The following is a 55,397-nucleotide window of genomic DNA, read 5'->3' on the forward strand; positions in this document are numbered from 1 at the left end:
CGATCAGCGCCAGCACCGCGAGGATGATGATCATGATCAGGAAGCAGCCGAACAGTGCGATGGTCCCGGGAATCCGGCCCATCTCTTCACGCACCATATCTCCCAGGGAACGGCCGTTGCGTCGGGTCGACATGAACAGGACCATGAAGTCCTGCACCGCGCCCGCCAGCACCACACCGGCAATCAGCCAGAGTGTGCCGGGCAGATACCCCATCTGCGCCGCCAGCACCGGACCGACCAGTGGCCCCGCGCCAGCGATGGCCGCGAAGTGGTGACCGAAAAGAATGTGTTTGTTGGTCGGCACATAGTCCAGACCATCGTTGTTGAGCACGGCGGGGGTGGCCCGACGCGGATCCAGTTGCATCACGTTGTTGGCGATGAACAGACTGTAGTAACGGTACGCAACCAGATAAATGGCCACGGCAGCGACCACAATCCACAAGGCGTTGATCGCCTCGCCGCGGCGCAATGCCACTACGCCAAGGGCGCACGCTCCTACGATTGCCAGCACGAGCCAGGGTAAGTGGCGCAGCAGGCTATTATTATTTTTCATTTTATTATTCCAGCCAGGGTGGACAAGAAAGACAGCCACCCCGAGTTTAGCGCTTACGGCGCCAAAGGCCATACCCCGACATAGGTCTAGACGCTTGAGCGATTGGCTGGCGCCCGCATTCGCGGTCTATAGTCAGCGAACCTTCATGAGGATTGCGCCATGAGCGAGCACCCCGCCAATCGACGTCGTTTCAAACGTATTGCGTTCGATGCCCGAACCGAGCTGAAACAGGGCGAATACATCTGGCCGGTCAAACTGATCGACCTGTCGCTTAAGGGACTGCTGATCGAGCGACCGGAGCCGTGGCTCGGGGATAAAGAGCAGGACTTCTTCGTCGACATTCATCTGAGCGAAGACGTCGATATCGAGATGGACGTGCATCTGGCCCACGAGGAAAACGGCCACTTGGGGTTCATCTGCCGCCACATCAGCCTGGAATCGATCCAGCGCCTGCGCCGCTTGATCGAACTGAATCTGGCGGATGAGGCCGAGCTGGAGCGCAAACTGGGTGCCCTGATCGAAATCTAGGCCCGCCCAATCCCAATTTGGAATGCCCTGTGGTGAGGGGGATCTATGTGGTGAGGGGATTTATGGGGTGAGAGGATTTATGGGGTGAGAGGATTTATGTGGCGAGGGGATTTATCCCCGTTGGGGCGCGCAGCGGCCCTGAAAAACGGGTCTGCTGCGCAGCCCAACGGGGATAAATCCCCTCACCACAGAGGTTCGGCGCTGCGCAGCCCAACGGGGATAACCCCCCTCACCACAGAGGTTCGGCGTTCACTCAAACAGTGCGTCAAGGGCCTGTTCAAGGCGGCTCACGGCGATGATCTGCAAGCCGGGAGGCGATTCCTTCGGAGCGTTACCCTTCGGCACGATCGCGCGTTTGAAGCCGTGCTTGGCCGCTTCTTTCAGCCGCTCCTGCCCGCTAGGCACCGGGCGCACCTCGCCAGACAGGCCGACTTCGCCGAACACCAGCAGATCATGGGGCAGCGGCCGGTTGCGCAAACTCGACATCACCGCCGCCATCAACGCCAGATCCGACGCCGTCTCCAGCACCTTCACGCCACCCACCACGTTGAGGAACACGTCCTGATCGTGGGTCGGGATCCCGCCATGACGGTGCAACACCGCGAGCAACATCGCCAATCGGTTCTGATCCAGACCCAACGTCACCCGACGCGGGTTGGCCAGATGGCTGTCATCGACCAGCGCCTGCACTTCCACCAGCATCGGTCGGGTGCCCTCCCACGTCGCCATGACCACACTGCCCGGGACTTCTTCCTGAGCACGGGTAAGAAAAATCGCCGATGGGTTGGAGACTTCTTTCAGGCCCTTGTCGGTCATGCCGAACACGCCCAACTCGTTGACCGCGCCGAAACGGTTTTTCACCGCCCGCAGCAGACGCAGACGACCATCGGATTCACCTTCGAAATACAGCACCGTGTCGACCATGTGTTCCAGAACACGTGGACCGGCCAGCGCACCTTCTTTAGTGACATGGCCGACGAGGAAGATCGCCGTGCCGCTCTGCTTGGCGTAACGCACCAGCAGCGCCGCACTTTCGCGCACCTGCGACACGCCGCCCGGGGCCGATTGCAGTTGTTCGGTGAAAATGGTCTGGATCGAGTCGATCACCATCACCTTGGGCTTTTCCTGGCGGGCAGTGGCGATGATGGTTTCGATGCAGGTTTCGGTCATCACCCGCAGTTGATCCTGCGGCAGGCCGAGACGGCGAGCGCGCATGGCCACTTGCTGCTGGGATTCCTCACCGGTGACGTACAGCGCAGGCATGCTCTTGGCCAGATTGCACAGGGTCTGGAGCAGGATTGTCGATTTGCCGATCCCCGGATCACCGCCAATCAGCACCACCGAGCCATCGACCAGACCACCGCCGAGCACGCGGTCGAGCTCACCGGACGCGGTGGAAAAACGTGGAATCTCTTCGATGCTGACTTCGGCGAGCGTCTTGATCTGCGCCTGCTGGCCAGCCCAACCGGTGCGCCCGGTGGGTGCCGTGGCGCCGCCGCTTTCGATCATGGTTTCGGTCAGGGTGTTCCAGGCACCGCACTCGCCGCACTGCCCGGCCCACTTGGGAAAGGTTGCGCCGCACTCGGTGCAGCCGTACATGCGCTTGGCCTTGGCCATCAGAACCCCCGGAACAAAAGACGCGATGATAACGCAGCCACCGCCGATCAGCGCGGCGCAGCGGTACGGATTTCGCCGCTGGCCAGACGCGCGGCACTGTTACCCAGCGGATCCTCGGCATTGAGGTCGGCGCCCTTGGCTTTCAACGCATCAAGCAATTCCAGACGCTTGAACAGCCCGGCGTACATCGCCGCTGTTTGTCCGGCGCCGTTACGTTGGTCGGGGCTGCAATCGGTGGCCATCAGGCGCCGGGCGATCTGCAACTCGCCTTTGAAAATCGCGCCCATCAGCGCCGTGTTGCCGCGTTGATCCTGAGCACAGGCGTCCGCGCCCGCTGCCAACAGTCGCTCAACCGCCGGCGCCTGACCGTGGTAGGCGGCCAGAATCAGCGCGGTGTAACCCTTGCTGTCGCGGGTATCGAGGGAATAGCCGGACTCGATGAAGGTCTCGAGCATCGGCACGTCGCCACGGCGGGCGGCGTCGAAGTAGTAATCCTGCAACTGCGCCTTGATTGCCTCGGGGCTTTGCTCGACCGGTGCCGCCCACGCGGTGAACGACAGGCACCCGGCCAGGCATAAAAGAAAAATACGCATCGGGCTCTCCTTGAGCGCACGCGAGGCGGGACAGCCCTCGCGTGCGCCGCATCGCTATCAGTCGGTCAGTTTGGCCGCCAGTGCTTTCACACGGCTGAGGTCGCCCTTGGCCACTTCGGTCACACCGCTGCCGTACTCGGGGTCAGCCTTGTACAGGAAGGACAGGATGATGTGCTTGCTCTCGTCATCGGTGGTGGCCAGCGAGCCGCCGAAGCTGTCGATCAGGTCGCGGCGTTCCTGCTTGCTGTACGAGCGATACAGATCACCGGCCTGCTTGAAGTTCTGCTCACGCTGGATCTTCGCCTGTTGCGTGCTGCCCGCCAGCGCCGACTGGCTGTAACGCGCCGCTGGCGTCTCTTCACGCGGTTGCAGGCGACTCGGCTGGTAGTTGACGCCGGACTGGCTGGCGCCAAAATTCATCGCGCCATCCTGATTGCCATTGTTCACTGCGGTTTTCGGTGCGTTGATCGGCAATTGCAAAGCGTTGGCGCCGAGGCGATACATCTGCGTATCGGCGTAAGAGAACACTCGGCCCTGCAACAAACGATCTTCCGAAGGCTCGATACCCGGAACTACGTTGGCCGGTGCCATGGCAACTTGTTCAGTTTCCTGGAAGACATTGGCCGGATTACGGTTCAAGACCATTTGTCCAACTTTGCGCTCGGCAATACCCGGCCAGATCTTGGTTGCATCCAGTGGATCGAAATCAAACTTGGACAAATCCTGTGGCTTGAGAACTTGCACGTACAAGTCCCACTTCGGAAAGTTGCCCTTGTTGATATTACTCACCAAGTCGTTGGTCATATGACTGTAATCCTGACCTTGAACTTCGCTAACTTGTTTTGGCGTAAGGTTCTTGATGCCTTGCAGACTCTTCCAGTGAAACTTCACATAGTGAACTTCATTCCTGGCATTGATCAGCTTGTAGGCATGAACACCATTGCCATCCATCTCCCGATAACTGGCCGGAGTGCCGTAGTTGGAATACAACTCGGTCAGTGTGCGGGTGGCTTCCGGTACATGGGAGAAGAAATCGAACCGGCGCGAATCATCATCGAGGTTGGTGCGCGGATCGGGCTTGAAGGCGTGGACCATATCCGGGAATTTGATCGCATCGCGGATGAAGAAGGTCGGGAAATTGTTGCCGACCAGATCCCAATTGCCGTCAGCGGTGTAGAACTTGGTGGCGAAACCCCGCGGATCACGCAGGGTTTCCGGGGAATGGTTGCCATGCACCACCGCCGAGAAACGCACGAATACCGGCGTGCTCTGGCCTGCGGCGAACACCTTGGCCTTGCTCAGGTCGCTGAGGTCATCGGTCACGGTGAAGGTGCCATGAGCGCCGGTGCCGCGTGCATGTACCACGCGCTCGGGAATACGCTCACGGTCGAAGCGTTGCAGCTTCTGGATCAGTTGCACATCCTGCAGCAGCACCGGGCCGGTGGCGCCGGCAGTTTGCGAGTTCTGATTGTCACCGACAGCAGCGCCGTTATCGCGGGTCAGCGGAGCGGCGTTGACCGAGAAGGTCAGCAGGCTGGCGGTGAGAACGCCGAGAGTGCGGCGATGGGGAAAAGCCCCCAGTCCAAGAGCGGAAGTCATATCAGGTTCCTCTGGTTTTATTGAGCGCATCCAGGTGCGCCACAGCAAGGCTAGAGGCCCCCGCCGAGGAACATAAATAGAAAGAACGTAACGCCATGATTGAAGAAATTGGCTTTCCCGTCAGCGGGTTAGCGCGTATTCCGCGCGCGATTGCTGGCATTTTGCAAACTAATCGTCAATTGATGTGTCGATAAAAACGGGCATTGTAAGAAGGTGTTTCGCGCAGGAGGCGTTTCGCTGATTTACACTGCCTACACCAAACTCATCTGTAACAAGGAAATAACTATGGGCGTGCTTAGCGAGTTCAAGGCCTTCGCGGTCAAAGGCAATGTGGTCGACATGGCCGTCGGTATCATCATCGGCGCGGCGTTCGGCAAGATCGTTTCGTCGTTTGTCGGCGACGTGATCATGCCGCCGATTGGCCTGTTGATCGGTGGGGTGGACTTCAGTGATCTGGCTGTCACGCTCAAAGCCGCCCAGGGCGATGCGCCCGCCGTGGTGCTGGCTTACGGCAAATTCCTGCAGACGGTGCTGGATTTCGTGATCGTCGCATTCGCGATCTTCATGGGCGTCAAAGCCATCAACCGCCTCAAGCGCGAAGAAGCCGTGGCGCCGACCGCGCCGCCGATCCCGAGCAAGGAAGAGCAACTGCTGGGCGAAATCCGCGACCTGCTCAAGGCGCAGAACGAGCGGCCCTGAGGCATTCGCTACACATTGAAACGGCACCCGCGGGTGCCGTTTTCGTTACCAGTAATTCTCCACCGCAACCTGCCCCGGCTTGCGCGTCAGGCTCAGGCGCATGTCGCGCTGTTTCAGCAAGGCGCGGGTGTCGTCGATCATCTGCGGATTGCCGCACAGCATCACTCGCGAATGCTCTGGCGAGAGCTCAACGCCCGCCGCACGTTCCAGCTCGCCGTTCTCAATCAGCGTAGTAATCCGGCCCCGCAGCGCGCCTGGATGCGCTTCGCGGGTCACAGTGGGGATGAATTGCAGCTTGTGGGCGTATTCGCTCAGATAGTCACGTTGCGCCAACCCGCCGATCAACTCCTGATAAGCCAGCTCCCGCGCCTCCCGCACGCTGTAAACCAGAATGATCCGCTCGAATTTCTCCCAGACCTCGAAGTCCTGCAGGATCGACAGAAAGGGCGCCACCCCGGTGCCGGTCGACAATAACCACAGGTCTCGGCCGTCGACAAAACGATCCAGCGTCAGGTAGCCGAACGCCTGGCGCTCGACCATCAAAGTGTCGCCGACCTGTAGCCGGCTCAGCTCACTGGTGAATTCGCCGCCCGGCACGACGATGGAAAAGAACTCGAGAAACTCGTCGAACGGCGACGACACCATCGAATAGGCGCGCCAGACCGTGCTGCCATCGGCCTTGGTGACGCCCAGCCGGGCGAACTGGCCGGCACGGAAGCGAAAGCCGGGATCACGGCTGGTGCGCAGCGTGAACAGGTTCGGCGTCAACGGTTGCACATCGAGCAAGGTCTGGGTGGTGTACTTCTCGGCACTGGCAGTCATGAGGCACTCCTTGAAACGATTGCCCACAGTGTCCCGCAAAATCGCGCTGCCAAACACTCGTGATTGGTAATGGTATTGACGGGATCAGCGCTAGACATTCGATTTGCTGGCAATACTGGATCTAGAGCAATAACTTTAAGATACCAGTTAAAATATAACAGCCTGTATTGCTAAGAACGCTTTTATAAAAAACACCAAAGTTTCAATCTCGAAAAAATGTAAGGCGTTTTGCAGGAAAGATCCTACACTTCGATTCGTGCCGGATTTTTTGGATCCATTTGGCGCCCCTATATTAGGATGGAGGCAAAGTTCATGGAAACGTGGAAGGAATCACAATTGAAACAACTGACATTTGCCAAAGGCATTGAGGTGGCATACCCGATACTGCTGAGATTTGCCGAGAATCTGGGCTTTAACTATTGTGCGATAGCGGTCACCTCCCCCCATCGCGATGTGCATTTGAATGCCTTGCAAATCAATAACTATCCGAAAGAATGGAACATCCAGTACAACAAAGAGAACTTCCGCAATATTGATCCGGTAATAGCGCATTGCAATCATTCGGTATTGCCGATCGTCTGGGAAGAAAGAGTGTTCACCGACGCGCCGGAGCTGTGGCAGGCGTTAAAGCAAAATGGACTGCAGCATGGCTGGTCGCAGGCCTTTCATGACGACACCAGCGGTTTGTGCAGCATCATCAGCCTGGCGCGCACCCACTGCCCGATCAGCCCGCTCGAACTGTATGAGCATTACGGTTATCTGTTTTTTGCCAACCGTCACTTCAGTGACCTGTATGCCCGCACCGTTCCCACACCGGCCAAACCCAGCAAACCGAGGCTATCGTCCCGGGAACTGGAGATCATGAAATTGTCCGCCATGGGCAAGACCGCTCACGATATCTCGAGAATCCTCAGCCTGAGCGAACGCACCGTTAACTATCACGTGCAAAACGTCATCGAAAAATTCAACGTCTGCAACAAGATTTCCGCAGTGATTGCCGCCGCTCGTGCCGGCATCATCTGACAGCTGAGCGTTATCGCGCGGTAATCCTGCGAGTATTTAGGCGCAAAAAAACGTACCATTCAGGCCTTTCCGAGTGATGACGCAACCTGCTTGCATCGCAGTCCACTCGGTCGGATCCCGTCGCACCATCTGCCGGCAACGGGATATCTGCCGAATATCCTGAGTCCCCGCCCCATGCCCTTGCTCGAAACGCCTTTCGCCCAGCTCGACCTGATCCGCCAGCCTGAACAGCAGAATGAACCACTGCAAGCCTTCGATGCGGCGGACGAATACCTGCTCAATCATCTCGCCAGCGAACAACCTGCGAGCAGCACCCGCGTGCTGGTGCTCAATGACAGCTTTGGCGCCTTGGCGATCAGTCTGTTGGACAAGGTCGAGGTGAGCAGTAGCGGCGATTCGTTCCTGGGTTTCGTCGGGCTGGAAAAGAATCTGCTGCGCAATGGTCAGGCGTTCGATGCGATTCGTCCGATTCGGGCCAGTGAGCCCTTGGTCGGGCCGTTTGATCGGGTGCTGATCCGCGTTCCCAAGACGCTGGCGCTATTGGAAGAACAGCTGATCCGCCTGCAAGGACAACTCGCTCCAGGCGCGCAAGTGATCGCCGCCGCCATGGTCAAGCATCTGCCGCGCGCTGCCGGCGATCTGCTGGAGCGCTACATTGGCCCGGTGCAGGCGTCGCTGGCCGTGAAGAAAGCCCGACTGCTGATCGCCACGCCTGAAAGCAAAGCGCCCGCCACGTCTCCTTACCCGACTCGTTACCGCCTCGACGAGCCGGCAATCGAATTACTTAACCACGCCAATGTGTTCTGCCGCGAAGGCCTCGACATCGGCACTCGCGCGTTTCTGCCGCATCTGCCGAAAAACCTTGGCCACGCGCAAGTCGCCGATCTCGGTTGCGGCAACGGTGTTCTGGCAATCGCCAGCGCCTTGCAGAACCCGGATGCGCATTACACGCTGGTCGACGAATCGTTCATGGCGGTGCAATCGGCTGCCGAGAACTGGCGCGCGGCATTGGCCGATCGCGAAGTCAGCGTGCGCGCTGGCGATGGTCTGGCCGGGCAGGCGCCGCAGTCGCTGGACGTGGTGCTGTGCAACCCACCGTTCCATCAGCAGCAGGTGGTCGGCGATTTCCTCGCTTGGCGCATGTTCCAGCAGGCGCGCGAGGCACTGGTGGTTGGTGGTGCGCTGTACATCGTCGGCAACCGGCATCTGGGCTATCACAGCAAACTGGCGCGCCTGTTTCGTGGTGTCGAGCAAGTGGCGGCGACGCCGAAATTCGTCATCCTCAAGGCGCGCAAATAAAACTGCGGCGTAAAAAAACCCTCCGTGAGGAGGGTTGCAAATCCATACCCGAAGGCGCCGGGACGGGATGTTTCAGTGGGTGGTCAAACCTGCGGCATTCATGAACATGCGCATCAGGCTGGCGGCGATGAACAACACGCCGACACTGCCAACCCAGATCAGGGCCAACCAGCCGAGCCGCTGCCACAGCGGCTTTTTTTCGGCTTCTTCAATGTCGTGCAGGGAATGTTTGCCGGTCATTTTCTTCAAACCTCTTCAAAATTGATGGCGCCGCTGGCGACGCCATCGCGGGCAAGCCCGCTCCCACAGGGTTTCGCTTAATGGTAACCGTCTTCGTGGGTGACCTTGCCGCGGAACACGTAGTAGCTCCAGAAGGTATAACCCAGGATGAACGGAATGATGAACAACGTGCCGACCAGCATGAAGCCCTGACTTTGCGGCGGCGCGGCGGCGTCCCAGATCGAGATCGACGGCGGCACGATGTTCGGCCACAGGCTGATGCCCAAGCCGCTGTAGCCGAGGAAGATCAGTACCAGGGTCAGCAGGAACGGCGTGTAGTTGGCGTTACGTGCCACCGCGCGGATCAGGCCGTACAAGGTGACCAGCACCAGAATCGGCACCGGCATGAACCAGAACAGATTCGGCATGCTGAACCAGCGCGAGGCGATTTCCGGATGCGACAGAGGCGTCCACAGGCTGACGACACCAATCACTGCCAGCAGCACGAATGCCAGCGGTCGCGCCAGATCATGCATCTGCTCCTGCAATTTGCCTTCGGTTTTCATGATCAGCCAGGTGCAGCCGAGCAAGGCATAGGCCACCACCAGCGCCGCGCCGCAGAACAGCGTGAACGGCGTCAGCCAGTCCAGTGAACCACCGGCGAACTGGCGATTGACCACCGGCAGACCATCGATGAACGCACCCAGCGCCACGCCCTGAAAGAACGTCGCCGCGATCGAACCACCGATGAAGGCCTTGTCCCACAGGTGACGCTTTTCATCCTTGGCCTTGAAGCGGAACTCGAAAGCCACGCCGCGAAAGATCAGGCCCATGAGCATGAAGATCAGCGGCAGGTACAGCGCCGACAACACCACCGAATAGGCCAGCGGGAAGGCGCCGAACAACGCCGCGCCACCCAGTACCAGCCAGGTTTCGTTGCCGTCCCACACAGGGGCGACGGTGTTCATCATCACGTCGCGATCGGTCTTGCCGGGCACGAACGGGAAGAGAATGCCGATGCCCAGGTCGAAGCCGTCCATGACCACGTACATCATGATGCCGAAGATGATGATCACGGCCCAGATCAGCGGAAGATCGATACCCATGAGTCAAATCTCCTTGGTCAAGCGAGTGTTGTCTTCGTGCTCGCCCTCGGCCGGATCGTCGGCTGCGGACAACGGACGCGCCGGGGTGCGTTTCTTGCCTGGACCACCGTCCGGTGTTTCGCTGCCTTCGCTGATCTTCGGCCCTTTGCGCACCAGCCGCATCATGTAGCCGAGACCGGCGCCGAACAGGGCGAAATAGACCACGACGAACATGATCAGGGTGATGCTCATCTGCATGAAGCTGTGGTTGGACGAAGCATCGGCAGTGCGCATCAGGCCGTAGACCACCCATGGCTGACGGCCGATTTCCGTGGTGAACCAGCCAGCGAGAATCGCGATCAGACCGGACGGCCCCATCCACAACGCCAGATGCAGGAACGGCCGCGAGGTATACAGCGAGTCGCGTTTGCGCAGCCACAGGCTCCACAACCCGGTGAAGATCATCAGGAAACCGAGGCCGACCATGATCCGGAACGACCAGAACACGATGGTCGAATTCGGCCGGTCTTCCGGTGGGAATTCCTTCAGCGCCGGTACTTGTTTATCCAGCGAGTGGGTCAGAATCAGGCTGCCGAGGTAGGGAATCTCCACAGCGAACTTGGTGCGCTCTTCTTTCATGTCCGGCCAGCCGAACAGGATCAGCGGCGTCGCTTCGTCGCCATGGTTTTCCCAGTGACCCTCGATCGCAGCGATTTTTGCCGGCTGGTGCTTGAGCGTGTTGAGGCCGTGGAAGTCGCCGATCACCGCTTGAATCGGCGCGACGATCAATGCCATCCACATGGCCATCGACAGCATGGTGCGGATCGCCGGGTTGTCCCTGCCGCGCAGCAGGTGCCAGGCCGCCGACGAGCCGACGAAGAACGCCGTCGCGACGAACGCGGCCGTGGCCATGTGCATCAGCCGGTAAGGGAATGACGGGTTGAAGATGATTGCCAGCCAGTCGGTGGGGATCACCTGACCGTTGACGATTTCAAAGCCTTGCGGGGTCTGCATCCAACTGTTGGAGGCGAGAATCCAGAAGGTCGAAATCAGCGTGCCGATCGCCACCATCACCGTCGAGAAGAAGTGCAGGCCGCGCCCGACCTTGTTCCAGCCAAACAGCATCACCCCAAGGAAACCGGCCTCAAGAAAGAACGCCGTGAGCACTTCATAGGTCAGCAACGGCCCGGTGACGGCACCGGCGAAGTCGGAGAAACGACTCCAGTTGGTGCCGAACTGATAAGCCATGACCAGCCCGGAAACCACGCCCATGCCGAAGTTGACGGCAAAAATCTTCGACCAGAAATGGTAGAGATCGCGGTAGGTGTCGTTGCGGGTCTTCAGCCACAAACCTTCGAGCACCGCCAGGTAACTCGCCAGGCCGATGGTGATGGCCGGGAACAGAATGTGGAACGAGATGGTGAACGCGAACTGAATTCGGGCGAGATCGAGAGCCTCTAAACCGAACATATGGCTTCCTCTGTCAGGTAATACGGGTAGCTGGCCCGGAGGCCTGCACCACTGCCCCCACGGATATGGAGTGCGGCGAATTCGGATTCGTTCTTTTTTTGCAACCATCGCAACGCAGGGAGTCTGGCCAAATGGCCGCCAGATCAGTTCCGGTCGGGGTCTTGATCTGGATCAAGCAACGTTGAAAGAGTAGTCCCATTTTTGCCAATGAACTGCGTGGTGGTTTGCCGCGTGACAAGTTGCCTCACTCCCCTGTGGCGAGGGGATTTATCCCCGTCCGGCTGCGCAGCAGTCGTCGTTTCGAGCTTTTGGGGCCGCTGCGCGACCCAACGGGGATAAATCCCCTCACCACAGGGCTGATTGTCAGCATGAAAGATCGATGTCTGGCTAACTGAATTGTTTCTCCTAGCAACTTCCTGTTACAGACTGGTGATAATCTCGCCGTTCACTCGTCCAAGACCTGCCTTCAGATGCCCACACAAGAGCCCCTGCTGTTACGTCACCATCGTCCGTTCATGGCTTTCTGGCTGGCGCGGATTTTCACCGCCAGCGGGTTCCAGATGCTCACCGTGGCAATTGGCTGGAACCTGTATCAATTGACCGGCAACGTGCTGGATCTGGGCCTGGTCGGTCTGGTCGAATTCGCCCCGCGGGTGCTGTTCATGCTGCACACCGGGCACGTCGCTGATCGCTACGATCGGCGCAAGGTCGCCGCGCTTTGCCAGTCGTTGCAGGCGTTGATTGCCTTGGCGCTGGCCATCGGCAGCGCCACCGATCACGTCACCCGCGAGATGATTTTCATCCTCGCCTTTCTCCTAGGCGCCGCCCGTTCGTTCGAGATGCCGACGACTCAGGCGCTGCTGCCCAGCATCGTCCCCAGTGCGCTTTTCCCCCGCGCAGTTGCCGCCGCGCAATCGGCGCAGCAGTCGGCCACTATCGTCGCCCCGGCCCTCGGCGGTTTGCTCTATGCATTCGGCAGCGTCTGGGTCTACGGCCCGACCGTGCTGCTGTACGTGATCGCCTGTTCGCTCATGCTCAACCTGCCGGCACGCCAGACGCCATTGAATAAAGGCAAAGCAACGCTGGACTCGCTGCTGGCGGGGATTCGCTTTATCCGCAGCCGCCCGGACATCCTCGGCGCGATCTCGCTGGACCTGTTCGCCGTGTTGCTCGGCGGCGCCACGGCGTTGCTGCCGGTGTTCGCCAAGGACATTCTGCTGACCGGCCCGTGGGGTCTTGGCCTGTTGCGCTCGGCGCCGGCGGTGGGTGCGTTGCTGATGTCACTGTTTCTCGCGCGATTTGCCGTAGAACGCAATGTCGGCCGGGTGATGTTCACCGCCGTCGGCATCTTCGGCGTCGCCACTATCGCGTTTGGTTTGTCGACCTCGTTCTGGTTCTCGCTGGCGGTGCTGGTGGTGCTCGGCGCAGCGGACATGATCAGCATGGTCATCCGTGCCTCGTTCGTACAGCTGGAAACTCCCGACGAAATGCGCGGCCGGGTCAGCGCGGTGAACGGCCTGTTCATCGGCGCTTCGAACCAGTTGGGCGAATTCGAATCCGGCCTCACCGCCCACTGGTTCGGCACCGTGCCGGCGGTGGTCATGGGCGGGATCGGCACGCTGGTGGTGACGGGGACGTGGATCAAACTGTTTCCGACGTTGGCGAATCGGGACCGGATGCATGTGCCGGTGGAAGAGAAGGTCTGAGTTTTTGGAAAAAACTCACCTGCTCAGCACATATCAAGCGACAACGTGCGGTACATAGTTACCGCACTGAGTGTAATGTATCGCCTTACACTCGCCGCCATGATCAAATCCTTTCAGCACAAAGGCCTTCGTGGCTTCTATGAAACAGGTACGACTCGTGGAATTCGTGCCGACCATGCAAAACGGCTGTCGCGCATGTTGCAGTTCATGGATCGAGCGACACTTCCCGGCGATCTGGACTTGCCGGGCTGGCGCCTGCATCCGTTGAAAGGCGAGCTGAGTGAATACTGGTCGCTCAGCGTTTCAGGCAACTGGCGAGTGATCTTTCGTTTTGTCGGTTCGGATATCGAATTGGTCGATTATCTGGACTACCACTGACAGGAGGCAGGCTCATGCCCATGCACAACCCGCCACACCCCGGTGAAACCCTGCTGCTGGATGTCTTGCCCGAGCTTGGTATCAGCGTGAGCGAATTGGCCCGGCACCTTGGCTTTGCACGCCCGCATCTTTCGCGCGTACTGCACGGACACGCGCCAATCAGCCCGGATCTGGCAGTACGACTTGAGCGTGCAGGGATCGGCAAGGCGCGCGTTTGGCTAGGCGTCCAAACCGACTACGATCTTTGGCAAGCGGAGCACCGTGAGCAACCAATGATAGAACCCCTCGCAGCCCACGGCTGACCCGTCAGGCCATCAACTCCCCCGCCACCCTCGCCCGCAACGCCTTGCCACCAAGCTGCTCGACCAGGGTCAGGGCAAATTCCAGCGCCGCGCCCGAGCCTTGGGCGGTGATGCAGTTGCCGTCGACCACCACCGGTTGATCAACAAACGTACAGCCGGACAACTGATGGCTGGCGCCGGGCAGGCAGGTCATGCGGCGCTGGCGCAGCACGCCTGATGCCTGGAGGGCGGTGGCTGGGGCTTCGCCGATGGCGGCGAACAGGCGGCCGGCGCTGGCCTGGTCCTTGAGCAACTGCTGCAAGGGCTGATGCGCCGCCAGATGCTGCGAACCGACGACACCGCCCGGCAGGGCAATGAGGTCAAAAGTCTGTGCCAGTACATCGACGAGCATGCCGTCGGCTGTCAGCCGGGTGCCGCGCGCACAGGTCAGCATGCGCCGACCTTCGATGCTGGCGGCGACCACTTCGATGCCGGCGCGGCGCAGCACGTCAATCAGGGTCACGCTTTGCAAATCGTCGATGCCCTCGGCGAGGGCAATCAGGGCTCTGGAAGTCATGGGCGCTTTCCGCTGGATAGTCAGTCAAGCGTAGTCAGCTTTGTCCCAGCCTGTTCGCAGACAGCCGTTACTTGATGTAAAGCTGAGTCGAAAGCGTATTGCGCGGAGCGTTGATCGAGGTGTTGCTGAAGTTGAAGGTGCCTTGCTGTTTGCCGGCCAGATCGAAGGTATAAAGAGAACCGACGGTTTTGCTGCCAGGGGTGCATTCAGTGAGATTGCCATTATCGAAGGCGCACACCGGACCTCGGGTGCCGTTGACCTCGAAGCCATCCAGCGTCACGTGCGGCTGGTTCTGGCCATAGCCGACTTCCAGCACATAGACCTTGATATTCGGCCCGCTGTGATTGCATTGGGTTTGCGGCTGGTTATCGGCAATATCTTCCAGGCCGCAGGACGATGACTGCACTTTGATCACCTTCACCTCGGTCAACGGCGGCGCCGATGCCGCGAACGCCGGAGCTGTCAGCAGCAGTGCTGCAATCCATCCGAAAATCCTGATCCCGCCGTTGCGCATGCCTGCCCACTCCAAAAAATCAGCGCGCAGTATGGCGCAGTTGTCGGCTGCGCAAAACTTCGCCGACGATCGACACCAACATCCGCCAAATTCCTCACGCGGCTGGTATGATGCGCGGCTTTTTCCGGCCCACGACAATTTCCCAGGCGCTTGCGACGGTCTGTGCTTTGCTGTTGAGGTCGATACATTCACGGCGCCACGCGCGCCACGGGGAGCAGACATGCTGGAAAGGCTGTTTCAACTCAAGGCACACAACACCAACGTGCGCACCGAAATTCTTGCGGGCGTCACGACTTTCCTGGCCATGGCTTACATTCTGTTCGTCAACCCGAGCATCCTCGGCGAGACCGGCATGGACAAGGGCGCGATCTTCGTCGCCACCTGTCTGGCGGCCGCCATCGGCTCGACCGTGATGGGCCTGATCGCCAACTACCCGATCGCCCTCGCTCCGGGCATGGGCCTGAACGCCTTCTTTACCTACACCGTGGTGCTGCACATGGGCCACACCTGGCAGGTGGCGCTGGGTGCGGTGTTCATTTCCGCCGTGCTGTTTTTCCTGCTGTCGATCTTCCGCATCCGCGAATGGATCATCAACGCCATTCCGCTGCCACTGCGCTCGGCGATTGCCGCCGGTATCGGCCTGTTCCTGGCGCTGATCGCCCTGCACAACGCCGGTATCGTGGTCAGCAACCCGGCGACCATGGTCGGCCTCGGCGATCTGACCAAACCGGCACCGATTCTGGCCACCGTCGGCTTCGCCGTGATCGTCGCCCTCGAAGCACTGAAAGTGCGCGGCGCAGTGCTGATCGGCATTCTCGCCGTAACCATCGCCTCGATCGTACTGAACGTCACCGAGTTCGGCGGCATCATGTCGATGCCGCCGTCGCTGGCGCCGACCTTCCTGCAACTGGACATCAAAGGCGCACTGGACATCGGTCTGGTCAGCGTGATTTTCGCCTTCCTGTTCGTCGACCTGTTCGACAACTCCGGGACCCTGATCGGCGTCGCCAAGCGCGCCGGCCTGATGGGCAAGGACGGCCACATGCCGAAAATGGGCCGTGCGCTGATCGCCGACAGTACGGCGGCCATGGCCGGCTCGCTGCTGGGCACGTCGACCACCACCAGTTACATCGAATCCGCAGCCGGCGTCAGTGCCGGTGGCCGCACGGGCCTGACCGCCATCGTCGTGGCAATCCTGTTCCTGCTGGCGCTGTTCTTCTCGCCCTTGGCGGCCAGCGTTCCGGCATTCGCCACCGCGCCAGCGCTGCTGTTCGTCGCGGTGCTGATGACTTCGGGCCTTGCGGAAATAGACTGGGACGACATCACCGTGGCGGCGCCGGTTGTGGTCACCGCACTGGCCATGCCGTTCACCTATTCGATCGCCAACGGCATCGCCTTCGGCTTCATCGCCTGGACCGCCATCAAGCTGCTGTCCGGCCGTGCCCGTGAGCTGAACCCGGCACTGGTGATTCTGTCGATTCTGTTTGTGATCAAGCTGGGTTGGTTCAACGCATGACTTTCGATTCTCAAGCCTACGCCGAACAACTCGAAGCCAAGGTCACGCGCTTGCGTGATCTGCTGGCGCCGTTCGATGCACCCGAGCCGTCGGTCTTTGATTCGCCGCTGCAGAACTTCCGCCTGCGCGCCGAATTCCGCCTGTGGCGCGAGGGCGGCGAGCGGCATTACGCGATGTTCTCTCAGGACGACAAGCGCACGCCGATACTCATCGAAGAATTCCCGATTGCCAGCCTGCGCATCAACCAGTTGATGCCGCAATTGAAAGCGGCGTGGCAAGCCAGTTCGGCGCTGAGCCACAAGCTGTTCCAGGTCGAATTCCTGACCACACTGGCCGGCGACGCGATGATCACCCTGTGCTATCACCGTCCGCTGGACGAGCACTGGCATGCGGCAGCCACTCAGTTGTCGGCGGATCTGGGCGTGAGCATCATCGGCCGCTCCAAAGGCAAGCGCGAAGTGCTCGGTCAGGACTATGTCGTCGAGAAACTCGAAGTCGGCGGCCGCACCTTCAGCTATCGCCAGCCCGAAGGCGCGTTCACCCAGCCCAACGGCACGGTGAACCAGAAGATGCTCAATTGGGCATACGAAGCCTTGGGCGATCGCAGCGACGATCTGCTCGAGCTGTACTGCGGCAACGGTAACTTCACCCTGCCGCTGGCGACTCGCGTGCGCAAAGTGCTCGCCACCGAGATCAGCAAGACTTCGGTCAACGCGGCCCTGAGCAATCTCAGCGAAAACGCTGTGGATAACGTCACGCTGGTGCGTTTGTCCGCCGAGGAGCTGACCGAAGCGCTCAACGAAGTGCGCCCGTTCCGTCGCCTGCACGGCATCGATCTGAAGAGCTACGAATTCGGCAGCGTCTTCGTCGACCCACCGCGCGCCGGCATGGATCCGGACACCTGCGAACTGACCCGGCGCTTCGACAATATCCTCTACATTTCCTGCAACCCGGACACCCTGGCGGCCAACATCGCCCAGTTGCATGACACCCACCGCATTACCAAGTGCGCGATGTTTGACCAGTTCCCGTGGACCCATCACATGGAATCCGGTGTGCTGCTGACCCGGCGTTGATTGCGGGTAGCTGATACGGAAAAGCCGTCGTGATTGACGGCTTTTTTGTGGGAATCTTTTGATCCGTGCGATCACCGAACACAAAACGCCTCGGTCATTTCTGTTCAATTGACCGATGTAACCATCTAGTACATTTTATCTCCACAGGCCGGAACCTCTCGGCCGATGCCAAAAACAAAAAGTGGAGTTACCCCCCATGCCCCCTATCGTTCTGGTGCTTAACGGCCCGAACCTGAACCTGCTCGGCACCCGCGAGCCGGCGACTTATGGTCATGAAACCCTGGCGGATATTTCCGCGTTGTGTGGTCGCGCGGCTGACGAGTTCGGTCTGACCGTGGAATTTCGCCAGACCAATCATGAAGGCGAGCTGCTCGACTGGATTCACGCCGCGCGTGGTCGTTGTGCCGGGATCGTGATCAATCCGGCGGCGTGGACGCACACGTCCGTGGCGATTCGCGATGCCTTGGTCGCCAGCGAGCTGCCAGTGATTGAAGTGCACCTGTCCAACGTCCACGCCCGTGAGCCGTTTCGTCATCATTCATTTGTTTCCGGCATTGCCACGGCGGTGATGTGCGGGTTCGGCAGCCATGGCTATCGCCTGGCGCTGGAGCATTTCAGCCAGCGGTTGCAGAGGTAAGAACCATGTCGCGTTCCAAGGTGATACTCGCCGGGCTGATCGGCGCCGGGATTCAGGCTTCACGCACGCCGGCACTGCACGAGCACGAAGGTGATGCGCAGGGCCTGCGTTATCTGTACCAACTCATCGACCTCGATCAATTGCACCTCGACAGCACGGCTCTGCCCGACTTGCTGCAAGCGGCGGAGCGGATGAATTACACCGGACTGAACATCACTTTCCCGTGCAAACAGGCGGTCATCCCGCTGCTCGATGAGTTGTCGCCGGAAGCCCGTGGCATCGGCGCGGTGAACACCGTGGTGCTGAAGGACGGCAAGCGTGTCGGCCACAACACCGATTGCCTCGGTTTCGCCGAGGGTTTTCGCCGGGGTCTGACTGACGCTGTCCGTGAACGCGTCGTCCAGATGGGCGCCGGTGGCGCTGGCGCGGCGGTGGCCCACGCACTGCTCAGCGAAGGCGTACGGCAATTGACGATTTTTGATGTCGACCGCGAGCGTGCCGAGAGCCTGGCAAACAATCTGAATCAACATTTCGGCCCCAGTCGCGCACAGGCCGGAGCGGATTTGCCCAGGGCGCTGGCGCAGGCCGATGGTCTGGTCAACACCACGCCGATGGGCATGGCCAAGCTGCCGGGTTCACCGGTGCCGGCCGGGTTGCTGCGCAGGGAAATGTGGGTCGCGGAGATTGTGTATTTCCCGCTGGAAACCGAGCTGCTGCGCGACGCCCGCGCCTTGGGTTGCCGCACCCTGGATGGCGGCAACATGGCGGTGTTTCAGGCGGTGAAGGCGTTTGAACTGTTCAGCGGCGTGGTGCCGGATGCGCAGCGCATGCTCGAGCATTTTCAAAGCATGAATGGCTGAATTTCAAAGCGGCCCCTGTGGGAGCGAGCCTGCTCGCGAAGGCGTCGATTCAGTCAACGAACAGGGCGACTGACGCACCGCTTTCGCGAGCAGGCTCGCTCCCACAGGGGAGATCGAGTCAGGCCTTCAGGTAGCGCAACACCGATTCGCAGATCATCTCGCGGTGGCGCTGCTTGATGGTTTCGTCCGGCAGGTCGATCTGGAAGATTTCCCCCAGCGTGTGGCGGTTCGACACGCGATAGAAGCAGAACGAACTGATCAGCAGATGCACGTCCAGCGCATCGATGCCTCGCCGGAACAGACCTTCGTCCGCGCCCCGTTGCAGAATCCCGCCCAAGGTATCGAGGATCGTGTTGTTCAGCGCCTTGATCGCATCGGAACGCTTTACGTACTCGGCGTTGTGGATGTTTTCGATGCTGACAATGCGCACGAAATCGACGTTGTGGTCATGGTGATCGAAGGTGAATTCCACCAGTCGGCGGATCGCCAGCTCAGGCGGCAGCTCGTCCAGGTGCAGGCGGTTTTCCGTGCTGCGGATATCGCCGTAAAGCTTCTCCAGCACCTCGACGTACAACTGCTCCTTGCTGCCGAAGTAGTAATAGATCATGCGTTTGGAGGTGTGGATACGCTCGGCAATCGCGTCGACGCGGGCACCGGACAAGCCCTGCTGGACGAACTCGACGATCGCCTCCTGGAGAATGTTCTCGCGGGTCTTTTCCGGGTTGTTCTTGCGACTCTTGCGCGGCACTGCGTCGGACTCGACAGCAGCGGCGGAAAGTTCTGAATTCATGGTCATCGCGGGCTCACGGCCATCACTGCACAAGCTGGCGATTATGGGCCGCGCGGGACAGTGAAGGAAGCCGCGCAGCCGGTGTTTAATCCCGCGTTTACGAATTCCCTACAACTTCGCCTGGCGCACCGCACCGCTGCGGGATTTGGCCATCGCCGCCAGCCGCACCGCAACGTTGGCCGCGCCGTAGCCGGCATAGCCATTCTTGCGCTGGATGATCTCGAAGAAGAAACGGCCCTCGAACGGCTCGGTGTAGACGTGAAACAACTCGCCGCCCTGGGCGTCACGGTCGTAGAGCACGTTGTAATAGGCCAGCTCGCTGAGAAACTCATCGTCGAAATCGAAACGCGCCGCAAGGTCGTCGTAGTAATTGAGCGGGATGTCCAGCAGCGGCACGCCGGCCTCTTTGGCGCGACTGACCTGGGCGAAGATGTCGTCACAATCGAAGGCGATGTGGTGCACACCGGAGCCGCGATAACTCGACAGCGCATGCGAAATGGCAGTGTTGCGGTTCTCGGAAATGTTCAGCGGCAGCCGGATCGAGCTGTCGCGGCTGCGCAGTGCGCGGCTCTTCACCAGACCGTACGGATCGGGCAAGACCACCTCATCGTCGGCTTCGAAATCCAGCAGGCTTTTGTAGAACAGCACCCAACTGTCGAGGCTGTCGGCCGGCAGCGCCATGGCCATGTGATCGATACGCTTGAGGCCGCCGCCGGTCTGCGCGTCGGGCAACAGATTGAAATCGGTGCCGTACACGTCGGCGTCCGCATCGACCAGATAAATCAGGCTGCCGTCCGGTGCGCGCACCGCCGCCAGCTCCAGTTCATTCGGCCCGACCAGGCCGCGATAGGGCTGCCCCTTGTAAGCGACCGCGCGGGCCAGCGCACTGGCGCTGTCCTTGACCCGCACCGCCGTAGCGCACAGCGACGGGCCGTGAGCTTCGAAAAAGCTGTGGGCGAACGAATACGGCTCGGAGTTGAGGATCAGGTTGATATCGCCCTGACGCAGCAGGCTGACGCTCTTGGAGCGATGCTGCCCGGCCTTGGCAAAACCGAGGCGTTGCAGCCAGTGACTGAGCTTCGCGCCCAGCGCTTCGTCGACGGCAAACTCGAGAAATTCAACGCCGTTGTATTCGCTGGCCGGCGGCGTTTCGAAAAGAATTTCACGGTTGGCCACCGGCGGCGCTTCCTGCTCGAGACGCTGACGGGTCTTCTCTTCCAGATACAGCAGCGAGCGCAAGCCGTCGGCGGCGTTGGCTCGCGGGGGCGCGGCGCGGAAGCCGTCGTTGAAGATTTCCAGCGACAACGGCCCGGTATAACCACTCTTGATGATCGGCGCGAGGAAACCCGGCAGATCGAATTCGCCCTGCCCCGGGAAACAGCGGAAATGCCGGCTCCACTCCAGCACGTCCATGGCCAGGATCGGCGCGTCGGCCATTTGCACGAAGAAGATCTTCTCGCCGGGAATGTCGGCGATCGCGCTGGGATCGCCCTTCAGCGACAGGGTGTGAAAGCTGTCGAGCAGCACGCCAAGGTTGGGGTGATCAGCCTGACGAACGATGTCCCAGACCTGTTGATAAGTATTGACGTGACGGCCCCACGCCAGCGCTTCGTAACCGATGCGCAAGCCACGGGCGCCGGCGCGTTCGGCCAGCAGGCGCAAATCATCGACGAGGATTTGCTGATCGCCGACACTGTCCGGCGACGCGTTGCTGCAGACCAGCACCAGGTCGGTGCCAAGTTCCTGCATCAGATCGAACTTGCGCTCGGCACGCTCGAGGTTGCGCGCCAGGCGATCGCGGCGGCAGCCTTCGAAGTCACGGAACGGCTGAAACAGGGTGATGGCGATCCCCAGATCGGCGCACATCTGTTTAATTTCCCGGGGGCTGCCGTCGTAGTACAGGAGGTCGTTTTCGAAAATCTCCACGCCGTCGAACCCGGCGGCGGCAATGGCTTCGAGTTTTTCCGGCAGGGTGCCGCTCAAGGAAACGGTGGCAATGGAACGCTGCATGTTTCAACTCCCGGACTGCGCCGCTTTATCTTTACTGTAGGAGCTGCCGAAGGCTGCGATCTCTGCTGTTGCGTTCCAATCAAGATCAAAAGATCGCAGCCTTCGGCAGCTCCTACAAGGGAATGGGTTTTTATAGTGAGGGAAATTATTGGCTGCATCCCTGCGCGCAGCAATTTAAAGTGTACTACCCGGTTAGTTTTGCGTGCGATTATCGAACACTAAGGCGATTTGGCGAATTGACGATTTTTTGTTCACTGCCCAACATCGGTTGCACATCGAGTCCGGCCACTAACCACCGGGCAAGGTGTTCGACAGAAAAGAACACCAAATAACAAATCCAAAAACGGGTGGAACACATGACTCCTTCACAGACTTCCCGCATGGCTCCGGCCATGAGCACTGCCACGGGTGGCATAGGCGACAAGATCCGCGGCGCCATGGCTGTCGGCAAGACCCGCTGGGGCATGCTGGCGCTGGTGTTTTTCGCCACCACCCTCAATTACATCGACCGCGCCGCTCTCGGCGTCATGCAGCCGATCCTCGCCAAGGAAATGAGCTGGACGGCGATGGATTACGCCAACATCAACTTCTGGTTTCAGGTCGGCTACGCGATCGGGTTTGTCCTGCAGGGACGCCTGATCGACCGGGTCGGCGTCAAGCGCGTGTTCTTCTGCGCCGTACTGCTCTGGAGCCTGGCCACCGGCGCCCATGGCCTGGCGACCTCGGCAGTCGGCTTCATGGTCTGCCGCTTCATCCTCGGCCTCACGGAAGCGGCCAACTATCCGGCCTGTGTGAAAACCACGCGCCTGTGGTTCCCAGCCGGTGAGCGTGCAGTCGCAACCGGCATTTTCAACGCCGGCACCAACGTCGGCGCGATGTTCACGCCGATGCTGCTGCCACTGGTCCTGCATGTGTGGGGCTGGCAAGCGGCGTTCCTGTGCATGGCAGCACTGGGCGGCATCTGGCTGTTGTTCTGGGGCTTGAAGTATTTCAATCCGGAAGACCATCCGACGGTGAAACAGTCGGAGCTTGATTACATCCAGCAGCAAGTCGAACCGGAACAGGCCCGCGTGCCGTTCAGCAAGATCCTGCGCATGCGCGGCACCTGGGCCTTCGCCCTCGCCTACTCGCTGACCGCGCCGGTGTTCTGGTTCTATCTGTACTGGCTGCCGCCGTTTCTCAATCAGCAATACAACCTCGGCATCAACGTGACGCAGATGGGTATTCCGCTGATCATCATTTACGTCACGGCTGACTTCGGCAGTGTCGGCGGCGGGATTCTGTCCTCGTTCCTGATCGGTCGCGGCATGAACTCGATCAAGGCGCGGCTGCTGTCGATGTTGCTGTTTGCCTGCTGCATCATCGGCGTGGTCATGGCCGCCGGCTCGGCGAATCTGTGGGTGGCGGTGGCGGCGATCTCGCTGGCGATCGGCGCGCATCAGGCCTGGACGGCGAACATCTGGAGCCTGGTGATGGACTACACGCCCAAGCACATGATGAGCACGGTGTTCGGCTTCGGCGGCATGTGCGCGGCGATCGGCGGGATGTTCATGACCCAGATCGTGGGCCACATCCTCACCGTCACCAACAACAACTACACAGTGCTGTTCACGCTGATCCCGGCGATGTACTTCCTGGCACTGACGTGGATGTACTTCATGGCACCGCGCAAGATTCCGACCGTCGAATAACCCGCTGAATTGCCCCTGTAGGAGCTGCGGAACGCTGCGATCTTTTGATCTTGCTGTTCAAGATCAAAAGATCGCAGCCTCGTTTCACTCGTCAGCTCCTACAAGGGATCTTTGCTCCTCCTCAGCGCCGGCTCTGCTGCCACGCTGCCGCCAATCCGCTGCAACAGATCACCGCAATACCAATCACCGTCAACCCGCTCGGGGTGTGATTGAACAGCAGCCAGCCCAACAATCCGGCAAAGACGATCTGGCAATAGCCGAACGGCGCCAGCAAGGCTGGTGCGGCGTGACGGAAGGCCTGGGTCAGGAACAGATGCGCCGTCATCCCGCAGCTGCCCAGCGCCAGCATCAGCGCGGCGTGAGTCCACGTCGGCACCTGCCAGAAGAACGGCACCAGCGCGCTCATCACCAGGGTATTGCACAGCCCGGCAAAGAAGTTGCTGGTGGTCGGGCTGTCCACTTCGGCGAGCTTGCGCGTCAGCAGTTGGTAGAAGCAGAAGAACAGCGCCGAACAGAACGGCAGCAGGATCGCCGGGGTGAACAGTTCGCCGCCCGGGTGGACGATGATCAACACGCCGATGAAGCCGCAGATCACCGCAATCCACTGCCCGCGCGTCACGCGTTCCTTGAGCAACGGCACCGATAACGCCGTCACCAATACCGGCGCGAGAAAGTTGACCGCCGTGGCTTCGGCCAGCGGGATGTACAGCAGCGCCGTGGTGAAAAACAGGCTGGTGCCGAGCAGGCACAGGGCACGGGCGAGCTGCCATAACGGTTTTTTCGTGCGCAGCACACGCAAGCCGGACTGCGGCAGGAAAATCCCCGCCATCAACAAGGTGTGCACCACATAGCGCGCCCACACCACCATCACGATCGGATAAAAACCGGAGAGGTATTTCGACAACGCGTCGTGGCTGGAAAACAGGAACGTCGCCACGACAATCAGCAGAATCCCCTTGAAGGGCTGGTTGACACCGGAGAGCGGGGTGCTGACGGTCATTGGCAATCTCTGAAAAAAAATCCGGGCGAGCGTTCGCGCTGGCGGCAATCGTTGTGGCAATCATAGTCGGCTGAGCTTTCAGCAACCGCACAGGTTGCACTCTTCTTCGCCGGGAAACCGCCGCCAGGCAAAACCGTGACGCAAGATTCCCGCCACTTCGGCGCCCGGCCAGTGTGCAACATCACAGACTGCCGTCGAAACAGCGGGTTCATGAATTCGACGGAAGAAATTCCACTCGGGATTGAATTCACGGCCCGCTCGACCGTCAATACCAGGCCCGCACCATGTGGGCGCGTGTGCATGGACGGACGACCGGACTGGCGCCACACTCACACAGCGGCAACACTCATCACCAGCAGATTCATCACCGGCAATAAAAGAGGATTCCCACATGCTATGGAAAAAAGGCCGACGCAGTGACAACGTCGTCGACGCCCGGGGTGATGATGCCGGCGGTGGCGGCGGCATGCGCTTCGGTGGCGGCAAGGGCCTGAGCCTGACCGCCATCGTGCTGATTGTCGGCATCGGCTGGCTCACCGGCCAGGACCCGATGCAGATCCTCGGCCAGTTGACCGGGCAGATGGACCAACCGGCGCCCTCCTCGCAAACCCGTCAGGCGCCACCGGCCAATGATGAACAGGCCGAATTCGTCCGCTCGATTCTCGGCGACACCGAAGACACTTGGGGTCCGATCTTCCAGCAGGCCGGACGCCAATACAAAGACCCGACATTGGTGCTGTTCAGCAATCGAGTGAACTCCGCGTGCGGCATGGCCACTTCTGCCACCGGCCCGTTCTACTGCCCGGCCGACCAGAAGGTCTATCTGGACATGGCCTTCTTTCAGGAAATGTCGCAGCGCTTCAAAGCCGCCGGCGATTTCGCTCAGGCTTACGTGATTGCGCACGAAGTCGGCCACCATGTGCAGACGCTGCTGGGCGTCTCGGCGAAGATGCAGGCGGCGCGTCAGCAAGGCCGGCAGATGGAGGGCGACGGCGGCTTGCTGGTTCGTCAGGAATTGCAGGCCGACTGTCTCGCCGGCGTCTGGGCGTATAACGCGCAGAAACGCCTGAACTGGCTGGAACCGGGCGACATCGAAGAAGCCTTGAACGCCGCCAACGCCATCGGCGATGATCGCTTGCAGCAACAAGGTCAGGGCCGTGTGGTGCCGGACTCGTTCACCCACGGTACGTCAGCGCAAAGGGTGCGCTGGTTCAAAACCGGATTCGCGCAAGGCCAGGTAAGCCAGTGCGACACCTTCGCGGCGAAAACCCTGTAAATGCATAAATGGCTTGTGGCGTTACTGTTCATCGCCGGCACCGCGCAAGCGGCCGGCGTCGATGCGATCAGCCCCGGTCGCCTGCAACTCAAGGCCGGGGAAATGGCGGTGGGCATCGGCCCGGCACCGGAGAAGATCGAGCGGGTGCTGATCGTCATTCACGGTCGCCTGCGCAACGCCGAGACCTATCGCAAAAGCGCGGAAAGCGCCGCCGAACTCGCCGGGCAGACCGCGCACACGCTGGTGATCGCTCCGCAGTTTCTCAATGAAAGTGACGTCACCCTGTATTCCTTGCCGCCGACGGTGCTGCGCTGGCAGGGCAACGAGTGGATGGGCGGCGGCTTGTCCACCGGGCCAAATCCGCTGAGCTCCTACGCGGCGCTGGATGAAATCGTCGCGCGGGTCAGCGATCGCAAACAGTTTCCGGACGTGAAGCAGATCGTGATTTTCGGCCACTCCGGCGGTGGTCAGGTGGTGCAGCGTTACGCCCTGCTGGCCAAGGATCAGCCGGCGCTAAAGGCCAACGGTATTCGCTTGCGCTACGTGGTGGCCAATCCCTCTTCTTATGCGTACTTCAACGAGCAACGGCCAGTGGCGTTCGATCACGCGCAATGTCCTGGCTTCAATCGCTGGAAGTACGGTCTGGCGGACATGCCGGTGTATGCCGGCGGGCAAACGCCGTTGCAGATCGAGAGCGCTTACGTCAAACGCGAGGTGATTTATCTGCTCGGGCAGCAGGACGTCGACCCGGAACATCCAGCGCTGGACAAGAGCTGCGCGGCCGAGGCGCAAGGGGCTTACCGGTTGATGCGCGGGAAGCTGTATTTCGGTTATTTGCTGCGTCGCCATCCTGAGGGGGTTAATCAGCGGCTGGTGGAGGTGCCTGGGGTCGGGCATGACGGGGATGGCATGCTGACTTCTGCGGAGGGGCAAAAGGCGTTGTTTGATCAGTGAGTTTTCTAATGAATCCACCGGCCCCTTCGCGAGCAAGCTCGCTCCCACATAGCTCTATGACATGCACAAAATATGTGTGCACTGAAGATCCAATGTGGGAGCGAGCTTGCTCGCGAAGGGGCCGGCTCAGGCGACGAAGATGTCAGGCAAACAGCATCCGCCGCAACTCGACACAATCCTTCGCATGCCAATCCGTCAACTCCGGCCACGGGTTATCCGGCAGATTCACCAACACCGTCCGCGCCCCCGCTGCTCGGCCGCAATCGAGATCAAAGCGGTAATCGCCGACCATCACCATGTCACTAGCCGGCACTTGCCAGGCTTCGGCCAGTTTCAGCAAACCGCCCGGATGCGGCTTTGGCGGTGCTTCGTCGCGACCCAGCACATCCTCGACCGCAAAGCAGTCGGCCAGGCCGATCGCCTCCAGCGTCACGTGCGCCAGCTCCCGCGCATTACGCGTGAGAATGCCGAGGCGATAGCCGCGCGCATGCAGGTCGCGCACCAGCTCAACCGCGCCGGTGGCCGGGGTCGAGCCCAGCGCCAGATCGCGCTCATGCTCGAGCAACCAGGCATGCTTGGCCGCTGCTTCATCCGCTGGCAATGCAGCGAGATGGGTGAGGATGTCGTCCTCTGGCGGAATCGCCAGCGCCACGCGAATCGCCGCGAAATCATGCACGGCGACGGTCAGCGTGCCGTCCATGTCGAACACCCAATGACGAACCTCGGTCAGGCTCATGCCCAGTCCTTGCGATGGCGGATCAGACCTTCCTGAGTCACCGAAGCGACCAGTTGCCCGGCGCGGTTGAACACGCTGCCACGGGAAAAACCACGGGAGTTGCCGGCCCACGGACTGTCCATCGCGTAGAGCAACCAGTCATCGGCGCGCAGGTCGTTGTGGAACCACAGCGCGTGATCGAGGCTGGCGACCTGCATGTCTTTCTGCCAGACCGACTTGCCGTGGGGCAGCATCGACGTGGTCAGCAGGCCGAAGTCCGAGGCGTAGGCCAGCAGGTATTTGTGCAGCGCAGGAATGTCGGCCAGGGCGCCGTCGGCGCGGAACCACACATATTTGATCGGATCGGCCGGTTGCGGGTTGTACGGATCCTTTTCGGTGACCGGGCGTACTTCGATCGGTTTCGGGCACAGCAGTTTTTCACGCATGTGCTCGGGAATCAGGTGCGCACGCTGCTGGATCAGTTCCAGCTCCGAGGGCAGGTTTTCCGGGCCGACCACCGCCGGCATCTGGCCCTGATGCTCGAAGCCTTTTTCGTCGTACTGGAACGAAGCGCTGCACGTGAAGATCGGGTGGCCCTTCTGGATCGCCGTCACACGGCGAGTGCTGAAGCTGCCGCCATCACGCACGCGATCAACCGAATAGACCACCGGCAACTTGGCATCGCCCGGGCGCAGGAAATAACCGTGCAGCGAGTGCACATGACGCGCCTCTTCCACCGTCTGACTGGCCGCCGACAGCGACTGGCCGAGCACCTGACCGCCGAACAACTGGCGGAACCCCAGATCCTGGCTGCGACCACGGAACAGGTTTTCTTCGATCGGTTCCAGGGTCAGCAGATCGACCAGATCTTCCAGCACTTGGCTCATTCAGACTCTCCTCACACAAAGCAATGGCCGCGCAGTCTTGGCTGCGGCGGACGATTCAGGTTCTGGCACGGGCCAAATACGATGGCGGCCATTGTAAACGTCCGTGTCGGCTTATTCATGCAAGGTTTGCAGCCATTGTTCGCGGCTGATGCGATACAGGACATGGCGGCGCAACGGGTGATCGAGCGCAAGCTTGGGGTGATCGAAATCATCCTGCGGATCGTGATGCATGCCGATCGCCTGCATGACCTTCTCCGACTGCGCATTCTGCCCGGCGGTAAACGAGACGATTTCCTCCAGTTTCAATTGGTCGAAACCCGCGCGCAGTGCGGTCCACGCCGCTTCGCTGGCGTAACCCAGGCCCCAGTGTTCCTTGGCCAGCCGCCAGCCGATCTCCACCGCCGGGGTAAACGGCGCATCGAAGCCGACCACGCCCAACCCGGTGAAACCGATGAACTCGCCCGTGTCCTTGCGCTCCAGCGCCCACAGGCCAAAGCCATGCTCGGCAAAATGCCCGCGCACGCGGCCGATCAGCGCGGCACTTTCGAGCCGGGTCAACGGCGCTGGAAAGTAGCGCATCACCTGTGGATCTGCGCACATCGCGGCGAATGCCGGCAAATCCTCGTCCTGCCACTGACGCATCAACAAACGCGCGCTTTGCAGCTCCAGTATCGGCTCCATCGTCCCCTCCATTTCCATGCCGTTGAGTCTACATCGCTGGTAGGATCGTTCATTCTTTCCCTGGTTCTGCGCGAAACAAGCCATGCCCTTGCCGTTGATCTACCACGAAGACTACAGCCCCGAGTTTCCCGCGGATCACCGCTTTCCCATGAACAAGTTTCGTCTGCTGCGCGATCACCTGGTCGACAGCGGCCTGACCCGCGACGCCGACCTGCTGCGTCCGCAGATCTGCCCCAACGACATCCTCGCCCTCGCCCATGACCGCAGCTATATCGAACGCTACATGAGCGGCGAGTTGTCTCGCGAAGACCAACGGCGCCTCGGCCTGCCGTGGAACGAAGCGCTGGCGCGACGCACGGTGCGCGCGGTGGGCGGCTCGATCCTTGCGGCAGAGCAAGCCCTTGAGCATGGCCTGGCCTGTCATCTGGCCGGCGGCACCCATCACGCTCACTACGATTACCCCGCCGGGTTCTGCATCTTCAATGACCTGGCGATCATCAGCCAGTACCTGTTGCAGAGCGGCCGGGTCAATCGCGTGCTGATCTTCGATTGCGACGTGCATCAGGGCGACGGCACCGCGCGGATTCTGCACGACACGCCGGAGGCGATTACCGTTTCCCTGCACTGCGAGAAGAATTTTCCCGCACGCAAGGCAGAAAGTGACTGGGATATTCCGCTGCCCAAAGGCATGGGTGACGCCGATTATCTGCAGGTCGTCGATGACACGCTCAACTACCTGTTGCCGCTGTATCAACCGGATCTGGTGCTCTACGACGCTGGCGTTGATGTGCACAAGGACGATGCCCTTGGTTATCTGCAATTGACCGACGAGGGCGTAGCCGAGCGCGATGAACGGGTGATGCGCCATTGCCTGGGCCGCGACATTCCGGTGGTCGGGGTGATCGGCGGCGGCTACAGCAAGGATCGCCACGCCCTCGCCCGCCGCCACGGCATCCTCCATCACAGCGCGCAACGGGTCTGGGATTCACACGGCTGTCATTGAAACGTGCTGCGTTACCCACAATCGCTGTGGAACTGCCTGTGGATAACCCGTAGGAGCTGCCGAAGGCTGCGATCTTTTGATCTTGCTGAAAAATCCACAGCAAAGATCGCAGCCTGCGGCAGCTCCTACAGAGGGCTCGGCTGTTAGAATGCGCGCCTTGTTCCGCCATACCGCAGCGCACGCCCATGACCCAGAATTCCGCCCCCGCCAACACCCACGTCGCCATCATTGGCGGTGGCCCCGCCGGCCTGATGGCCGCCGAAGTGCTGAGCCAGGCCGGAATCCGCGTCGACGTGTACGACGGCATGCCCTCGGTCGGGCGCAAGTTCCTGCTGGCCGGGGTCGGCGGCATGAACATCACCCATTCCGAAGCGTACCCGGCATTCCTCTCCCGCTACGCTGAGCGCGCACCGCAAATCGCCCCGCTGCTGCGCGGATTCGATGCTGATGCCTTGTGCCAGTGGATTCACGAACTGGGCATCGAAACCTTCATCGGCAGCTCCGGCCGCGTATTTCCCACCGACATGAAAGCCGCGCCACTGTTGCGCGCCTGGCTCAAGCGCCTGCGCGACAGCGGCGTGGTTATCCACACCCGCCATCGCTGGCTCGGCTGGGACGCAAGCGGTGCACTGCGCATCGCCAGCCCGGAAGGCGAAATCAGCGTAAACCCCGACGCCACCCTGCTCGCCCTCGGCGGCGGCAGTTGGTCGCGCCTGGGCTCGGATGGCGCGTGGATGTTGCCGCTGGAGCAGCGCGGCGTGGATCTGGCACCGTTGCAGCCAAGCAATTGCGGCTTCGAGGTGCAGGCCTGGAGCGAGCTGATGGTGAGCAAATTCGCCGGCGCACCGTTGAAAAACATCGCCATCGGTTTGAACGACGACCTCCCGCGTCTGGGCGAATGCGTGATCACCGCGACCGGCATTGAAGGTAGTCTGATTTACGCACTCTCGGCGCCGATTCGCGAGGCGATCAATGGTTATGGCGCAGCGGTTATCCACATCGACCTGCTGCCCGGCCGGCCTGTGGATAAATTGCAGGCGGCGCTGAGCAAACCACGCGGCTCGCGCTCGATGGCCAAGCATCTGCACAGTCAGGTGGGGATTGATGGAGTTAAGGCAGCGTTGTTGCGCGAGCTGACCGATGCCGAAACCTTCGGCGATCCGGCGCTGTTGGCGCGAGCGATGAAAGCGTTGCCGCTGACTCTGGTGAAAACCCGTCCGCTGGACGAAGCGATCAGCAGTGCCGGTGGCGTAAGGTTCGAAGCGATGGATGAGCGCTTGATGCTCAAGGCGCTGCCGGGGGTGTTTTGTGCGGGCGAGATGCTTGATTGGGAAGCGCCGACGGGAGGGTATTTGCTGACTGGGTGTTTTGCAAGTGGGCGGGCGGCAGGGTTGGGAATCGTCCAGTGGTTCAAAAGCAGCAGCAAGTTCTGAGCTGCAAGCAGCAAGCCGAAGCAAAGCGCTTCTAACTTGCAACTTGCAGCTGAACGCTCGAAGCTGCTTTCAGGGTTTGCGCTTGCGCGGTCCAGTATTGAACACCGGCACTTTGCGCACTGGCTTGATCGATGGCTCCGGTGCCGAGGTCTCGCCGCTGTCGACCCACTTGCCCAGATTGCGTTTACCACCGCCACCGCCCGACGCTTTCGGCTTCTTCGGTTTTTTCGGCTTCTTGATCACCTGACCGCTGGCATCGGTGTCCGGCACGCGGTGCTCGGGTTCGAAATCCGGTTCGTTCTGGCGCTTCAGGTTCTGCCGCGTCAGCATTTCGATCGCCGAGAGCATGTTCACTTCATCGGCACACACCAGCGAAATCGCCTCACCGGTGGCACCCGCGCGACCAGTCCGACCGATGCGGTGAATGTAATCCTCGGCGACGATCGGCAGATCGAAGTTGACCACCAGCGGCAGATCTTCGATGTCCAGACCACGGGCGGCGACGTCGGTTGCGACCAGAATCTGCACTTCGCTGAGCTTGAACCGGTCCAGCGCGCGCTGGCGCGTGGCCTGCGGTTTGTCGCCATGGATGCCGTCAGCATTCACACCGAGGCCCTGAAGTTTTTCCACCAGCGCATCGACGCCGTTGCGGGTCTTGGCGAACACCAGCACCTGCTTCCACTTGTTCTTGCGCATCAGGTGCACGAACAGTTCAGCCTTGCGCTTCTTGTCGACGGTGACGATCCACTGCTTGACCGTGTTGGCGGCGACGTTGCGCGGGCTGACTTCGACGCTCAAAGGATCATTGAGCATCTGCCCGGCAAGCAGGCGGATGTCATCGGAGAAGGTCGCGGAGAACAGCAGGGTCTGGCGCTTTTTCGGCAGCATGCGATAAATGTTCGCCAGTTCTTCGGAGAAGCCCAGGTCGAGCATACGGTCGGCTTCATCCAGCACCAGCGTTTGCAGCTGATTGAGTTTCAGCGCGTTCTGGCGGAACAGGTCGATCAAACGGCCGGGTGTGGCGACCAGCACATCGACGCCGCCGCGCAGCTTCATCATCTGCGGGTTGATGCTGACGCCGCCATACACTGCGTAAGTACGCAGCGGCAGGTTTTCCGCGTACTGGCGCACGGCTTCGTGGACCTGCTCGGCCAGTTCGCGGGTCGGCACCAGAATCAGCGCACGCGCCGAGTTGGCGGTGACTTTCGGCCCTTCCATGGCCAGCAACTGCAACAGCGGCAAGGCGAAACCGGCAGTTTTACCGGTGCCGGTCTGGGCCGCTGCCATCAGGTCGCGGCCGGCCAGCACCGCCGGAATGGCTTGCGCCTGCACCGGCGTCGGGGTCTGGTAGCCGAGCGTCTCGAGGGAGCGCAGCAAGGGTTCGATCAGGCCAAGGGAGGCGAAAGTCATGGGAGTACCGTAGGAAAAAATGACGCGGGGATGCAATGCCGCGCAGTTTACCCTAATTCGTACGCGCTTCCGTCGGAACGGCTTTCGCCTCTTCCACGGGTGGCTGCGCAGGTCGACGCCACTGCGGCAGGCTGATCAGCAGCACCGCGCTGATGATCACCAGCATCGCCAGCGCTTCTTCGATGCCGATGGTCTCGCCGACAAACACCACGCCGAGCAACACCGCCACCGCCGGGTTGACGTAGGCATAACTGGTCGCCGCCGCCGGGCGCACGTGTTTGAGCAGATACATGTAGGAATTGAAGGCGATGATTGAGCCAAAGAAGATCAGATAGGCCAGCGCCAGCCAACCCTCGAGCGGCGGCATGGCTTGCAGGTGCTCGCCGCTCAGCGCACTGCCGATCAGCAAGACCATGCCGCCGACGAGCATTTCCACAGCGCTGGCCATGGCCCCCGCCGGCAATGGCAGGTATTTGCTCCACACCGAGCCGAACGCCCAGCTCGCCGCCGCGAAAATCAGCAACATCGCACCGAGCGGGCTCGATTGCAGGTTGGAACCCATATTGAGCATGGCGATGCCAATAATCCCCAGCGCCACACCGGCCCATTCCAGCCGCGTATTGCGCGCGCCCCAGAAGTAGCCGAACAACAAGGTGAACAGTGGCACCGTCGCCACCGCCAACGCAGCAACACCGGAAGCCACACCAGTGTGCTCTGCCACGCTGACCGCGCCATTACCAAAACTGAGCAGCAGAATGCCGACCAGCCCCGCCGCTTTCCACTGCGCCCAGGTCGGCGCAGGAGCACCGCGCCAGCGCAGCCAGGCGTACATCAAGCTGCCGGCAATGACGAAGCGCACCCCGGCCAGCAACAGCGGCGGCCAGTATTCGACGCCAATGCGAATCACCAGATAGGTCGACCCCCAGATCACGTACAACGCAAAAAACGCAGCGATCAACGGCAGGGAAAAACGGCGCAAGGCAGGCATGGTCAGCTCGACAGTCAGGCTCGGTGGATGGATTATTCTAGAAAGGCTTCCGCGCAAAAATAAGTTACAAAACCTGTTTTTCGCGCCGGTACACTTTTGCATGAAAGCAACTGAGACCGCCAAGGCCCTTGTGGGAGCGAGCCTGCTCGCGAAGGCGGTGCATCAGCAGACATCCATCCTGGATCGTTCCCACGCTCCGCGTGGGAATGCCTCAACGGACGCTCTGCGTTCGGCTTTGAAAGGGACGCGGAGCGTCCCGGGCTTCATTCCCACGCAGAGCGTGGGAATGATCGTCGGAGTACCCGGGATCAGCGATAACGCTGCAAATGCTCGCCCACTTTGGCGGCAGGGACTTTCTGCAATTTGCACAACAGGTCATGATTCAACTCGCGCACCCCGTGCTTGCCGCGCAACTCTTGCGCCAGATGCGCCATCAGATTGGCCGCCATCTCCGCATCGGCCATGGCCCGGTGAGCCTGGCCGGTATGCGGCAACTGCGCGAAAGTGGTGAGCGTGCCGAGCTTGTGATTCGGCGCCGCCGGCATCAGGCGCCGCGCCAGCAGCAGCGAACAGGCGAAATTCTGCAGGCGTGTGCGCTTGATCCGCCCCAGTTCGAAATCCCAGAATTTCTGGTCGAACGAGGCGTTGTGCGCCAACAGCGGCGTACAACCGACGAACTCGTTGACCTCTTCCATCACCCGCTCGGCCGGCGGCGCGGTGCGCAGCATGGCGTTGCTGATGCCGGTCAGTTGCTCGATGAACGCGGGGACGCGAACCCCAGCGTTCATCAGGCTCTGGTAACGCTCGACGATGCGGCCGTTTTCCAGCATGACCACGGCGATTTCAGTGGCGCGGCAGCTGCTGTTCGGCGACAGGCCGGTGGTTTCAAAGTCGATGACTGCAATGCGTTCCAAACCGGGGTGTACTCCGTCCAAATCTATTGTTCAGCTCAGCTCTTGAGCAACAGTGCGCCTTCGATCGGCACGTAGCGGCTGGCGGCGCGGATCAGCGAGTTGGCGGTCAGGCCAGGGACGCCGTAGGCCACCGCTTGCACACCGTGCTTGTTGATAATGCGTTCGAGCAGCATGTCGAAATCGCCGTCACCGGAGGCCAGCACCACTTCGTCGACATGGTCGGCGGCGTCCATGATGTCCAGGGTAATGCCGACATCCCAGTCGCCCTTGGCCGAGCCGTCGCTGCGCTGGATGTAGGGCTTGAGCTTCACGGTGAAACCGAGGTTGCGCAGGATCTGCTGAAACTGCTGCTGCTTGCTGTCGCCACGGTCGATCGCGTAGGCGTAAGCCTCGACGATCTGCCCGTTCTTGCTGATGTCGGCCCACAATGCGGCGTAGTTGAAGTGGCAACCATAGGCCTGACGCACGGTGTAGTAGAGGTTCTGCACATCGGCGAACACTGCGATTTTTTTCACCGGAGTTCCTGTGAGCGCGCAAGCGCACGAAGCGGGGTCAGGCGATCAGGCCTGAAAAAGGCGCTCAGTATGCCAGCCAAGAGAAAGATTCAGCGAATAATCACCGGCTGGCGCCGAGGTGTCCCTGACAAACGGTGTTGTGGTGAGGGGATTTATCCCCGCTGGGCTGCGGAGCAGCCCCGCTTTTCCTGATTAAAGCGAGGACTGCTGCGCAGCCCAGCGGGGATGAATCCCCTCACCACAGTGTCTATGTCAGCCTTCAGAGGCTATGCCAGCCTTCAAAGACGATGTCAGACAAAGGAGTCGTCGTCATCGAAGAACGACGAATTGTCGCTGCTGTAATCGGCATCGCTGAAACCGCCCTGGTCATTGCCAGAAAAACCGTTGTCCGCCACGCGCTGATCATCGCCCCAGCCGTTGTTGCTCTGGTCGGCGACCTGCGCCGGTTCTTCCTTGATGACCTCGACGATTTCTTCCGGTTGCTGATTGTGGTGGAACAGGCTGCTGATGCCCTGCGCCAACATCACACCACCGGCCACGCCCGCAGCGGTTTTCAGCGCGCCGCCGAGGAAGCTGTTGCCGGCCGCCGGGGCTGCCTGCTGCGCATAGTTGGGCGGCGCGCTGAAGCTCTGTTGCGGTGCCGGAGTCTGGTAGCTCTGCTGCGGTGCCGGTTCACGCCAGCCGCCGGAGGACGACGGTGCGGCGCTCTGGCTCGGCGCCGGACGCGAATTGCCGCCACCAAAAATGCTCGACAGGAAGCCACCGCCACCGCTCGCCGACGGAGCGCCACTCTGGGCCTTGGCCGATTGCAGTTCGGCCTGCAGACGCTGGACTTGCTGAGTCAGTTGCTTGTTCTGCTCATCGAGGCTTTTCAGCGCGGCCTCTTGCACCAGAATCGCCTGGGTCATGAAATAGCCTGCCGCCGGTTGGCGCGTCAGGTGTTCCTTGATCCGCGCCTCGGCCTGGGCGTCGCGCGGGGCTGCCTCCATCTGGGCCTGTTGCAGCCGGGAAAACAGTCCATCGATCAGGGTTTGCTCTTCGCTGTTCATGGCGACCTCGTAGATTGCCGGTAATAACGTGCCCGCGCCCACTCTGGGCGGGCTGCTCTCCTGTAATGGAGACAGTGACAAAACGTTTCAATGGCCTTTACCGAATGTTTACGTTTGTGTCGGGCTGCGTTGCATCGGTTAAAGTGAGCCACTGTTTTCGACCTGCGATACCGACTGATGAATGCCCTCGAAGTACTGCGCGACTCTTTGTATTTTTTCAAACGCCATCTGGGCAGCATCGTGCAGTTGTGCCTGCCGCTGGTGATTGTCGAAGCTTTCTTGCAGCAGGCGGTCGATCACGCCGCCGGGCCGGATACCTTTGCCGGGGTCAGCATCATCGTCGGCCTGCTGGTGTATCCGCTGTACACCGCCGCGCTGATCCTGTTTCTCGATGCACGCAGCCGTGGCGAGTCGCCGCGCAACCGTGACCTGCTGGCGATGGCCGCCACCCTGTGGCCGCGCTTCGCGGTGCTGACCGCGCTCAATACCTTGCTGATTCTGCTTGGTCTGTCGTTGTACTTCCTGCCGGGCCTGATGCTGATGGTCATGCTCGCCTTCGCCGAATACCTGCTGGTGCTGCGCGGCCTCGGACCGTTGCAGGCGATGAAGGAAAGTCTGCGCCTGACCCGTGGGCACTTCTGGCGCATCCTGCTGTGCATTCTCTGCGTGATGACCCCGTTGTGGCTGCTCAAGGGCGCGACGCTGGCGGTGTACCCCGAACCGCAGAATCCGCTGATTGCCGGGCTGATCGACAGCGCCCACAGCTTCCTGCAACTGTTCACCAGTGTGGTGCTGTTCCGCCTGTTCATGCTGATCAGCGAATTGCCTGACAAACGTAACGGCGCAGTCTGACCGCGCCGTGCTTGGGCTTCGTCGCTGCCGTCAGGTATGCTCGGGGCCACTTTCTGTAACGCTATAAGCCGAGCCATGACCCGTCTGCCGCGCTACACCCTGCTCCTCGTCATCCTCGCCGTCGTCCTGTTCGGTGTGCTGCTGTTCAGCCTGACCTGGCGCCCCGATGCCCGCGAAACCCTGCCGGTCAGTTGCAGCACCACGGCGCCGACGCTGGTGCCCGGGCAAGCACTGAAAGTCATGACCTGGAACGTGCAGTTCCTCGCCGGCAAGCGCTACGTATTCTGGAATGACCTGGCTCAGGGCGACGACGAAGCGCCGACCGCCGAAGACATGGCCTTCAGCCTCGACGAAGTAGCGCGGGTGATCCGTGACGAACAACCGGATGTGGTGCTGTTGCAGGAGCTCGACGACGGCGCCAAGGCCAGCGATTACCAGAACCAGCTCAAACTGTTGCAGGAACGCGTCGCCGACCTGTATCCGTGCAGTGCCAGCGCCTTCGACTGGAAAGCCGATTTCGTCCCCGAGCCACATATCTACGGCAGCGTCGGCCGCCAGTTGGCCACGCTGAGCCGCTATCGCATCGAACACGCCGAACGCCTGCAACTGCCCGTCGCCCCGAGCAACTTCATCAGCCGCCAGTTCCAGCCCAAAGACGCTTTGCTCGCAGTCAAACTGCCGCTCAGCGATGGCGGACAACTGACCGTGTTCAACACCCACTTGCAGCGCGCCAGCCAGGCGGACGGCAATGTGCAGGCGCAAGTGGCTGCCGTGGCCAAAGTCCTCGACAAATATGAAAGCCAAGGCCTGCCGTGGCTGATCGGTGGCGATTTCAATCTGTTGCCGCTGGGCCAGTATCGACGCCTGCCGGTCGAGCGCCGCACGCCCTATTCTGCCGACAGCGAACTGCATCTGCTGTGGGACAAGTACCCGATGATCCCGACCAACAACGAGGCCGGCGGTATCGATCGAGCCAAATGGCTGACCCATTACCCCAACGACCCCGGCCTCAACGGCCCGGATCGCACGGTGGATTATCTGTTCTACAGCCCGAAGCTCAAACGCCTGCAAGCGCAGGTGCGGCAGGACGATACCTTGCGCATCTCCGACCATTTGCCGGTGATTGCGCGGTTCCTCCTGCCCGCTGCGCCCTGAGCGCTTTGCCCTTATAAGCCGGGCGGAACGTAACCCGGAACATAGCGGACATTGGCGCACTTGCCGTGCAGTATTCGCCCGTCTTCGATCAGGAACTGGGCGATCTTCTTCTGTTGATTGATCTTCGCCTGCAACTTGCAGGTAGAACTGTGGCCGACCTGTTGGTAGTGCTCGGTGTACACCATGCCATTGCCGGTATGGGTCATCGAAGTGCCGGCCGCTTCGGTGGAGGTCCAACTCGCGGACTTGTGCCAGGTCAGTACGGCCAAGGGTTCGCCGTTCGGGCCGGTTTCCTTTGCCATCGAGTCGGGCGTGCCGAACAGGTCCAGGGCTTCCTGCATATCACGGCCTTCCCAGCGGCTTTGCGCGATAGTGGAACAGCCGCTCAAGAGCAATCCTGCCAGCAGGGTTGCCAGCCATAAACGTGTGTAGGTCATTGGATGCCTCGGCTTATTTCTTCAGTTCGAGCAGGCTGTCGATGTTGTCCATCATCTGGCTCTTTTGCTGAATCGGCGCGAGCTTGAAAAACATCTGCTGCAGCATCTCGATCATCTGCAGGTATTCCATCTTGCCCACGGCGGCCATGTCGTTTTTCGCGCGACTGCCCGGCGCACAGGCAAACTTCAGCGCCTGCTGGACCCAGAACTCTTTCGGGGTCTGCCATTGGTTGGCAACTTTCAGATGACGCATGGTGTAGGCGAGACGCTCGATGGACTGGCCATTGATGAAACGCACCTTGCCCGTAGAGCATTGGGCTTCGAGGTTATAGACGTCGATCATCGGTTTGCCCGGCTCTTCATAAACCAGAGTCACCGCGACCATGGTTGCGCCTTTGGTTTTCTGCGAAGGCACCACCGACGTCGCATCGGCGACGTACATGATGTTTTTCTGGGGCACGCCGTTGCCGTAGATAATCCACCAGTCGCCAATCGGATTGGGCTCTTCGGCCATGGCCGAACTGGAGGCGGCCAATAGCGCAGCCGACAAGAAGATCAACTTCCTGAGCTTTAAGAAAGAGGTCATGGGCAGTTCCGTTCCTTGGGCGCAAGTTGCCAGGCAACAAGGCTGGTTATTGTTCAGGCGGCGATTTTGCGAGCCGGAACAAACAAGGGCAATTAGCACGGATGGGCTAATGGCGCGCAGCCATTGCGGGTCAGGTGCCGCGTGGTTTCGCCCGCGCCGTGGCTTCGGCGACCAAGGGATCGTCCGGCCAATAGTGCTTCGGATAGCGCCCCTTGAGATCCTTCTTCACCTCGGCATAGGTGCTGCGCCAGAAGTTGGCCAGGTCCTGCGTGACCTGCACCGGCCGCCGCGCTGGAGACAGCAGATGCAGCTTGACCACTTGCCGGCCGCCGGCGATCCGTGGCGTATCGGCCAGACCAAACAGCTCTTGCAAACGCACCGCAAGAATCGGCGGATGTTCGCTGTAATCCAGACGAATCGATGAACCCGACGGCACGCTCAAATGATGCGGCGCCAGTTCGTCGAGTTTCTGTGGCAGCGGCCACGGCAGCAGATTACGCACGATGCTCGACAGGTCGAGGTTGGCGAAATGGCTCAGCCGCGAGACCTTGCCCAGATACGGCAGCAACCAGTCTTCCAGGGTATTCAACAATGCCGCATCGCTGACATCCGGCCATTGGCTGTCGTCCTGAGTGTTCAGATCGAGCTGACGCAACAGCGCCACCCGCGCCTGCCACTGGCGCAGTTCCGGGGTCCACGGCAACAACTCCAGACCCTTGCGCCGCACCAGATTGACCAGCGCCTGACTGCGCGCGTTTTCATCCAGACCGGGCAACGGTTCGCGGCTGAGAATCAGCTCGCCGACCTTGCGCTGGCGCTCGGCACGCAGCACGCCTTCGCGTTCATCCCAATCGAGTTGATCGACGCTGCGCACTTGTTCGGCGAGCACCGAATCGAACAGCGCCGGATCGAAATCCGCCGCCAGATAGATGCGTTCTTCGCGCTGGCCCTGACGGCTGCCGAGGTCGGCGATAACGATCCACTCATGCTTCATCAAGCTGTCGGCCTCAGCAAACAGCGCCGCGCGACCGTTGGCCAAACGGTATTCGGCGCCACCGGCACGTCGTTGCTGGGCGACGCGATCCGGGTAGGCCAGCGCCAACAGCGCGCCGAGCCAGCGCGGATGCTCGGGATCGTTTACCGGTTCGCTCGGCTTGCCGCGCAAGTAGCCGCGATACTGCCGAGCCAATTGCCGGGCGCGTTGCACCCCGCCCTGCGCGCCACGACCGGTACGTTCTTCGCCGGAAAGCAGAACCAATCGGCTGTGCAGATCCGCACCAGCGCCGCGCAGGATATCGCGCTCGCCGAGCAGCGCCGCCACATCGCAGGCCATCGCCGCCAGCCCCAATGCCTGACCGCGCAACAGCAAATGCGCGATGCGCGGATGCGCCGGCAGTTCGGCCATGGCCTGGCCGTGGGCCGTCAGCGTGTCGCCGTGCAAGGCGCCGAGGCGTTGCAGCAGATCCTGCGCTTGGGCATACGCGGCGGCGGGCGGTATGTCGAGCCAGACCAGTTCGCCCGGGGTCACGCCCCAGCGCCCCAGTTGCAAAGCGAGGCTGGCCAGATCCGCCGAGAGAATTTCCGCGCTGCCATAAGCCGCCAGTTGTTCGTGCTGATCCTGTGACCACAAGCGATAACACACGCCCGGCTCCAATCGCCCGGCGCGGCCGGCACGCTGGGTGGCGCTGGCCTTGGAGATGCGTTGGGTGTCGAGGCGGGTCATGCCGCTGCCCGGATCGAAACGCGGCACCCGCGCCAATCCGGCATCGATGACCACGCGTACGCCGTTGATGGTCAGGCTGGTCTCGGCAATGTTGGTTGCCAGCACCACTTTGCGCTGACCGGGCGGCGCCGGGTCGATTGCCGCGCGTTGCGCATTGAGGTCGAGTTCGCCGTGCAACGGGCACAGCAGAACGTCTTTGCGCTCGCCGATTGCGTCGACCAGTTGCTGATGTACGCGACGGATCTCCGCCTGTCCCGGCAGGAACACCAACAGGCTGCCGGTCTCGTCGTGCAGCGCTTCGAGTACGGTTTGGGTAACGCGCTGGTCGATGTATTCACCCGGTTGGAACGGCCGGCCCCAGCGCATCGTCACCGGGTACATGCGCCCTTCACTGCGCAGGATCGGCGCGTCATCGAGCAAGCCGGCCAGGCGCTCGCCTTCGAGGGTGGCCGACATCAGCAGAATCTTCAGCGGCTGTTCAGCGCGAAACAGCTCGCGACCGTTCAGACTGAGCGCCAGCGCCAGATCGGCGTCGAGACTGCGTTCATGAAATTCGTCGAAGATCAGCAGACCCACGCCTTCCAGCGCCGGGTCGTCCTGCAAGCGCCGGGTGAGGATGCCTTCGGTGACCACTTCGATACGCGTCTTCGGGCCAACCTTGCTGTCGAGGCGGATGCGATAGCCGACGGTTTCACCGACCTGCTCGCCGAGCTCGCTGGCCAAACGTTCCGCCGCTGCGCGCGCGGCCAGACGCCGAGGCTCAAGCATGACGATGGTCTGCCCGGCCAGCCAGGCTTCATTGAGCAAGGCCAAAGGCACGCGGGTGGTTTTACCGGCGCCGGGCGGTGCTTCGAGCACGGCTTCGTGGCGTGACGCGAGGGCTTCACGCAGGGCGGGTAAAACATCGTCGATCGGCAAAGAAATCATGCTGGCTCCCAAACAGAGGGCCGAGTATAACGACGAACTGTCTGACGTTCGTCAGGGTCTTAACTTCACAAGACGAAGCTTCGTTATTTGATGACTCAGGAGACACTTCCATGCGCTTACCCTCTCGCCTGATCGGCGGTGTTCTGGTTGCCACTCTGCTCACGCAACTGTCGGCGTGCGGTTCGATTTTCTACCCGGACCGGCGTGGCCAGATCGACGGCAAGATCGACCCGGCGATTGCCGTGCTCGATGCCGTCGGCCTGCTGTTCTACATCATTCCCGGGCTGATCGCGTTTGCCGTCGACTTCGCCACCGGGGCGATCTATTTCGAACCGGGCCACACCGCGCAGATCGATCCGGCCAAGCTCAAGCAAGCCATTGGCCCGGATGGACAGGTCGACAATCACAAGTTGCAGGCGATTCTCGAGAGCGAGCTGGGAAGAGACTTTCCTCTGGATGATCCGCGCCTGATCCAGCACAAGGGCAGCACTCAGCAACTGGCGATGTTCGGCCTGCAACCCGCTGCTTGAATAAGGACGTTCAATGACCTCCAGCCCCGAACACGCCCGCCTGCTGCGGCTGGCGACCCGCACCTCGGTGGCGGTCGCCTGCACGCTGATCGTCGCCAAGGCGATTGCCTGGTGGCTCAGCGGATCGGTGAGCATGCTCGCCGGCCTCACCGACTCGGCGCTGGATGGCGTCACTTCAATGCTCAATCTGCTGGCAGTGCATTACGCCTTGCGCCCGGCGGATGATGATCACCGTTATGGCCACGGCAAAGCCGAATCGTTGGCGGGCATGGCCCAGGCGTTGTTCATCGGTGGCAGCGCGGTGCTGATCGCGTTTCAGGCCTACCAACGCTTGCAGACGCCGGAACCGCTTGGCGCACCGTGGCTGAGCATCGGTGTGATCGTGTTTTCCCTGCTGCTGACGGCCGCGCTGCTGATGCTGCAACACCGGGTGATCAAGCAGACCGGCTCCAACGCCGTACGTGCCGACTCGCTGCATTACCGTTCGGACCTGCTGCTCAACGGCAGCATCCTCATCGCGCTGGTATTGGCGGGAATGGGTTTTGCGCAACTGGATGCGTGGTTCGGCCTGGGGATCGCCGCGTACATCTTCTGGAGCGCAATCCAGATTGCCCGGGAAAGTTTTTCGGTGCTGATGGACGAGGAACTGCCGACCGATGTCAGTCAGCACATGCTCGAACTGGCATGCAGCGTCCCCGGCGTACTGGGTGCGCATGACTTGCGCACGCGTATCTCGGGCAACCACTGGTTCGTGCAATTGCACCTGGAACTGCCGGGCGAACTGACCCTGTCAGTCGCCCATGGCATCAGCGACCAAGCGGCGGCGGCAATACACAAGGCTTATCCGAGAGCCGAGGTACTGGTCCACGCCGATCCTGTAAAAGCAGCCACAAGCGACAAGCCTCTAGCTTCAAGCTTGTAGCTCGTAGCTTGTAGCTTGTAGCTTGCAGCTTGCAGCTCGTAGCTGCCCCTATCTGACCTGATAACCGCGGCTGCTCAGGCAGTTGCCCTGCGCCTGGCGATAGGCCTGAACCACTTCGGGCGCCGGTTGGTAGGTCGCGGTGCGCGGGTCGAAACCGCTTTGCTGCACCGCGTACTGCGAGCACTGGTAACCGTCCTGCTGCACCTGCTGCGGTGACTGGCCGTTGGCCGGGTAGGCTTCGACGTCATAGCCCTGAGCTTGCGGCTGCGGCGGTTGCTGCAGCGGCGGCTCGACCACCACGTAATCCTGCGTCGCCTCTTGATAGGCGTAATACGAGCCGGCGGCGAGGAACAGCAGCGAGCCGCCGATCCACACTTCACGGGCGTAATCCGGCAAATACTGGATGCGGATCCCGCGCGGTGGTTGCACGACGATGTAGCGTGGGCCTTGCGGGCGATACCAATAGCCACCGGAATAGAAGTAATCCTGACCGCGATACGGCACGCGGTAATCACGATCCGGGAAACGGTCGATCACATGGCCTGGACGATACTGCGGGCCAGGACCCCAGCCATTGCCATGACCGTTCGGCCGTCCCGGCCAGCGGTTGTCATCGGGACGCGGCTGCGTCTGCCATTGCTGATTGTGGTAACCGTTCTGCGGGCGCTCGTCGCGGTAGTAACCCTGACGCGGTTCCTGGGTCTGGCGCACGGCGTCGGGTCGCGGCTGGATCGGCAGGTTGTTGCCCGGCTGGCGAGGCGGTTCTGGACGATCATCGACACGGTTGCGGTTCTGCCATTGACCGTCATTGTTATGCGGCTGGCCGTTGTGCTCGAACTGACGGCTGTTGTCGCCACGGATGATCCCGTCGTTCTGCGGCCCGTTGCCCGGCCCACGATTCTGCGGCTCATCGGCCAGCGCTTGCGCACTGACACCCACACACAGCAAACCAACACCGGCCAGACGCCAGATGCGCGAATTCATGCTTTTCCTCACTGCGGGAGCCTGTCGTTGGCAGGGCTTGTTGCTGAGACTCGAAACAGCCCCACCGGGTTCTGCAACAGGTTATCAGTCGCGCGACTTATTTATTGAGGCGCCAAGATGAAATCGCAGGCAAGAAAAAAGGGAGACCCGTCGGCCTCCCTTCTGGAGAACTTCGTCCTGGCTCGACGCTTTTGACGTCGGCTCACCTCACCCCGTCTTCTGGACAGTGTGCAGCTCGGGGGCCGGCACATCCCCGGTGGGGGTGGCGGCCGCGGCAGGCCTGATTGGGCGGGCCGCGTGGACTGTGTTACCGAGCAGTGATTCTGGTGATAAGAATAGGCCTGAAGCCGCGACAGAGGATTGCGAAAATTGCTCAATTAAACACTGCTTGCGCAATTTTTAACCCTGGATAGATAATCCGCCGCAATAGTTACGACCAAGGACAGATTGATGAGCAAACTTGACCGGTATGACCTGAGTATTTTGGCGGAATTGCAGCGCGACGCCCGTATCTCCAACCAGGAACTGGCCGAGCGCATCGGTCTGTCGCCCTCGCCTTGCTCGCGCCGGGTCAAGCAACTGGAAGACGATGGCTATATTTCGCGCCAGGTTGCGCTGCTCGATCGCAAGATGCTCGGCTTGAGCCTGACCGCGTATGTGCTGATCGGCATGGACCGGCACACCCCCGAGCGCTTCGAGAATTTCGAAGCGGCAATCCGCACATTGCCGCAAGTGCTGGAGTGCAGTCTGGTGACCGGAGTGGATGCCGACTACCAGTTGAAAGTGGTGGTGCCGGATATGGATCACTACCAAAAATTACTGCTGGGGCACCTGACCCGGATCGAGGGGGTCACCAGCGTGCGGTCGAGTTTTGTGCTGAATCAGGTGCTCAACAGCACCGAACTGCCGCTGACTCATTTGCGTAGCTGATATCGCTTTCGCGAGCAGGCTCGCTCCCACAGGGGAATGCATTTCAACCTGTGGGAGCGAGCCTGCTCGCGAAGGGGCCGGCACAGGCGACGCAGATCAATGCCCCGCCATCCGCCCTTGGCGTATACTCGCCGCCGCCCTTTCAGCCCTGTCCGCGCCGGAGATCGCCAATGGATCCAGCACTGTTCGAAGAGTGGATGATGACCGGTCTGGTCAGCATCCTGATCATTTTCATGGGTTTCATCGTCTGGGATCTGGCGAAGAAGTCCAAGGCCGGGCGGTTCGGCTCGTTCATTCTGTTTTTCGTGCTGGGCCTGGGCGTGGCCGCGTTCATCATCAAGAGTGTGGTGATCGGCCTGATCGAATCCGGCGCCTTATAAGCGCGCTGGTACTTCCTGCCACTGGCCCTGATCCAGCCCTTCAATGGTCCAGTCACCAATCCTGACCCGCACCAGCCGCAAAGTCGGCAATCCGACCGCTGCCGTCATGCGCCGCACCTGACGGTTGCGCCCTTCGCGAATCACCAGTTCTAGCCACGAAGTCGGTATGGTCGCGCGAAAGCGTACCGGCGGATTGCGCGGCCACAATTGCGGCTCAGCCAGTTGCCGCGCTTCGGCGGGCAGAGTCATGCCGTCATTCAGCTCGACGCCATCACGCAGGCGCTGCAACTGCTCGGCCGTCGGCTCGCCCTCCACCTGCACCCAATAGGTCTTGGCCAGTTTGTGTTTCGGATCGGCGATGCGCGCCTGCAACTGGCCGTCGTTGGTCAGCAGCAACAAACCTTCGCTGTCACGATCCAGACGTCCGGCCGGATAAATCCCCGGCACATCGATGTAATCCTTGAGTGTCGCCCGCCCTTCACCGTCGCTGAATTGCGTCAGCACATCGAAGGGTTTGTTGAACAGGATCAGTTTCGGCTCGGCCGGTGGTGCCTTGGCAACACGGCGCGGGGCAGAAGACTGAGGCTTCACGCCGGGACGGCGGGAAGGTGGACGCGGGGGACGGGACATAAGAGACAGAACATTTAGCGATCAGGGCTGACAATGCTAGTGCCCCGACCGCCAAATGACCACGACTAACCGTTAACGGAACGGCGGCTCGTCGAAGCTGCGCAGTTTGCGCGAGTGCAGCGAGTTGAGTTCGGTACGCAGCAGATCCACCGCTTCGATGCCGATTTTCAAATGCTGGCTGACCGCACGCTCATAGAAGGCGTTGGCCGAGCCCGGCAGTTTGATTTCGCTGTGCAGTGGTTTGTCCGAAACGCAGAGCAACGTGCCGTAAGGCACACGCAGGCGATAACCTTGCGCTGCGATCGTGCCGCTTTCCATGTCCACCGCAACCGCGCGGGACAGGTTGATCAGCGGCCGCTCCTGAGCCCAGCGCAGTTCCCAGTTACGGTCGTCGTAGGTCAGAACCGTGCCGGTGCGCAGGCGCTTCTTCAGATCGTCGCCCTTCTCGCCGGTGACATTCGCCGCCGCCTGCTGCAGAGCAAGCTGCACTTCGGCCAGTGCCGGGATGGGAATATTCGGCGGTACCACGCGATCGAGAATGCCGTCGCGGCGCATGTAGGCGTGAGCCAGCACGTAGTCGCCGATGGTCTGCGACTGACGCAGGCCGCCGCAGTGGCCGATCATCAGCCAGCAATGCGGGCGCAGCACGGCCAGGTGATCGGTGATGTTCTTGGCGTTGGACGGGCCGACACCGATGTTGACCAGCGTCACGCCGTGGCCATCGCTGGCGATCAGGTGATAGGCCGGCATCTGGTAACGGTGCCAGACCACACCGGCGGCAATCGCCGAGGCTTCGCCGTGGTCCATGCTCTTCTCGATGATCACGTTGCCCGGCAGGACCATGCGCACGAAACGCGGGTCGCGGCGCAACTGCTCCAGACCATGAACGATGAACTGGTCGACGTAGCGATGATAGTTGGTCAGCAGAATCCACGGCTGCACATGGCGCCAGTCACTGCCGGTGTAATGCACCAGCCGGCGCAGCGAGAAATCCACGCGCGCGGCGTCGAACAGCGCCAGTGGCAGCGGATCGGTGTTTTCCCAGTCGTAGAGGCCGTCGGCAATGCCATCGGTAGCGGCGGACAGGTCAGTACTCGGGAACACCCGCGCCAGCACGGCTGCAGTGACGCCGGAACCGGCCAGTTCATCGCCCTGCTCGACCACGTACGGATACGGAATGTTCTGCTGGCTGACGCCGACTTCGACGGTCACGGTGAAGTCGTGCATCAACGGCGTCAGTTGTTCGAGCAGGTATTTGCGAAACGCCGCCGGGTGGGTGACGGTGACGCTGTAAGTGCCCGGCAGCTGCACCTTGGCGTAAGCGCGGGTGGTCTGCGGCACTTCGCCCTGGCAGTGGTAGGTCAGACGCAGTTCGGGATAACGAAACAGGGCACGCTGTTCGGCGTCGGGCTCGACGCGGTCCTTGAGGTAACGCTTGAGGGCAGAATTCAGCGCAGTGGTGGCCCGCTCATGCAGCTCGGCCAGACGATCCACGGCTTGTTCGGCGGTTTGAACGACAATAAACGCTTCGGTCACGATCAGCTTCCTGTGTTCTGACTTGCAGAGCTTCATCTTGCCTGCATCGTGGACGCACGGGAACAGTGGCGTTGTGGGTGTACCGAAATCTTTCAGGTAACCCGAATCCCTGTGGGAGCTGGCTTGCCAGCGATGAGGCCGTCACATTCAACATCGATGTTGACTGACAGACCGCCATCGCTGGCAAGCCAGCTCCCACAGGGTTTTGTGGTGTCGGGAAAATTGCGGTCAGAAAAGCTGTGGAGTCGAGCGGGCGACGATCGCTTCGACGTCCAGCCCACGCGGCAACGCGCCGTAGACGCGACCGCCACCGCTCAGACGGCTGGCAATGAAAGCATCGCTTACGGCTGAATTCCCCGCCTCCAACAGAAGCTTGGCCTGCAATCCAAGCGCGATGTCTTCGGTCAACTGCCGCGCCCGATACTGAATATCACTGGTGTCCTTGAACTGCGCCTGCAACTGCTGAATGTGCGCGGCCAGACGCTTGTCGCCATGGCCATCGCCCAGTTCGCTGAACAGCACATCCAACACACCCGGCTCCTTCGACAATGCGCGCAGCACATCCAGACATTGCACATTCCCCGAGCCTTCCCACGTCGAATTCACCGGCGCTTCGCGGTACAGGCGCGGCAGGATGCTGTCCTCGACGTATCCAGCACCGCCCATGCATTCGGCGGCTTCGTTGATCATTCCTGGCGCGCGCTTGCAGATCCAGTATTTGCCCACTGCCGTCACCAGCCGCGCGAACTGCGCTTCGTGGCGATCATCCAGATGATCGAGCGCCTTGCCCATGCGCAGACTCAGCGCCAGCGCGGCCTCGCTTTCCAGGGCCAGATCGGCCAGCACGTTTTGCATCAGCGGCTGCTCGCTGAGCAATTTGCCGCCGACCTTGCGGTGCGCGCAGTGATGGCTGGCCTGGGTCAGCGCCTGCCGCATCAGCGAGCTGGAGCCGACCATGCAATCGAAGCGGGTCATCGCCACCATTTCGATAATGGTCGGCACGCCGCGCCCTTCTTCGCCGATCATCCATGCCAGTGCGCCACGAAACTCCACTTCGCTGGAGGCGTTGGACTGATTGCCGAGTTTGTTTTTCAGACGCTGGATGTAGAACTGATTGCGCGTGTCGTCCGGGCGATGGCGCGGCAGCAGGAAGCAACTCAAACCCTTGTCGGTTTGCGCCAATGTCAGGAAGGCGTCGCACATCGGCGCCGAGCAGAACCACTTGTGCCCGACCAGTTCATAGGCCTGACCCGGGCCGCTGGCGCCGACCGGATAGGCTTTGGTGGTGTTGGCGCGAACGTCGGTGCCGCCCTGCTTCTCGGTCATCGCCATGCCGATGGTCACGCCGGCCTTGTGCGCCATGCCGACGTTGCGCGGATCGTAGTCGGTGGCGAGGACTTTCGGCAGCCACTGTTCGGCCAGGTCAGGCTGCAAGCGCAGGGCCGGCACGCTGGCGAAAGTCATGGTCAGCGGGCAACCACTGCCGGCCTCGGCCTGGCTGTGCAGATAGGTCATCGACGCGCGGGCGACATGCGCGCCGTCCTGCGGGTGTGCCCAAGGCAGCGAGGTCAGGCCATGTTCAATCGCCGTGCGCATGAGCTCGTGGTAAGCCGGGTGAAACTCGACCAGATCGATGCGATGGCCGTAGCGATCATGGCTGGCAAATAGCGGTTTGTTTTGGTTGGCGAGAAACCCCGCCTCCATCAAAGGCCCACCCGCCAGTGCGCCATAGGCATCGATGCGCGCCTCGGCCCAACCGGCGCCAAAACGCCGCGACCACTCCTGCAGCGGCAGGTCGATGCGGTACAGGTTGGTGCCGTCCAGCGACGGCGGCTGATTGGTGACTTCGTGGGTTTCGGCGAACTGATGCAGGTTCATGACGGCGCTCCGTGTTCAGCAATGGCACCAGTTAAGCACTGGTGCTTTTTTGAACAAAGTGTCATAGGCGCCGTTTTTGCGGCGCTTTTACCCCATCAGCAACTGAGCACGCGGCGCTGCAATGCAGCCTGCAGATCCTCGAATTTCACCGGTTTGTGCAGATAGTCGATAGGCGCGCCCGGGGTGCATTGCTCGCGGTCAGCGCTCAGCGCCAGCATGAACACTGGCAAATGCGCGCAGCCTGGCAATGCATGGATCTGGCAGCACAGCGATGCGCCGTCGTGGTTGGGCAACTGGCAATCGATCAGCACCGCATCGAAGCTTTCCCGTTGCAGGCAGTCCAGCGCGGCGGCGCCGTTATCCGCGCTGCGCACGCGGAAACCGAGCTTGAGCAACATGCCACGCATCACCAGTTGGCTGACGCTGTTGTCATCCACCAGCAGCACCGTGCAGTCCTGCGGCGCACGAATGCAATCGCGGGGCGGCTGATCCGCAGGCGCTTCGACCACCGGCAGTTCGAATTCGACATCGAGCTGGAAGCGGCTGCCGCGACCCGGCTCGGAGCGATGGGTGAGTTTGCCGCCGAGCAGTTCGACCAGTTGCCGACAGATCGCCAGACCAACACCGAGGCCGCCGTATTCGCGAGTCATCGAACCATCGAGCTGGAAGAAACGCTGATACAGGGTCGCCTCGCCCAGATCAGTGAAACCGATGCCGGTGTCGATCACCGCAAACGACAGCGCCATGCGCTCATCCGCCGACGGCCGCCCGGTGACGCGCAGCGCCAACCCGCCGACGCGGGTGAACTTGATCGCATTGTCCAGCAGGCATTCCAGGCACTGCGCCAGTTTCGCGCTGTCGCCGAGCAAGCGATCCGGCAGGGTCGGCAGCACTTCAACCTTGAAGTCCAGCGACTTGCTCGCCGCATTACCTTCGAACTGCACGCGCAACGCCTCGACCACTGCGCGCAGGCTGAAACTGCCCGGCGTCGCCTTGAGCTTGCCGGCCTGCAATTCAGTGAGCGTGAGGATGCCATTGACCATGCGCATCATGTCGCGAGCAGAACCGGCGGCGGTCTGTTGATATTGCTCAAGCTCGGGATCGAGGTCGACAGTCTGCATCAGCTCCAGCGAACCGATCACCCCATTCATCGGCGTGCGCAATTCGTGGGTCAGCGTGGCGAGGAATTCGTCCTTGAGCTTGTTGCTGTGGGCCAGTTGCTGGTTGAGCACTTCGAGTTTCTGCCCGGCGTCGAACAAGGTCTGCGCCTGTTGTTCGCGCATGGCGTTGATGCGATCGGCCAGCGCCAGCGACAGCAGCGCCACCTCGATGGCCGAGCCGATCTGGCTGGCGTACATGGTCAGGAATACGTTGGGCAGCAGCCCCAGCACCATCAGCGTGTTGACGATGCCGCCGAGCAGGAACGCCGACCAGGCGATGATGAAGTAACGCGCCACGCGCAGGCCGCGCCACCAGGCAAGAATCCCGGCGGCAAAGATCACCACGGTGAAGGTCAGCGCCAGTGTGGTCGCCAGGCGCAGGGCCAGGGCGTAACTGGTCATCAGCGACAGACCGATCACCAGCGCACTGAAGGCAATCAGGCCGATCAGCAAGCGATCCAGCCAGGGGCTGTGGGTCTTGGTCTGCAGGAAACTGCGGGCGAACTGGCTGCCGAACAGCCCGGCGCAACCGATGAAGAATGGCGTCGCGGCGTTGGCCCACCATGGGTTGTCCGGCCAGAAATACTCGACCGCCGCGCCATTCACCGACAACTGATAGAGGCCGAACGAGCCGATATAGAAGATGTAATAGAGGTAACTGGTGTCGCGCACGCTCAGGTAGATGAACAGGTTGTAGACCAGCATCCCCAGCAGCACGCCATAAATGATGCCGAGTACATACAGGCGCACCGGTTGGTCTTCGAGGTACGCGGTGCTCGACCACAACGTCACCGGCGCCTGGATCGAGCCTTCGCTGGCCAGTCGCAGGTACAGCGTCTGCTGTTGATCCGGTTTGAAGGGAAGGTCGAACAGGTAGTTGTTCTGGCGGATCTCGCGACTGGCGAAGGGCAAGGCATCGCCGGTCTGGCGCACCAGTCGGTATGCACCGGTGGCATCAGGCAAGTAAAGATCGAGGTGATCAAGCGGCGGATAGGCCAGTTCCAGCAACCAGGTGCGCTGGGCGGCCGGGTTGCTCGGGCGGTAATGCAGGTCGATCTTCAGCCAGAACGCCGAACGCGAGTAACCGGCGTTGAGCGTGGCTTTGTCGTGGGCTTTGAACTGGCCGGCGGCGTCTTGCGCACGGACGTCGGCAATCGTCGCCTGACCGCTCGGGTCTTCGAACACTTGCAGCGATCGGCCCAGTGGCAGGCTCTGGGTGAATTCGTCGAATTCGACGGCGCTCGCCATAAGGGGCAAGCAGAACAGCAACATCAGCAAATAGCGCATTGAAGCCCCAGCGTGGCTCGTCCGGTTGTGTCAGGAAGCCCCCCATTCCCTTTGAGTAGACGTAAAACCGGTATTACCTGTGATTGTTTGGATCCAGCCTAGCATAGCCGTTGATGGCCATTGAGCACCATGGAAATTTTTCCTACAACAGCTCTAGAACGGGCGTTCCAGGGCAAAGCACCGAGATAGAGCTGTTGGAATGGTCAGGAACGTCAAAGATCGCAGCCTCCGGCAGCTCCCGCATTTATCTTGCTCTGCCACCCACACCCCAAAATCAGCTTTGGTGGTAAGCTCGCGCACCATGAATATCTACAGCTCCCGCCCCGTTGTCCTCTGTCTCTCCGGCCACGACCCCAGTGGTGGCGCCGGCTTGCAGGCAGATATCGAAGCCCTGCTCGCGCAGGGTTGCCATGCGGCTCCGGCCGTCACCGCCCTGACCGTGCAAGACACCGTCAACGTCACTGACTTCCGCGTCCTCGACCGTGAGTGGGTACTGGCTCAGGCCAACGCCGTGCTCAACGACTCCGAAGTCGCCGCAGTGAAACTGGGCATGCTCGGTTCGCTGGAGATGGTCGACACCGTGGTCGAACTGCTCTCGGCGCACCCGCACCTGCCAGTGGTCTGCGACCCGGTGCTGCGTGCCGGCGGCGGCGGACGCCTGGGCAAGGACGAGGTCGGCTATGCAATGCGCGAGCGTCTGCTGCCGCTGTCGATCATTGCCACGCCCAATCTTCCTGAAGCGCGCATCCTCGCCGAACTGCCCGAAGGCACGGCCGACGAGTGCGCGGAAAAACTCCTGCCATTCGTCAAAAACCTGCTGATCACCGGCGGCCATGGCGACGAAACTGAAATCCACAACCGCGTGTACAGCCGCGACGGCCTGCGCGAAACCTTTATCTGCCAGCGCCTGCCGGGCAGCTATCACGGCTCCGGTTGCACGCTGGCCAGCGCTTTGGCCGGGCGACTCGCTCAGGGCGAACACCTGGCCAGTGCCGTGCGCAGTGCGCTGGATTACACCTGGCGCACTTTGCGCGATGCCGAACAACTGGGCAAAGGCCAGTTCGTGCCGCGTCGCCTGCCGCTGGATTTCTGCTCGTAACGTCGTGAGGTCTGCCCCATGAAACTCCGTGGCCTGTATGCCATTACCGACAGCCAGTTGCTGGCCGGCAAGTTTCTGTCTTACGTGGAGGCGGCGCTCGACGGCGGCGTCACCCTGCTGCAATACCGCGACAAGAGCAGCGACGAGGCCCGCCGTCTGCGCGAGGCCGAGGCGTTGCGCAACCTGTGCGAGCGCTACAAGACGCAACTGATCATCAACGATGACGCCGAACTGGCCGCACGCCTCAACGTCGGCGTGCACTTGGGCCAGACCGACGGCCCGCTGTCGCCGACCCGCGCGCTGCTCGGTTCGAAAGCGATCATCGGTTCGACTTGCCATGGGCAAATCGCCCTGGCCGAACAGGCTGCCAAAGAAGGCGCGAGTTACGTTGCCTTCGGCCGCTTCTTCAATTCCACCACCAAACCCGGTGCGCCGAGTTGCAGCCTCGACTTGCTCGACGAAGCCAAACGCACGCTGCACTTGCCGGTCTGCGCGATCGGCGGGATCACCCTCGATAACGCCGCGCCACTGGTCGAGCACGGTGTCGATCTGCTCGCCGTGATCCACGGTTTGTTCGGCGCCGAGAGCAGCGCCGAAGTGACCCGCCGCGCCCGCGCCTTCAACGAACTTCTGAAAATCTGATTTGAGAGCCCGATCATGTCTCGTTCCGAAACCCTGTTTGCCAATGCTCAGAAACACATCCCCGGCGGCGTCAACTCGCCGGTGCGCGCGTTCAAGAGCGTTGGCGGCACCCCGCTGTTCTTCAAACACGCCGAAGGCGCCTATGTCACCGACGAAGACGACAAGCGTTATGTCGATTACGTGGGTTCGTGGGGTCCGATGATCCTCGGCCACAGCCATCCGGACGTGCTCGACGCGGTGCGCAATCAGCTGCAACACGGCCTGTCCTACGGCGCACCGACGTCGATGGAAACCGAGATGGCCGATCTGGTCTGCTCGCTGGTGCCGTCAATGGACATGGTGCGCATGGTCAGCTCCGGCACCGAAGCGACCATGAGCGCGATCCGATTGGCCCGTGGTTACACCGGTCGCGACAGCATCATCAAATTCGAAGGCTGCTACCACGGCCACTCCGACAGCCTGCTGGTCAAGGCCGGTTCCGGCGCTCTGACCCAGGGCGTACCGAGCTCGGCCGGCGTGCCTGCAGCGTTCGCCAAACACACCCTGACCCTGCCGTTCAACGACATCGACGCGGTTGAAGCGATGCTCGCCGAAGTGGGCGAGGACGTGGCGTGCATCATCGTCGAACCGGTCGCCGGCAACATGAACTGCGTGCCGCCAGCGCCGGGCTTCCTCGAAGGCCTGCGTTCGCTGTGTGACAAGCACGGCGTGGTGTTGATTTTCGACGAAGTGATGACCGGTTTCCGCGTCGCCCTCGGCGGTGCCCAGGCGCACTACGGCGTGACGCCGGACCTGACCACGTTCGGCAAGATCATCGGCGGCGGCATGCCGGTGGGCTGCTTCGGTGGCAAACGCGAGATCATGCAGCGCATCGCCCCGCTCGGTCCGGTGTATCAGGCCGGTACATTGTCGGGCAATCCGCTGGCGATGGCTGCCGGCCTGACGACCCTGCGCCTGATCAGCCGCCCGGGCTTCCACGCCGAACTGACCGACTACACCGCGCGCATGCTCGACGGTCTGCAACAGCGTGCCGATGCTGCGGGCATCCCGTTCGTGACCACTCAGGCCGGCGGCATGTTCGGTCTGTACTTCAGCGGCGCCGACGACATCGTCACCTTCGACGACGTGATGGCCAGCGACGCAGCAATGTTCGGTCGCTTCTTCCACTTGATGCTGGAAGGTGGCGTGTACCTGGCGCCGAGCGCTTTCGAAGCCGGTTTCACCTCGATCGCCCATGGCGAAGCCGAGTTGCAACTGACGCTGGACGCCGCCGAGCGTGCCTTCGCCGCATTGAAATAATCGCCGTACCGCTGACGTTGGCTATGGCCAGCGTCAGCTTTCGCCTACATCCGCTCGGTTTTTCCGACGCGT

At 61.2% G+C, this 55,397-nt stretch carries 54 protein-coding genes; 25 read left to right on the forward strand and 29 right to left on the reverse strand.

Annotation, left to right across the window (positions count from 1 at the left end):
• Positions 1-553: carbon starvation CstA family protein (locus D8U60_RS21095; protein WP_277751559.1), on the reverse strand; the 553-nt coding region annotated here is incomplete at its 3' end.
• 159 nt (positions 554-712) lie between these two features.
• Between D8U60_RS21095 and D8U60_RS21100 the strand changes: the two genes are divergently transcribed.
• Positions 713-1,081: a PilZ domain-containing protein gene (locus tag D8U60_RS21100; protein ID WP_130900851.1), complete on the forward strand. Its 369-nt coding sequence runs from the start codon at positions 713-715 to the stop codon at positions 1,079-1,081.
• 249 nt (positions 1,082-1,330) lie between these two features.
• On the opposite strand, the gene radA is transcribed toward D8U60_RS21100, so the two are convergent.
• Genes radA through katB form a run of 3 tightly spaced genes read right to left on the reverse strand, consistent with a single transcriptional unit; the run spans position 1,331 to position 4,890 of the window.
• Positions 1,331-2,698, reverse strand: a complete 1,368-nt coding sequence (radA, locus tag D8U60_RS21105; protein ID WP_024014403.1) for a DNA repair protein RadA — start codon at positions 2,696-2,698, stop codon at positions 1,331-1,333.
• 47 nt (positions 2,699-2,745) lie between these two features.
• Positions 2,746-3,291, reverse strand: coding sequence for an ankyrin repeat domain-containing protein (locus D8U60_RS21110; RefSeq protein WP_122698518.1), 546 nt, complete (start codon positions 3,289-3,291; stop codon positions 2,746-2,748).
• 57 nt (positions 3,292-3,348) lie between these two features.
• Positions 3,349-4,890 carry a catalase KatB gene (gene katB, locus D8U60_RS21115; protein WP_016773095.1) on the reverse strand — a complete coding sequence of 514 codons (1,542 nt, stop codon included), beginning with the start codon at positions 4,888-4,890 and terminating at the stop codon, positions 3,349-3,351.
• Positions 4,891-5,175: 285 nt separating this feature from the next.
• Here katB and mscL point away from each other — a divergent pair, with 285 nt between their 5' ends.
• Positions 5,176-5,589: a large-conductance mechanosensitive channel protein MscL gene (gene mscL, locus D8U60_RS21120; protein WP_024014404.1), complete on the forward strand. Its 414-nt coding sequence runs from the start codon at positions 5,176-5,178 to the stop codon at positions 5,587-5,589.
• 45 nt (positions 5,590-5,634) lie between these two features.
• Here mscL and D8U60_RS21125 read toward each other — a convergent pair whose 3' ends face one another.
• Entirely contained in the window at positions 5,635-6,411 is a 777-nt protein-coding gene (locus D8U60_RS21125; RefSeq protein WP_130900852.1) for a ferredoxin--NADP reductase, read from the reverse strand.
• A gap of 312 nt (positions 6,412-6,723) precedes the next feature.
• Between D8U60_RS21125 and D8U60_RS21130 the strand changes: the two genes are divergently transcribed.
• Both D8U60_RS21130 and D8U60_RS21140 read left to right on the forward strand, forming a co-directional pair.
• On the forward strand, positions 6,724-7,434 hold the full coding sequence (locus D8U60_RS21130) for an autoinducer binding domain-containing protein (RefSeq protein WP_163032745.1): 711 nt from the start codon (positions 6,724-6,726) through the stop codon (positions 7,432-7,434).
• A 174-nt stretch (positions 7,435-7,608) separates the two neighbouring features.
• On the forward strand, positions 7,609-8,733 hold the full coding sequence (locus D8U60_RS21140; protein WP_130900853.1) for a methyltransferase: 1,125 nt from the start codon (positions 7,609-7,611) through the stop codon (positions 8,731-8,733).
• Between the two features lie 72 nt (positions 8,734-8,805).
• Here D8U60_RS21140 and D8U60_RS21145 read toward each other — a convergent pair whose 3' ends face one another.
• From D8U60_RS21145 to D8U60_RS21155, 3 genes are all read right to left on the reverse strand, one after another.
• Positions 8,806-8,973, reverse strand: a complete 168-nt coding sequence (locus tag D8U60_RS21145) for a DUF2474 domain-containing protein (protein WP_016773090.1) — start codon at positions 8,971-8,973, stop codon at positions 8,806-8,808.
• 77 nt (positions 8,974-9,050) lie between these two features.
• Positions 9,051-10,058 carry a cytochrome d ubiquinol oxidase subunit II gene (gene cydB, locus D8U60_RS21150; protein ID WP_024014408.1) on the reverse strand — a complete coding sequence of 336 codons (1,008 nt, stop codon included), beginning with the start codon at positions 10,056-10,058 and terminating at the stop codon, positions 9,051-9,053.
• A 3-nt stretch (positions 10,059-10,061) separates the two neighbouring features.
• The gene (locus D8U60_RS21155) at positions 10,062-11,507 is read right to left on the reverse strand and encodes a cytochrome ubiquinol oxidase subunit I (protein WP_024014409.1); all 1,446 of its coding nucleotides are present in this window, start codon (positions 11,505-11,507) and stop codon (positions 10,062-10,064) included.
• Positions 11,508-11,977: 470 nt separating this feature from the next.
• Between D8U60_RS21155 and D8U60_RS21160 the strand changes: the two genes are divergently transcribed.
• From D8U60_RS21160 to D8U60_RS21170, 3 genes are all read left to right on the forward strand, one after another.
• Positions 11,978-13,213, forward strand: a complete 1,236-nt coding sequence (locus D8U60_RS21160; protein ID WP_016773087.1) for an MFS transporter — start codon at positions 11,978-11,980, stop codon at positions 13,211-13,213.
• Between the two features lie 99 nt (positions 13,214-13,312).
• Positions 13,313-13,591 (forward strand): type II toxin-antitoxin system RelE/ParE family toxin, encoded by a 279-nt coding sequence (locus D8U60_RS21165; RefSeq protein ID WP_038861219.1) that lies wholly within the window; start codon positions 13,313-13,315, stop codon positions 13,589-13,591.
• Between the two features lie 14 nt (positions 13,592-13,605).
• Positions 13,606-13,893, forward strand: a complete 288-nt coding sequence (locus tag D8U60_RS21170; RefSeq protein ID WP_016773085.1) for a HigA family addiction module antitoxin — start codon at positions 13,606-13,608, stop codon at positions 13,891-13,893.
• Between the two features lie 4 nt (positions 13,894-13,897).
• Here the strand turns inward: D8U60_RS21170 and D8U60_RS21175 are convergent, their stop codons facing one another.
• Together D8U60_RS21175 and D8U60_RS21180 are read right to left on the reverse strand one after the other, a co-directional pair.
• A complete protein-coding gene (locus D8U60_RS21175; protein WP_016773084.1) occupies positions 13,898-14,449 on the reverse strand; it encodes a DJ-1 family glyoxalase III in 552 nt (183 codons plus the stop codon).
• A 67-nt stretch (positions 14,450-14,516) separates the two neighbouring features.
• On the reverse strand, positions 14,517-14,963 hold the full coding sequence (locus tag D8U60_RS21180; RefSeq protein WP_130900881.1) for a DUF4879 domain-containing protein: 447 nt from the start codon (positions 14,961-14,963) through the stop codon (positions 14,517-14,519).
• Positions 14,964-15,183: 220 nt separating this feature from the next.
• Here D8U60_RS21180 and D8U60_RS21185 point away from each other — a divergent pair, with 220 nt between their 5' ends.
• From D8U60_RS21185 to D8U60_RS21200, 4 genes are all read left to right on the forward strand, one after another.
• Positions 15,184-16,479 (forward strand): NCS2 family permease, encoded by a 1,296-nt coding sequence (locus D8U60_RS21185; RefSeq protein WP_016773083.1) that lies wholly within the window; start codon positions 15,184-15,186, stop codon positions 16,477-16,479.
• Entirely contained in the window at positions 16,476-17,555 is a 1,080-nt protein-coding gene (trmA, locus tag D8U60_RS21190; RefSeq protein WP_110646127.1) for a tRNA (uridine(54)-C5)-methyltransferase TrmA, read from the forward strand. Before D8U60_RS21185 ends, trmA begins: the two co-directional genes overlap by 4 nt.
• Positions 17,556-17,751: 196 nt before the next feature.
• Complete coding sequence (gene aroQ, locus D8U60_RS21195) at positions 17,752-18,192, forward strand: type II 3-dehydroquinate dehydratase (protein WP_122603859.1); 441 nt, start codon at positions 17,752-17,754, stop codon at positions 18,190-18,192.
• Between the two features lie 5 nt (positions 18,193-18,197).
• Positions 18,198-19,052 carry a shikimate dehydrogenase gene (locus tag D8U60_RS21200; RefSeq protein WP_130900854.1) on the forward strand — a complete coding sequence of 285 codons (855 nt, stop codon included), beginning with the start codon at positions 18,198-18,200 and terminating at the stop codon, positions 19,050-19,052.
• Between the two features lie 118 nt (positions 19,053-19,170).
• Here the strand turns inward: D8U60_RS21200 and D8U60_RS21210 are convergent, their stop codons facing one another.
• Both D8U60_RS21210 and quiC read right to left on the reverse strand, forming a co-directional pair.
• On the reverse strand, positions 19,171-19,848 hold the full coding sequence (locus D8U60_RS21210; RefSeq protein ID WP_016773079.1) for a TetR/AcrR family transcriptional regulator: 678 nt from the start codon (positions 19,846-19,848) through the stop codon (positions 19,171-19,173).
• 102 nt (positions 19,849-19,950) lie between these two features.
• Positions 19,951-21,852 (reverse strand): 3-dehydroshikimate dehydratase QuiC, encoded by a 1,902-nt coding sequence (gene quiC / locus D8U60_RS21215; RefSeq protein WP_122881735.1) that lies wholly within the window; start codon positions 21,850-21,852, stop codon positions 19,951-19,953.
• 356 nt (positions 21,853-22,208) lie between these two features.
• On the opposite strand from quiC, the gene D8U60_RS21220 reads away from it, so the two are divergent.
• Positions 22,209-23,543 (forward strand): MFS transporter, encoded by a 1,335-nt coding sequence (locus tag D8U60_RS21220; protein WP_130900855.1) that lies wholly within the window; start codon positions 22,209-22,211, stop codon positions 23,541-23,543.
• A gap of 121 nt (positions 23,544-23,664) precedes the next feature.
• On the opposite strand, the gene D8U60_RS21225 is transcribed toward D8U60_RS21220, so the two are convergent.
• A complete protein-coding gene (locus D8U60_RS21225; protein ID WP_016773077.1) occupies positions 23,665-24,543 on the reverse strand; it encodes a DMT family transporter in 879 nt (292 codons plus the stop codon).
• 391 nt (positions 24,544-24,934) lie between these two features.
• Here D8U60_RS21225 and D8U60_RS21230 point away from each other — a divergent pair, with 391 nt between their 5' ends.
• Positions 24,935-25,819: a neutral zinc metallopeptidase gene (locus tag D8U60_RS21230; RefSeq protein ID WP_041477755.1), complete on the forward strand. Its 885-nt coding sequence runs from the start codon at positions 24,935-24,937 to the stop codon at positions 25,817-25,819.
• The gene (locus tag D8U60_RS21235; protein WP_130900856.1) at positions 25,820-26,773 is read left to right on the forward strand and encodes an alpha/beta fold hydrolase; all 954 of its coding nucleotides are present in this window, start codon (positions 25,820-25,822) and stop codon (positions 26,771-26,773) included.
• A gap of 142 nt (positions 26,774-26,915) precedes the next feature.
• Here the strand turns inward: D8U60_RS21235 and D8U60_RS21240 are convergent, their stop codons facing one another.
• From D8U60_RS21240 to D8U60_RS21250, 3 genes are all read right to left on the reverse strand, one after another.
• Positions 26,916-27,509 (reverse strand): HAD family hydrolase, encoded by a 594-nt coding sequence (locus D8U60_RS21240; protein WP_016773074.1) that lies wholly within the window; start codon positions 27,507-27,509, stop codon positions 26,916-26,918.
• Complete coding sequence (tesB, locus tag D8U60_RS21245; protein WP_016773073.1) at positions 27,506-28,375, reverse strand: acyl-CoA thioesterase II; 870 nt, start codon at positions 28,373-28,375, stop codon at positions 27,506-27,508. The genes D8U60_RS21240 and tesB overlap by 4 nt, the downstream gene beginning before the upstream one ends.
• 111 nt (positions 28,376-28,486) lie before the next feature.
• Positions 28,487-29,056 carry a GNAT family N-acetyltransferase gene (locus tag D8U60_RS21250; RefSeq protein WP_024014420.1) on the reverse strand — a complete coding sequence of 190 codons (570 nt, stop codon included), beginning with the start codon at positions 29,054-29,056 and terminating at the stop codon, positions 28,487-28,489.
• Positions 29,057-29,138: 82 nt separating this feature from the next.
• On the opposite strand from D8U60_RS21250, the gene D8U60_RS21255 reads away from it, so the two are divergent.
• Both D8U60_RS21255 and D8U60_RS21260 read left to right on the forward strand, forming a co-directional pair.
• Complete coding sequence (locus D8U60_RS21255) at positions 29,139-30,059, forward strand: histone deacetylase (RefSeq protein ID WP_130900857.1); 921 nt, start codon at positions 29,139-29,141, stop codon at positions 30,057-30,059.
• A gap of 185 nt (positions 30,060-30,244) precedes the next feature.
• Positions 30,245-31,492 carry a TIGR03862 family flavoprotein gene (locus D8U60_RS21260; protein ID WP_130900858.1) on the forward strand — a complete coding sequence of 416 codons (1,248 nt, stop codon included), beginning with the start codon at positions 30,245-30,247 and terminating at the stop codon, positions 31,490-31,492.
• Positions 31,493-31,561: 69 nt separating this feature from the next.
• Here the strand turns inward: D8U60_RS21260 and D8U60_RS21265 are convergent, their stop codons facing one another.
• The 5 genes from D8U60_RS21265 to D8U60_RS21285 all read right to left on the reverse strand — a co-directional run bounded on the left by D8U60_RS21265 (position 31,562) and on the right by D8U60_RS21285 (position 36,368).
• Positions 31,562-32,902 (reverse strand): DEAD/DEAH box helicase, encoded by a 1,341-nt coding sequence (locus tag D8U60_RS21265; protein ID WP_024014423.1) that lies wholly within the window; start codon positions 32,900-32,902, stop codon positions 31,562-31,564.
• 52 nt (positions 32,903-32,954) lie between these two features.
• Entirely contained in the window at positions 32,955-33,890 is a 936-nt protein-coding gene (gene yedA, locus D8U60_RS21270; RefSeq protein WP_130900859.1) for a drug/metabolite exporter YedA, read from the reverse strand.
• 308 nt (positions 33,891-34,198) lie between these two features.
• The gene (locus D8U60_RS21275; RefSeq protein WP_024014425.1) at positions 34,199-34,804 is read right to left on the reverse strand and encodes a 3'-5' exonuclease; all 606 of its coding nucleotides are present in this window, start codon (positions 34,802-34,804) and stop codon (positions 34,199-34,201) included.
• Positions 34,805-34,839: 35 nt separating this feature from the next.
• Positions 34,840-35,319: an NYN domain-containing protein gene (locus D8U60_RS21280; protein WP_056790604.1), complete on the reverse strand. Its 480-nt coding sequence runs from the start codon at positions 35,317-35,319 to the stop codon at positions 34,840-34,842.
• Positions 35,320-35,609: 290 nt separating this feature from the next.
• Positions 35,610-36,368, reverse strand: coding sequence for a DUF2076 domain-containing protein (locus D8U60_RS21285; protein WP_130900860.1), 759 nt, complete (start codon positions 36,366-36,368; stop codon positions 35,610-35,612).
• Between the two features lie 177 nt (positions 36,369-36,545).
• Between D8U60_RS21285 and D8U60_RS21290 the strand changes: the two genes are divergently transcribed.
• Together D8U60_RS21290 and D8U60_RS21295 are read left to right on the forward strand one after the other, a co-directional pair.
• The gene (locus D8U60_RS21290; RefSeq protein WP_130900861.1) at positions 36,546-37,220 is read left to right on the forward strand and encodes a YciC family protein; all 675 of its coding nucleotides are present in this window, start codon (positions 36,546-36,548) and stop codon (positions 37,218-37,220) included.
• A gap of 75 nt (positions 37,221-37,295) precedes the next feature.
• Positions 37,296-38,375 (forward strand): endonuclease/exonuclease/phosphatase family protein, encoded by a 1,080-nt coding sequence (locus D8U60_RS21295; protein ID WP_130900862.1) that lies wholly within the window; start codon positions 37,296-37,298, stop codon positions 38,373-38,375.
• A gap of 11 nt (positions 38,376-38,386) precedes the next feature.
• Here D8U60_RS21295 and D8U60_RS21300 read toward each other — a convergent pair whose 3' ends face one another.
• The 3 genes from D8U60_RS21300 to hrpB form a co-directional block, all read right to left on the reverse strand.
• Positions 38,387-38,812: a hypothetical protein gene (locus D8U60_RS21300; protein ID WP_016773059.1), complete on the reverse strand. Its 426-nt coding sequence runs from the start codon at positions 38,810-38,812 to the stop codon at positions 38,387-38,389.
• Between the two features lie 13 nt (positions 38,813-38,825).
• A complete protein-coding gene (locus D8U60_RS21305; protein WP_130900863.1) occupies positions 38,826-39,398 on the reverse strand; it encodes a hypothetical protein in 573 nt (190 codons plus the stop codon).
• A gap of 130 nt (positions 39,399-39,528) precedes the next feature.
• A complete protein-coding gene (hrpB, locus tag D8U60_RS21310; RefSeq protein ID WP_130900864.1) occupies positions 39,529-42,048 on the reverse strand; it encodes an ATP-dependent helicase HrpB in 2,520 nt (839 codons plus the stop codon).
• A 110-nt stretch (positions 42,049-42,158) separates the two neighbouring features.
• Between hrpB and D8U60_RS21315 the strand changes: the two genes are divergently transcribed.
• Together D8U60_RS21315 and D8U60_RS21320 are read left to right on the forward strand one after the other, a co-directional pair.
• Positions 42,159-42,578: a hypothetical protein gene (locus D8U60_RS21315; RefSeq protein ID WP_016773056.1), complete on the forward strand. Its 420-nt coding sequence runs from the start codon at positions 42,159-42,161 to the stop codon at positions 42,576-42,578.
• A gap of 13 nt (positions 42,579-42,591) precedes the next feature.
• Complete coding sequence (locus D8U60_RS21320) at positions 42,592-43,500, forward strand: cation diffusion facilitator family transporter (protein WP_130900865.1); 909 nt, start codon at positions 42,592-42,594, stop codon at positions 43,498-43,500.
• Positions 43,501-43,548: 48 nt separating this feature from the next.
• On the opposite strand, the gene D8U60_RS21325 is transcribed toward D8U60_RS21320, so the two are convergent.
• Positions 43,549-44,484 carry a DUF6515 family protein gene (locus tag D8U60_RS21325; RefSeq protein WP_130900866.1) on the reverse strand — a complete coding sequence of 312 codons (936 nt, stop codon included), beginning with the start codon at positions 44,482-44,484 and terminating at the stop codon, positions 43,549-43,551.
• 450 nt (positions 44,485-44,934) lie between these two features.
• Here D8U60_RS21325 and D8U60_RS21330 point away from each other — a divergent pair, with 450 nt between their 5' ends.
• Both D8U60_RS21330 and D8U60_RS21335 read left to right on the forward strand, forming a co-directional pair.
• Positions 44,935-45,414, forward strand: coding sequence for an Lrp/AsnC family transcriptional regulator (locus tag D8U60_RS21330; protein ID WP_007909658.1), 480 nt, complete (start codon positions 44,935-44,937; stop codon positions 45,412-45,414).
• A gap of 170 nt (positions 45,415-45,584) precedes the next feature.
• On the forward strand, positions 45,585-45,794 hold the full coding sequence (locus D8U60_RS21335; RefSeq protein WP_016773053.1) for a DUF2788 domain-containing protein: 210 nt from the start codon (positions 45,585-45,587) through the stop codon (positions 45,792-45,794).
• Here D8U60_RS21335 and D8U60_RS21340 read toward each other — a convergent pair.
• From D8U60_RS21340 to D8U60_RS21360, 4 genes are all read right to left on the reverse strand, one after another.
• On the reverse strand, positions 45,789-46,424 hold the full coding sequence (locus tag D8U60_RS21340) for a pseudouridine synthase (RefSeq protein WP_016773052.1): 636 nt from the start codon (positions 46,422-46,424) through the stop codon (positions 45,789-45,791). The two genes, D8U60_RS21335 and D8U60_RS21340, sit on opposite strands and share 6 nt — an antisense overlap.
• A gap of 72 nt (positions 46,425-46,496) precedes the next feature.
• Entirely contained in the window at positions 46,497-47,996 is a 1,500-nt protein-coding gene (amn, locus tag D8U60_RS21345) for an AMP nucleosidase (protein ID WP_016773051.1), read from the reverse strand.
• A 192-nt stretch (positions 47,997-48,188) separates the two neighbouring features.
• Positions 48,189-49,838 carry an acyl-CoA dehydrogenase family protein gene (locus tag D8U60_RS21355; RefSeq protein ID WP_130900867.1) on the reverse strand — a complete coding sequence of 550 codons (1,650 nt, stop codon included), beginning with the start codon at positions 49,836-49,838 and terminating at the stop codon, positions 48,189-48,191.
• 95 nt (positions 49,839-49,933) lie between these two features.
• Positions 49,934-52,285 (reverse strand): hybrid sensor histidine kinase/response regulator, encoded by a 2,352-nt coding sequence (locus tag D8U60_RS21360; RefSeq protein WP_130900868.1) that lies wholly within the window; start codon positions 52,283-52,285, stop codon positions 49,934-49,936.
• Between the two features lie 301 nt (positions 52,286-52,586).
• Here D8U60_RS21360 and D8U60_RS21365 point away from each other — a divergent pair, with 301 nt between their 5' ends.
• From D8U60_RS21365 to hemL, 3 genes are read left to right on the forward strand one after another with little or no spacing between them, the layout of a single operon-like run.
• Positions 52,587-53,384, forward strand: a complete 798-nt coding sequence (locus tag D8U60_RS21365; protein ID WP_007909650.1) for a hydroxymethylpyrimidine/phosphomethylpyrimidine kinase — start codon at positions 52,587-52,589, stop codon at positions 53,382-53,384.
• A gap of 18 nt (positions 53,385-53,402) precedes the next feature.
• On the forward strand, positions 53,403-54,026 hold the full coding sequence (gene thiE / locus D8U60_RS21370; RefSeq protein WP_024014437.1) for a thiamine phosphate synthase: 624 nt from the start codon (positions 53,403-53,405) through the stop codon (positions 54,024-54,026).
• A gap of 15 nt (positions 54,027-54,041) precedes the next feature.
• Positions 54,042-55,325: a glutamate-1-semialdehyde 2,1-aminomutase gene (hemL, locus tag D8U60_RS21375; protein ID WP_016773047.1), complete on the forward strand. Its 1,284-nt coding sequence runs from the start codon at positions 54,042-54,044 to the stop codon at positions 55,323-55,325.
• The last annotated feature ends 72 nt before the right edge of the window (positions 55,326-55,397 follow it).

The organism is Pseudomonas sp. Sample_11 (assembly GCF_004307505.1).
In the GTDB taxonomy this organism is placed as follows: domain Bacteria; phylum Pseudomonadota; class Gammaproteobacteria; order Pseudomonadales; family Pseudomonadaceae; genus Aquipseudomonas; species Aquipseudomonas atacamensis.

What these genes read in the sequence shown, in the direction of transcription:
- D8U60_RS21100 (WP_130900851.1), top strand. Translation starts at nt 713, where the DNA reads ATGAGCGAGCACCCCGCCAATCGACGTCGTTTCAAACGTATTGCGTTC.
- radA (WP_024014403.1), bottom strand. Translation starts at nt 2,698, where the DNA reads ATGGCCAAGGCCAAGCGCATGTACGGCTGCACCGAGTGCGGCGCAACC.
- D8U60_RS21110 (WP_122698518.1), bottom strand. Translation starts at nt 3,291, where the DNA reads ATGCGTATTTTTCTTTTATGCCTGGCCGGGTGCCTGTCGTTCACCGCG.
- katB (WP_016773095.1), bottom strand. Translation starts at nt 4,890, where the DNA reads ATGACTTCCGCTCTTGGACTGGGGGCTTTTCCCCATCGCCGCACTCTC.
- mscL (WP_024014404.1), top strand. Translation starts at nt 5,176, where the DNA reads ATGGGCGTGCTTAGCGAGTTCAAGGCCTTCGCGGTCAAAGGCAATGTG.
- D8U60_RS21125 (WP_130900852.1), bottom strand. Translation starts at nt 6,411, where the DNA reads ATGACTGCCAGTGCCGAGAAGTACACCACCCAGACCTTGCTCGATGTG.
- D8U60_RS21130 (WP_163032745.1), top strand. Translation starts at nt 6,724, where the DNA reads ATGGAAACGTGGAAGGAATCACAATTGAAACAACTGACATTTGCCAAA.
- D8U60_RS21140 (WP_130900853.1), top strand. Translation starts at nt 7,609, where the DNA reads ATGCCCTTGCTCGAAACGCCTTTCGCCCAGCTCGACCTGATCCGCCAG.
- D8U60_RS21145 (WP_016773090.1), bottom strand. Translation starts at nt 8,973, where the DNA reads ATGACCGGCAAACATTCCCTGCACGACATTGAAGAAGCCGAAAAAAAG.
- cydB (WP_024014408.1), bottom strand. Translation starts at nt 10,058, where the DNA reads ATGGGTATCGATCTTCCGCTGATCTGGGCCGTGATCATCATCTTCGGC.
- D8U60_RS21155 (WP_024014409.1), bottom strand. Translation starts at nt 11,507, where the DNA reads ATGTTCGGTTTAGAGGCTCTCGATCTCGCCCGAATTCAGTTCGCGTTC.
- D8U60_RS21160 (WP_016773087.1), top strand. Translation starts at nt 11,978, where the DNA reads ATGCCCACACAAGAGCCCCTGCTGTTACGTCACCATCGTCCGTTCATG.
- D8U60_RS21165 (WP_038861219.1), top strand. Translation starts at nt 13,313, where the DNA reads ATGATCAAATCCTTTCAGCACAAAGGCCTTCGTGGCTTCTATGAAACA.
- D8U60_RS21170 (WP_016773085.1), top strand. Translation starts at nt 13,606, where the DNA reads ATGCCCATGCACAACCCGCCACACCCCGGTGAAACCCTGCTGCTGGAT.
- D8U60_RS21175 (WP_016773084.1), bottom strand. Translation starts at nt 14,449, where the DNA reads ATGACTTCCAGAGCCCTGATTGCCCTCGCCGAGGGCATCGACGATTTG.
- D8U60_RS21180 (WP_130900881.1), bottom strand. Translation starts at nt 14,963, where the DNA reads ATGCGCAACGGCGGGATCAGGATTTTCGGATGGATTGCAGCACTGCTG.
- D8U60_RS21185 (WP_016773083.1), top strand. Translation starts at nt 15,184, where the DNA reads ATGCTGGAAAGGCTGTTTCAACTCAAGGCACACAACACCAACGTGCGC.
- trmA (WP_110646127.1), top strand. Translation starts at nt 16,476, where the DNA reads ATGACTTTCGATTCTCAAGCCTACGCCGAACAACTCGAAGCCAAGGTC.
- aroQ (WP_122603859.1), top strand. Translation starts at nt 17,752, where the DNA reads ATGCCCCCTATCGTTCTGGTGCTTAACGGCCCGAACCTGAACCTGCTC.
- D8U60_RS21200 (WP_130900854.1), top strand. Translation starts at nt 18,198, where the DNA reads ATGTCGCGTTCCAAGGTGATACTCGCCGGGCTGATCGGCGCCGGGATT.
- D8U60_RS21210 (WP_016773079.1), bottom strand. Translation starts at nt 19,848, where the DNA reads ATGACCATGAATTCAGAACTTTCCGCCGCTGCTGTCGAGTCCGACGCA.
- quiC (WP_122881735.1), bottom strand. Translation starts at nt 21,852, where the DNA reads ATGCAGCGTTCCATTGCCACCGTTTCCTTGAGCGGCACCCTGCCGGAA.
- D8U60_RS21220 (WP_130900855.1), top strand. Translation starts at nt 22,209, where the DNA reads ATGACTCCTTCACAGACTTCCCGCATGGCTCCGGCCATGAGCACTGCC.
- D8U60_RS21225 (WP_016773077.1), bottom strand. Translation starts at nt 24,543, where the DNA reads ATGACCGTCAGCACCCCGCTCTCCGGTGTCAACCAGCCCTTCAAGGGG.
- D8U60_RS21230 (WP_041477755.1), top strand. Translation starts at nt 24,935, where the DNA reads ATGCTATGGAAAAAAGGCCGACGCAGTGACAACGTCGTCGACGCCCGG.
- D8U60_RS21235 (WP_130900856.1), top strand. Translation starts at nt 25,820, where the DNA reads ATGCATAAATGGCTTGTGGCGTTACTGTTCATCGCCGGCACCGCGCAA.
- D8U60_RS21240 (WP_016773074.1), bottom strand. Translation starts at nt 27,509, where the DNA reads ATGAGCCTGACCGAGGTTCGTCATTGGGTGTTCGACATGGACGGCACG.
- tesB (WP_016773073.1), bottom strand. Translation starts at nt 28,375, where the DNA reads ATGAGCCAAGTGCTGGAAGATCTGGTCGATCTGCTGACCCTGGAACCG.
- D8U60_RS21250 (WP_024014420.1), bottom strand. Translation starts at nt 29,056, where the DNA reads ATGGAGCCGATACTGGAGCTGCAAAGCGCGCGTTTGTTGATGCGTCAG.
- D8U60_RS21255 (WP_130900857.1), top strand. Translation starts at nt 29,139, where the DNA reads ATGCCCTTGCCGTTGATCTACCACGAAGACTACAGCCCCGAGTTTCCC.
- D8U60_RS21260 (WP_130900858.1), top strand. Translation starts at nt 30,245, where the DNA reads ATGACCCAGAATTCCGCCCCCGCCAACACCCACGTCGCCATCATTGGC.
- D8U60_RS21265 (WP_024014423.1), bottom strand. Translation starts at nt 32,902, where the DNA reads ATGACTTTCGCCTCCCTTGGCCTGATCGAACCCTTGCTGCGCTCCCTC.
- yedA (WP_130900859.1), bottom strand. Translation starts at nt 33,890, where the DNA reads ATGCCTGCCTTGCGCCGTTTTTCCCTGCCGTTGATCGCTGCGTTTTTT.
- D8U60_RS21285 (WP_130900860.1), bottom strand. Translation starts at nt 36,368, where the DNA reads ATGAACAGCGAAGAGCAAACCCTGATCGATGGACTGTTTTCCCGGCTG.
- D8U60_RS21290 (WP_130900861.1), top strand. Translation starts at nt 36,546, where the DNA reads ATGAATGCCCTCGAAGTACTGCGCGACTCTTTGTATTTTTTCAAACGC.
- D8U60_RS21295 (WP_130900862.1), top strand. Translation starts at nt 37,296, where the DNA reads ATGACCCGTCTGCCGCGCTACACCCTGCTCCTCGTCATCCTCGCCGTC.
- D8U60_RS21300 (WP_016773059.1), bottom strand. Translation starts at nt 38,812, where the DNA reads ATGACCTACACACGTTTATGGCTGGCAACCCTGCTGGCAGGATTGCTC.
- D8U60_RS21305 (WP_130900863.1), bottom strand. Translation starts at nt 39,398, where the DNA reads ATGACCTCTTTCTTAAAGCTCAGGAAGTTGATCTTCTTGTCGGCTGCG.
- hrpB (WP_130900864.1), bottom strand. Translation starts at nt 42,048, where the DNA reads ATGATTTCTTTGCCGATCGACGATGTTTTACCCGCCCTGCGTGAAGCC.
- D8U60_RS21315 (WP_016773056.1), top strand. Translation starts at nt 42,159, where the DNA reads ATGCGCTTACCCTCTCGCCTGATCGGCGGTGTTCTGGTTGCCACTCTG.
- D8U60_RS21320 (WP_130900865.1), top strand. Translation starts at nt 42,592, where the DNA reads ATGACCTCCAGCCCCGAACACGCCCGCCTGCTGCGGCTGGCGACCCGC.
- D8U60_RS21325 (WP_130900866.1), bottom strand. Translation starts at nt 44,484, where the DNA reads ATGAATTCGCGCATCTGGCGTCTGGCCGGTGTTGGTTTGCTGTGTGTG.
- D8U60_RS21330 (WP_007909658.1), top strand. Translation starts at nt 44,935, where the DNA reads ATGAGCAAACTTGACCGGTATGACCTGAGTATTTTGGCGGAATTGCAG.
- D8U60_RS21335 (WP_016773053.1), top strand. Translation starts at nt 45,585, where the DNA reads ATGGATCCAGCACTGTTCGAAGAGTGGATGATGACCGGTCTGGTCAGC.
- D8U60_RS21340 (WP_016773052.1), bottom strand. Translation starts at nt 46,424, where the DNA reads ATGTCCCGTCCCCCGCGTCCACCTTCCCGCCGTCCCGGCGTGAAGCCT.
- amn (WP_016773051.1), bottom strand. Translation starts at nt 47,996, where the DNA reads ATGAAGCTCTGCAAGTCAGAACACAGGAAGCTGATCGTGACCGAAGCG.
- D8U60_RS21355 (WP_130900867.1), bottom strand. Translation starts at nt 49,838, where the DNA reads ATGAACCTGCATCAGTTCGCCGAAACCCACGAAGTCACCAATCAGCCG.
- D8U60_RS21360 (WP_130900868.1), bottom strand. Translation starts at nt 52,285, where the DNA reads ATGCGCTATTTGCTGATGTTGCTGTTCTGCTTGCCCCTTATGGCGAGC.
- D8U60_RS21365 (WP_007909650.1), top strand. Translation starts at nt 52,587, where the DNA reads ATGAATATCTACAGCTCCCGCCCCGTTGTCCTCTGTCTCTCCGGCCAC.
- thiE (WP_024014437.1), top strand. Translation starts at nt 53,403, where the DNA reads ATGAAACTCCGTGGCCTGTATGCCATTACCGACAGCCAGTTGCTGGCC.
- hemL (WP_016773047.1), top strand. Translation starts at nt 54,042, where the DNA reads ATGTCTCGTTCCGAAACCCTGTTTGCCAATGCTCAGAAACACATCCCC.